This is a genomic window from Bacillus sp. FSL R7-0166, from assembly GCF_038008935.1.
Taxonomy (GTDB): Bacteria; Bacillota; Bacilli; order Bacillales; family Bacillaceae; genus Bacillus; species Bacillus altitudinis.
This window is the reverse complement of sequence record NZ_JBBPAC010000001.1, coordinates 3,625,351-3,683,021: the sequence shown is the minus strand read 5'-3', so window position 1 is coordinate 3,683,021 and position 57,671 is coordinate 3,625,351. Positions and strand designations below refer to the sequence as shown.

The window sequence follows — 57,671 nt, the reverse complement described above, 5'->3', positions numbered from 1 at the left end:
GGACGATGGTAGGCGCAGGGGCACGAAAACGGACAGCCTCCTCCACAGCTCGAGGAATGAGGTCAGGTGATTGAGCGAGCGCTTCATACGCCCCCGGATTTTCTAACAAACTAAAGATCATATTGGAGATCAGGTTGGTGGTCGTTTCGTTGCCTGCTAACAGGAGAAGATTGCAGAAAGGAATTAATTCGTCTGCGGACAGCTTGTCTCCATCTTCCTCCGCTTGAATTAAAAGAGAAATCAAATCATCACTAAGGTTCTGCCGCTTCTCTTCAATGATGTCAGCAAAAAACGCCATCATGTCCGCTTCGCTTTGATCCCGTGTTTTCTGCCATTCAACGACATCTCTTTCTTCTTCACTTTTAGGCATGCTGACGAGAATATCGGACCATTCTTTAAAGGATTGTTTATGTTCTGTTGGCACACCTAAAAGCTCTGCAATGACTATGACAGGAAGCGGATAGGAGATGTCTTGAACAAGATCAATCTCTTCCTTACCTTCTATTTGTGCAATGAGATCATCCATTAACTCTTGAATGCGTGGTTTCCACAATTTCATCACCCGGGGTGTAAAGGCTTTGCTCACAATGGAACGGATTCGTGTATGTTTTGGCGGGTCCATCATGACCATTGTTTTCATTAGTGAATGTTTCCGGTGGTCTTGAGGAGGTTGACTAGAAAAGGTATCTTTATCGATGGTGACGCGCTTTGCTTCTTCATAGGTGAAGACACTCCATGTTTGGCTGTGTTCATCAAAATGAACAGGGGATTCTTGACGCATTTTGGCGTACCAATCAAATGGGTGATACGGGTCCTGCTTATTTTTCCCTCTTAATAACGCTTTCTGAACGGCACTAGGTGTGGTTGTTTCCATGATCATCACTCCTTATGGGTTGTCAGATGATTCCTTTTTTTCACTGTGTTAGATTTAAAGGTAATTCATCAGTAGAAAGGATTCAACCAACAGAAAAGCGAAATCTGTTGAAGAAAATGGGAAGGGGAGAGCGGCTTGTGGCGGACTGCTACAGAGGGAATAAGCGCGCAACTGAATCAAAGCAACAATTAAGAAAAGCGTTATTTCAGTTATTAAAGGAGAAGGAATGGGGGAAGATTTCTGTACAAGATTTGACGAACAAGGCAGGAATCCATCGCACCACCTTTTATCAGCATTATGAGGATAAGTTTGACCTAGCTCAGCAGGTCATGGATGAGATGTTTAATGTCATGAAAACCGCTATTTTTGCTCCTGTACATGAAAGTGAGTGGAAGAGCGATCATGCAGCATATGTGTATATTTACCGCTTTTATCAGCATTTGCAGGAACATGAAGAGGAGTATCAGATTCTCTTGAAAAGGGGAAGAGAGCTTAATATTCATCAGACGGCCAGTGCTTTTTTTGAAGAAAGTTTTACTTTGGGGCTAGAAGAAGTCACAGGTTCAACACCTGATCCACAACACGTTCCTCTCGAGATGCAGAAGCAATTTGTCATTTCTGCTTATGTTGGAACAGCTGAGTGGTGGCTGAGAAAAGGTAGACCATACTCACCCGACTTTATGGCAAGTTCGATGATTCAATTGATTGAAAATCACTGAACAAACGGAAATGAGAAAAACAGTAATTTTGATCGAAATCTCCTTGTTTAAGCGTAGAATGAGCAATTAAAGCGCTTATCCTCACATGTAAAACGAACAAAATTTGATTTCAAGATATTAATGTTCGGATTTCACGTTGACTTTTTCATTGTCCATTGATAAAATAAATGTGTTTGAAAGAGATAACGTTTTGAAAGGTTAACGGAGGTGCACGATATGTCTTCAGTAGTCGTAGTAGGTACGCAGTGGGGTGACGAAGGGAAAGGGAAAATTACCGATTTCCTTTCAGAAAATGCAGAGGTGATTGCCCGTTATCAAGGGGGAAACAATGCAGGTCACACAATCAAATTTGATGGAGTGACTTACAAGCTACACCTCATTCCGTCCGGTATTTTTTACAAAGAGAAAACTTGTGTCATCGGTAATGGAATGGTGGTTGATCCTAAAGCGTTGGTCACTGAGCTTGCGTATCTTCACGAACGGAATGTGAGTACAGATAACCTCAGAATCAGCAATAGAGCCCATGTCATTCTGCCTTATCACTTAAAATTGGACGAGGTAGAAGAAGAGCGGAAAGGGGCTAACAAGATCGGTACGACGAAAAAAGGAATCGGACCAGCTTATATGGACAAAGCTGCCCGCGTCGGAATCCGTATCGCAGATTTATTAGATCGTGAAGTATTTGAAGAGAAGCTTGCCCGTAATCTAGAAGAGAAAAATCGTCTTTTAGAGAAAATGTACGACACAGAAGGCTTCAAAATTGAAGATATTTTAGATGAGTATTATGAATATGGTCAGCAAGTGAAAAAATATGTCGTGGACACATCTGTTGTATTGAACGATGCTCTAGATGAAGGCCGCCGTGTTCTTTTTGAAGGGGCACAAGGCGTTATGCTTGATATCGATCAAGGGACATATCCGTTCGTGACGTCATCTAACCCAGTGGCTGGAGGCGTGACGATTGGTTCTGGTGTAGGTCCTACGAAAATTCAACATGTGGTCGGCGTATCAAAAGCTTACACAACTCGTGTAGGTGATGGCCCATTCCCGACAGAACTCCATGATGAAATTGGCGATCAAATCCGTGAAGTTGGCCGTGAATACGGTACGACAACTGGCCGCCCGCGCCGTGTTGGCTGGTTTGATAGTGTTGTTGTCCGTCATGCGCGCCGTGTGAGCGGAATTACAGATTTATCTCTTAACTCCATTGATGTACTGACAGGGATTGAGAAATTGAAAATCTGTGTTGCTTATAAATTGAACGGAGAAATCACTGAAGAATTCCCAGCAAGTCTAAATGAATTAGCGAAATGTGAACCTGTCTACGAAGAAATGCCAGGTTGGACAGAGGATATTACAGGCGTGAAGAATTTAAGTGAACTGCCTGCAAATGCCCGTCATTACTTAGAGCGCATTTCACAATTAACAGGTATTCCACTTTCTATTTTCTCAGTCGGACCAGACCGTTCCCAAACGAACGTTGTCCGCAGCGTGTACCGTCCATCATTATAGACTGATCAGACACCAGTAAAATTACACATTTTACTGGTGTTTTTTTTGTTTAAATATTCCTTAATTTCTACGGAACTGACTTCTCGATATTACCAAAATATGATAACTGTATAAAAGGGAAGGAGCGTTCTAGTGAAAGAAAGAATACGATTATTAGATATTTTACGAGGTTTTGCGATATTAGGTACATTGGGTACAAACGTCTGGTTTTTTGCATACGCAGGGGATACCTTTGCGACAGATCAGATTGCGGATGAATATGAAAATGGCAGTTTTCTTGAAAGTCTTGTCTCTATGTTCGTTTATGGCAAAATGCTATCGCTGCTCACAATCATGTTTGGCGTAGGGCTAGAGCTGAAATACCAGCAGGCGAAAAGAAAAAATATGACTTGGCCGGGTACATATTTATGGATTCTTTTATTTTTATTGATTGAAGGCTTTGTCCATTTTGCGCTAGTGATGGAATATGATGTGCTCATGAGTTACGCCGTCACGGGTTTGCTTGTGGCGTTTATTGTCCGTGGAGGAAGTCGGCGCATCAAAAAAGGCATGATTGTCTCGGGTGTCATTCATTTGTTGGTGACGGCTTTTCTCGTTGTATTTTCTTTCTCTGAATTGGAAAATGAATCCTATGACGAGAGCAGTGAACCAGCGTACGAAGAACAACTGCCGGAGACATGGATATCTCAAGTTCAAGACCGATTACAGCACTTTTTGATGTACCGAGAAGAAGCGATCTTTATTATCCCAATGAATACCTTTTTGTTTTTATTAGGTGTGCGGATGATGAGAGCTGGTGTATTTTATGCAAATGAGCGTGGGCAAACTCTGCGGAAAACATTATTCAGAATGGGTTTGTGGATTGGACTGCCGCTGAATGCGCTCGTCTTTGTACCAAATGACATAGTGGAATTCGTGGTGCGCTATGTGTTTTCACCATTCCTCTCTATTTTCTATATCGCTGTCGTGGCGAAGCTTCTAGCACGCACGGAGTCATGGTTCATGTGGACTTGGTTTGAATATGTAGGGAAAATGGCGCTTAGCTGCTATATCCTGCAAAATGTCATCTGCTCGCTTCTTTTTTACAGCTGGGGATTGGGTCTTGGCGGTCAAATCAACGCCCCCCTTATCGTCTTGTCATGGTTGTTGATCTCTCTGCTGCAAATCGCCATTTCAGCCCTTTGTTTACACGTCTGGCGAATTGGGCCAATGGAGTATATCCGATCACGGGCACTTCGCCGTGTGACAATGAAGAAAGCATCTTAAAGGGGAATAGATACAATGTTTTTCAAAAAAACCACGAAAAGAGAACAAGCCAATGCACAAAAAGCAGCTGTAACAGCATTTGTCTTTTATCTTCTCGCATTAGGAGGACATGCGCTGTACATGTATTTCCAGGGTAATAAACCACCTGTCACTTTTATCATTCTCATGGCGGGTCTCTTTGTTTTTTTCACCACAGATTGGCTATATAATAAAAGGCATTCATAAAAAAAGCCCTCATCACGAGGGCTTTTTCCTTACTTCAGGCTTTTATATTGGCCTTTTAAATTTTTGCGAATGTATTGAATGATTTTGCGCAGTTCGTTGGCATGCGGTCTGCCAAATGGACTTGTTTGTCTTTGCTGATAGAGGACTTGGCCTTTTTCATTTAATAAGAAATAAGCAGGTTCTCCGTGCACCCCATGATCTTCGTATGGGGCATCTTCCCCGTGATAGAAGACTTCATAGGCTTTCAATGATGTGAGGTCTTGGTCAGACATGATGGGGAAAGAAAGTCCCTCTTTGTCTGCAAATTCTTTCAAGTCTTCAGGGTTATCCGTTGAAATCGTCATTAAGTGAATATCCTTTTCTTGAAAATAGGATTGCTGTTTTTCCAGCTCTTTTAATTCCTCGACACATACTGGGCACCATGATCCTCTAAAGAAAACGAGGAGGTGCCAGCTTTGATGCTCCTCTAAATGTTTGTAAAACTCAATGTGATCGCCCTGCACTGTTGGCAGTGAAAAATCGGGCATTTTATCTCCTAATTTAAATGAACTCATCCTATGCTTCCTCCTTTTTCAATCACCATGCTGTTTGTTTCTTGTATAACCAATATTGGTCGGAATCAAACGTTTCTGTGTGCTGGATTGGGCAGTAGCCATTGATTGAATGAAGGCGCTTTCGGATTTAGGCGATATAACAGAAGATATCAAATCCGACACTTTTTTTAAAAAAATGTCGAAAAACGTATTGCCATATGTAATTACTCTATGATATTATAAATCTCGTTGTTGCAAAGGTCTCTGAAACTTGTTAAGATGCGATTTTCCAGCTTTTAAAGCGATTGGTTTGACGCAATACAGCTTCTTCAGATTCACTTTTCACAAACCGAGAGCCATTAGCTCAGTTGGTAGAGCATCTGACTTTTAATCAGAGGGTCGAAGGTTCGAGTCCTTCATGGCTCACCATGTTTTGGCCCGTTGGTCAAGCGGTTAAGACACCGCCCTTTCACGGCGGTAACACGGGTTCGAATCCCGTACGGGTCATTGATTTACTTTAGCGTTAAGCTAATTTTTCCTCACTTGCTTGAAGGAGCACCACGATTGCTTTTTCGGGCAAGTTACTGAGGTCCGGTAGTTCAGTTGGTTAGAATGCCTGCCTGTCACGCAGGAGGTCGCGGGTTCGAGTCCCGTCCGGACCGCCATTTATACATATTCATCTTTTGATGATGGCTCGGTAGCTCAGTTGGTAGAGCAACGGACTGAAAATCCGTGTGTCGGCGGTTCGATTCCGTCCCGAGCCACTTCCAAACGCATCTGCAATCGCAGGTGCGTTTTTATTATGAAAAGAAGGCATAAAAAGGGAGAAGCCGGACCTAGGTAGGGCCCGGCTCCATAAGAAGAAGACGTTACATGTATATAGACGTTTGGTGATTGGAAAAGTTTCAATAAAAAAGGGAAAAGTCATCAAATTTTTTTGGGCGGAGTTCTTCTATCCAACGTTTACTAGCAAAGAAAGCCGTTATTATTTTTATCTTTGCCTCGTAAAACGTTATAATAGACAGTGAGCCTTTTTTTCATAAATGAAGAAGGCGTAATGTGACATGCAAAATGGAATGACATAGATGCTAAAAATGCAGGAGGAAATCACAATGGAAAAAAAGATTCTTGTCGTAGATGATGAAAAGCCGATTGCGGATATATTGGAATTTAACTTAAGAAAAGAGGGCTACGAGGTTCATTGTGCGTATGACGGAAATGAAGCCCTTGAAATGGTAGAAGAAATTAAGCCAGACATCATTTTGCTCGACATTATGCTGCCGAACAAAGATGGCGTTGAAGTATGCCGTGAAGTGAGAAAGAAATATGATATGCCGATTATCATGCTGACAGCAAAAGACTCTGAAATCGATAAAGTCATTGGTCTTGAGCTTGGCGCGGACGATTATGTCACAAAGCCATTCAGTACACGCGAGCTGCTTGCACGTGTAAAAGCAAATTTAAGAAGACAGACGGCTGCTCCGCAATCAGAGGAAGAATCTGAATCAAATGATATCGAGATTGGTTCACTTGTGATCTACCCAGATGCGTATGTCGTGTCTAAGCGTGACGAAACGATTGAGTTAACGCATCGTGAGTTCGAATTGCTTCATTACTTAGCGAAACATATTGGACAAGTCATGACACGTGAGCACTTATTGCAAACGGTTTGGGGCTACGATTACTTCGGAGATGTCCGTACAGTAGACGTCACAGTCCGCCGTCTTCGTGAAAAAATTGAAGACAACCCTAGCCACCCGAGCTGGATCGTAACAAGACGAGGCGTCGGCTACTATTTAAGAAACCCAGAGCAGGACTAAGATTCTTATGAGTAAAGTAGGTTTTTTTCGCTCGATTCACTTTAAATTGACCTTGATTTATGTGCTGCTGATCATTGTCGCCATGCAGATCATTGGCGTGTACTTTGTGAAGCAGCTAGAGCAGTCCTTAATTAATTCATATGATAATTCCTTGAATCAGCGAATCTACTCGTTATCGTATTACCTAGAACAAGATTCATCGAAAAGCAAGGCAGAATTAAAAGAGGATGCTCAAAAGATATTAAACGATTTTAACAACAAAGATGAGTCTAATGAAATTTCTGAAGTCAGCTATATTGACGAAAGCAGAGAGGTCATTGCCTCTGTGAATAACGGCAGTCAAGAGATTGCCGGGAAGAAAATCACAGATCAAATCATTAGCCGTATTTTCGCGGTTGGCAAAGACTACGAGAAAAAATTCTATGACCCAGAATCAAATAAACGAGTCCGCATATCGGCGACAGCCGTGAAAAATGAGAACCAAGAAACTGTTGGTGTCATTTATGTGGTCTCATCCATGGAAAGTGTTTTTAACCAAATGCGAACAATCAACACCATTTTGGCGACGGGTACACTCATCGCACTTGGGACGACCGCTCTACTTGGTATATTCATATTCAGAACCATTACACACCCAATTTCGGATATGAGAAAGCAAGCGATCGAGCTCGCCAAAGGGAACTTTTCCAGAAAGGTCCGAAAGTATGGACATGATGAGATTGGTCAGCTAGCGACGACATTTAACCATCTGACGAGAGAGCTGGAGGAAGCGCAGCTGATGACAGAGGGTGAGAGGAAAAAGCTTTCTTCTGTTATCGCCTATATGACAGATGGCGTCATTGCCACGAATCAAAACGGGGCCATTATTCTATTAAACAGCCCGGCACTAGAGCTTTTGAATGTTTCACGTGAAACAGCTCTAGAGATGCCGATCACGTCCTTGCTCGGCTTAGAGGAAACTCATACATTTGAAGATTTAGTCGAAAATCAAGACTCCATGCTGCTAGAAATTGAACGCGAAGATCAGTTGTCTGTTTTGCGTGTCAATTTCTCAGTCATCCAGAAAGAGCATGGGAAGATTGATGGCTTGATCGCGGTCATTTATGACGTGACAGAGCAAGAGAAAATTGATGCTGAACGCCGCGAATTCGTGGCGAACGTATCGCATGAACTGCGTACACCGCTAACGACGATGCGAAGCTATCTTGAGGCACTCGCTGAAGGTGCGATTGGTGATAAAGAGCTTGCACCAAGGTTCCTCAGTGTCACGCAAAATGAAACAGAGCGCATGATTAGACTTGTGAATGACCTGCTCCAGCTGTCTAAGTTCGACAGCAAGGATTATCAATTCAATCGTGAGTGGACGAATTTTATCAGGTTTATCTCGCTCGTCATTGATCGTTTTGAAATGACGAAGGAGCAGCATGTCGATTTCATCCGCAACCTGCCGCAGCGTGAAATATATGTGGAAATTGATCAAGACAAAATCACACAGGTGCTCGATAATATCATTTCCAATGCCATGAAATACTCACCAGAGGGTGGACACATTACGTTTACCGTCGATCTGGACGAGGAGAAGGGCCTTGTGTTATTCAGCGTCAAAGATGAAGGAATCGGTATTCCGAAGAAGGATATGGATAAAATCTTTGAACGTTTTTATCGAGTGGATAAGGCAAGAACAAGAAAGCTTGGCGGAACCGGCCTAGGCCTTGCGATTGCAAAAGAAATGGTTCAGGCTCATGGCGGAGATATTTGGGCTGACAGCATTGAAGGAAAAGGAACAACGGTAACCTTTACCCTTCCGTACAATGAAGAACAAGAGGATGATTGGGATGAAGCGTGAGACCTTTAAAACCATTATATTGACAATCCTAATTGCGATCAGTCTTGTGTTTACGTGGAATATTTGGATGTTCCAGCCCGTCATGCAGGATCAGGCGGATGCCGGCACAAAGGTCGTGGAAACGAAGAAGATTTCAAGCGACGAGCCTCGGAGTCTCATTGATGTCGTGAAGCCGCGTGAGATGTTCATCCATTCCAATGGAGAGCATTTCAAAGTGGATCAAAAGGAACTCTTCCAAAACTTTTGGAATGATGTGAGCCTGTGGGATGTCAAAGAGATTGCCGATGTGTCGGACCAATATTCCGAGCAGAAATTTAAGAATTTCTTCTATGGACGCGAGGGGCAAGGTAAAACATTGGATCTTGTGTTCAATGATCCGATTCCGATTGATATTTTCCAAGCGCTGTTTAAATGGCCGAATAAATCCATTGAATACAACTCGTTTGACCGGATGATTGTGCCGTTCGCTCAGCCGGATAAGGCCAATAAGAAAGTCTATTTGATCTCATACAGCAAGGAATCGGTGCTTGAGCTGACGATTGAATCAGCCAACTATCGTAATCTGATGGATAGCATTGCCGCCGCTCAAAACGAGATGCCGCGCTATGATCTATATACTTTCTCTACAAATTCAAAACGAGATTTCCTTCTGCCGCAGAAGCAAAAGCAGCTTGAAGCGAAAATGTTCTTTATCGAAACGATTAAGACAAGCAAATTCAAGGACGCTTTGTTTACAGACCCAAGTCTAGTTGGGGAAGAGTCTAATTTAAACCGGACGGTGTATACAGATGGAACGAGTCGTCTTGAAGCAAATCAAAAAGACCACCGCATCCAATATCAGCATCGTAATATCAATTCTAGTACCGTATTCCAAACGGGAGATTTGATCAAGCGAAGCGTGAAATATTTCAATGATAACGGAAGTTTTACCGATAATTATCAATACTTCGGCATCAACAGCAACCAGCAGCTGTCCTTTAATATGTTTATGGATGGACTGCCGATCGTCAACAGCACAAAGCATCCATTTGGTATGACATCGCTTGAAGTGCAATGGGCGAATGATGACATTTTGAGTTATAAGCGTCCAAACTACATTCTCGGCAACAAAGCGAGTCAGAGTGAACAGGTCAAACTGATGAATGGGACAGAGCTGAAAAACTTGATCATCAAGCAGACGAAGTATGATGATTTAGAGAAAATTGAACAGATTTTCCCTGCCTATCAAGCGACATCCACGGCATCAGATCAGGATCAAGCGATGTTTGTCTGGCTAGAGCCGGTATGGTGTATGAAATATAACGGAAAAACCGTCATTTTAACGAATGATTTGCTGACAGAGGGGAGCGAGAATCATGGAGTGGAATAAGACCAAAACGATCTTTATCCTAGCCTTTCTCGTTCTCGATATCTTTCTAGGTTTTCAATACTTTGAAAAGCGATCGACCGATCATTTTGCGATTATCGAAAAAACAGATACGCTGGAAGAAATGAAGGCAGACGGAATCAAATATGGCAATCTATCAGATGAAGCGAAGATTGGATACCGCATTACAGCTGAGAAAAAGCAATATACGAAAAAGGATGTCGACGGATTAGCTGATCAAAAGACGAAAAGCACATTCCCGAAAACCGAGAAAGATGATCCTGTCACCTTGCTTGAAATGACCTTCAATAAACCAGTTGCATTGCCGAAAAAAGATATGAAAACAGCAGCGACCAATCTTGTGAGCCAGCGTTTACTGGATGGTAAGAATTATAAGCTCTGGAGCATCGATGAAGAAACAGGTGAAATCGTCTTTTTCCAAACGTATAAAGGAAAATACATCTTCCAAGAAGGTCTTGATGACACCGAAACTATTGGGAAGATCACATTGGATGTGAACGATCAAAACGAGGTCGTCTCGTATCGGCAGTCGATGGTGACATCGATTAATGAAGTGAGAAAAGAAACCCTTGTCCCAGCGCTTGAAACGGTGAAGGACTTATATACACAAAATATGCTGAGCCAAAACACGACAGTGAAAAAAGTGGAGCTTGGCTACTACACGCAATACCCAGGTGCAAGCACTCAAGTCATGGTTCCTGTATGGCGAGTAGAGATTGAAGGCGTGGCAGCTGGTTCAAAGAAAAAGACAGAAGAAGAATATTTGATCAATGCCATTGATGGCTCAACACTTGATCATATAGAGAAAGAAGACAAATCTTCATTGGAGTGAGAGAACATGAGCTTGCAGTTCAGTGTACTAGCGAGCGGAAGTACGGGGAACGCTTTTTATTTAGAAACAGACGAGCATGCTTTTTTAGTAGATGCGGGCTTAAGCGGCAAACAGATGGTAGAGCTGCTTGGTCAAATCGACCGAAAGCCAGAAGACTTGGACGGAATTTTTGTCACACACGAGCACTCAGATCATATTAAAGGACTTGGTGTGATGGCAAGAAAGTACAAGCTTCCTGTCTATGCAAATGCGAAAACATGGAAGGCGATGGAGTCACATATTGGGAAAGTGGATACGGAGCAGAAATTCCACTTTGATATGGAGACGGTTCAATCATTCGGCGGTCTCGATGTTGAATCATTTGGCGTATCACATGATGCGGCAGAGCCCATGTTTTACGTATTCCATTATGGCGGGCGTAAACTTGCCCTTATGACGGATACAGGCTATGTGAGTGACCGGATGAAAGGGATTATTAAATCAGCCAATACGTTCGTATTTGAGAGCAACCATGATGTCGGCATGCTGCAAATGGGGCGCTACCCATGGAGCATTAAACGCAGAATTTTGAGCGATGTCGGACACGTATCCAATGAAGATGCAGCTCTTGCTATGACAGACGTGATTGGAGACGCCACCTCACGCATTTATTTGGCCCACTTGAGTCAAGACAACAACATGAAGGACTTAGCCCGTATGGCGGTCCAGCAGACGCTTGAAATGAAGGGCTTTGTTGTAGGGGACGGCTTTGATTTATATGATACGGACCCGAAAAAAGCAACCCCGCTTTGCGCCGTATGATTTTTACAATCGTATGATTAAGATAAGAGCTTCTTACCAACACTATATACATCATCTATTCACTGAAAGGAAGGAAACATAGTGGATTATCGCGATGTAGAGTGGAAGCCGAGACGAAGCAGAAAAGGATATTTCCTATCTGGTCTGATCGGTGTATTGGTAGGAGCTTTTTTAATGGGATTCTTTTTCCCCTATGTGTCTGGACAAAACGGCAGCCCCTTTGGATGGCAGTCAGCTGGAGATCAGCAGGCATCAGATGGCCCTTTAAAGACCGTCAATGTGAACGTGAATGATGCGGTCACAAAAGTGGTATCGAGTATGTCAGATACAGTTGTCGGCGTCATTAACATTCAAAAGTCGAGCTTTTGGGAAGAAGGCGGTGAAGCAGGCAGCGGGTCAGGTGTGATTTATAAAAAAAAGGGTGACACCTTTTATATCGTGACCAACCATCATGTCATCAAAGGCGCAAACCAGCTTGAAGTGAGCCTTCAGGACGGGACAAGGATCGGGGCAAATCTTGTCGGAAGTGATCAGCTGATGGATTTAGCGGTACTGACGGTCAAAAGTGATAAGATCAAGAAAACCGCTGCCTTCGGCAATTCAGACCATGTCAAACCAGGTGAGCCTGTCATCGCCATTGGAAATCCATTAGGCCTTGAATTTGCTGGCTCCGTCACACAAGGTGTGATTTCTGGAACAGAGCGTGCGATCCCTGTTGATTCTAATGGGGATGGACAGACGGATTGGAATGCGGAAGTTTTGCAAACGGATGCCGCCATTAATCCTGGGAACAGCGGCGGAGCCTTGATTAATATGGACGGCAAAGTGATCGGCATCAATTCAATGAAGATTGCTGAGTCAGAGGTGGAAGGGATTGGGCTGTCTATTCCTGCGAATCTGGTGATCCCTGTCATAGAGGATTTAGAGCGCTATGGAGAGGTGAAGCGTCCGTACCTTGGTGTTGGGATGAAATCACTAGCAGATATTGCGAGCTATCATTGGCAGGAAACGTTAAAACTGCCATCAAAGGTCACAACCGGAGTCGTCGTGATGAGTGTCGAGCCTTTGTCTCCAGCAGGAAAAGCGGGGTTAAAAGAGCTGGATGTCGTGACGTCGTTTGACGGCAAGGAAGTACAAAATATCGTCGATCTGCGTAAATATCTTTATCAAAAGAAAGTCGGCGACAAGGTAAAGGTGCAATTTTACCGAAGCGGAAAGAAAAAATCAGTCGAGATCAAACTCTCCCAAACCGATCGGTTCGGAGGCTAGCCAGTTCCTATAGGGGACTGGCTTTTTTTACATGCCCGGCATATGATAAAGGAAAGGGGGAGATACGTTTGGTCACATTACAGCCGATGTCACAAACGGATTATGACGTCTTGATAGAGGCATCCATTAAGAGGTACGCAGAAGAAAAGGTACTCGCAGGGACGTGGGGTCAGGAAGAAGCGCAAAAGAACGCAGAGGAACAATTTGAGCGGCTGCTACCTGAAGGTCTTCAGACAGAGGATCATGAGCTGTGGACATTCATGCATGGAGACGAATCCATTGGGTGGGTATGGCTTTGCTATGATCCAGATCATCCCCAACATGAAGGCTTTATTTATAATTTTATTTTGTTTGAAGCGTATCGAGGAAAAGGCTTGGCAAAACAGGCCATGACTGCATTAGAAGAGCAGGCAAAGTCATTAGGTGTGAAAAAACTATCGCTGCATGTCTTTGCCCATAATCAAATCGCCCGCTCACTTTATGAGAAAACGGGGTTTGCTGAGACTGGGATTTACATGAGCAAGCCTTTATAAAAAAAGAGAAGTACCGTGCGGCGAGCGTACGGTACTTTTTTATGTGGACATCATGGCATCTTGCGTCGTGACTCGGTATAGGTCGACTTTGCATTTCACAAACGCACGGATGATGGCTGGGACTTGAGCTTCTGAACGAATCAACAATGAGGTCTCGTCATCTCTGATCACAAGGTCTGTTCCCACACTTTGTAAGTACTGCGTGAGAACAGGCTTCACCTCATCATCAATCCATGCATGCTTGAAGGTGGCACGAATGGTTGAGGACGTGATGGTTTTCTCTTGAGGATGAGTACTTGAGGACACGATTTTTCCTTCAGATATGAAAGCTGTTTTGGTACAAATAGGCTGGGTGAACCTTGGCTCGTCTGCTGTTAAAAAGACAGTTTTTCCTTCAAATTTTAACGATTCAATCACCCGCTGGATATGTAAGATAGAATCTGCATCAATATCCGCAAAAGGCTCATCAAGTAAAATAAAGTCAGGCTGATGAGCGATGGCTTGAGCCATTCCGAGTCGCTTCTTCATCCCAGGTGTAAAGGCACCGACTTTCTCTTGATGATAACGATGTAAGCCAACAAATTCGAGTAATTCTTCATAATAGCTCGTTTTCTGGCGAGTACCCGTAATTTTCGATAAATAGGCAATATGCTCAATAGCAGTCAGCCCTTCATATAAATCTGTATATTCAGGCAGAACACCGATATGATGACGTACTTTTTTTAACGACGTCATGTTCATCATGATAAACGTGCCAGAGGTGGGGCGGGAGATCCCTGTAATAATATTAAAAAAGGTTGTCTTACCAGCACCCTTCGGTCCAATGAGGCCGAAGATATCCCCTTGATGGATATCAAGATCAATATGATTTATTGCGACTTTTGTCCGATATTTTTTTGTCAGCCCTTTTGTGTGAAGCACTTAGACATCCCTCCTCTGAAACAGTAGTGCCGTTCCAACGAGTAAGACAACAGTCAATGCGGCATTCATCAGCACATAGGTCAGCGGTTCACTCCAGCGCGCATAATAATAAGGCGTCACGTATTGGAACCAGTGAATCAACCGTTCTGAAGAAAGAACAGACATCATGCTCATGATTGGAAATAGAAAGGAAAACAACATGCCAACAAACATCGATTTCTGTGGTGTTGGAAAGAGCATGGACAAAAACAAAGCACAGGAGATGCCGACACTGATAAACGTTAATATTTTTAAGGCATCAGAGAACAGAAAACGATGTGAAATCACCATATTTAAAATATATGTGGTCATAATGCAACTGAGCCAAAACAGCATCAGCCCAAGATATTTCCCGATGACAATGTTTAAACGGGTCGTTTTGCTGACGAGAAAACGAATGGTTTTCAAATGAATTTCGCGGCTCAAAATATCATGAGATAATAAAAAAATAAGGAAGAAACCAAATAACGAAATCACTAGTTCATTCCCAATGGAATAAGGGTCCTTTGCCTGTTCCCACTTCCCTTGATAAGCAGCTATAAATGGAAGACTTGATACAAAAGTAGATAAAATGAAAATAATAACAATAGTTAAGATGGATTTTGTGCTTTTGAAGAGCTGCTTAAATTCATTCATACAGATGGTCCACACACACTGTACCTCCCTTCATCTTTATTATACCCCTAGAAAAGAAAGACACCATATCTCGCTCTTTAACATTTGCTTAAATTTTATAAAAAAGAAGACTCTTCCAGAACAGTTAACTCATTTTTAAAAATGTTCAGAAAAATATCTTGATTTATCAAAAAACATCATGTATGATAGCTTTAATTCAAGATAGTTAAACAGGCAATGACGAGAGAAAGTACAATCATCAATTTTTCCACAGAGAGCTTCGGTAGCTGAAAAGAAGCAAAAATAATGATTCGAAAAATGGTCTCTGAGCCTCGTGCTGAACATATCCATGATATTAGTAGGTGACGACGAGAGTTGGTACTCGTTATCAAAACCACAGTATATGAGCCAAATTGGAGCTTTGTACTTGTAGAGGCTGTTTAGCGCGAGCAAACAGTAAATAAAGGTGGTACCACGAGACAAATACCTCGTCCTTATGATTCATAGATAAGGATGGGGTATTTTTTATTGTCCACTTTTTTTCATACAAATGTTCAAATGTTCCACGTGAAACACCACTACCATTTTTTCAAATGAAAGGGAGATTAACATGAGTGAACATGCATTGGTTTTACAATCAGATTTCGGTATTGATGATGGAGCGGTCAGCGCAATGTACGGCGTAGCCAATACAGTGAGCAGCGGCATCCGCATTTTTGATTTAACTCACAACATTCCCCAATACGACATTTGGGAAGCGTCTTATCGCTTGCTTCAGACGGTCACATATTGGCCGGAAGAAACGGTATTTGTCTCCGTTGTTGATCCAGGCGTTGGATCAGAGCGAAAGAGCCTCGTCGTCAAAACAACAAGCTCACACTACATCATCACACCTGATAATGGGACACTTACGCATGTCGCACAGGATATTGGTATCGTGGAGGCTCGGTATTTAGATGAAACCATCAACCGTCTGCCGAAGTCAGGAAAATCACATACTTTCCATGGTAGAGACATTTACGCCTATACAGGCGCGAGAATTGCTTCAGGTGTGATTTCTTTTGAAGAGGTCGGGCCAAAGGCGAATATAGAGGACATTATTCACCTTCCAGTCGTACAAGCTTATGCGGAAGAAGAAGTGATCACAGGGACGATTGATATTTTAGATGTGCGGTTCGGAAATCTATGGACAAACATTCATCATACGTTATTTGAACAGCTTTCAATCAATTATGGGGATGCAATAGAAGTTACCATTGCCAACGGGCCAAAAAATGTGTATAAAAATATCATGACCTATGGACGATCTTTTGCCGATTTAAAGGTAGGCGAACCACTCGTATATGTCAATTCACTCGATCATTTAGGCGTGGCGATCAATCAAGGGTCATTTGCAAAGGCTTATAACATCGGTACAGGCACAGGCTGGCGCCTTTCGATTCGCAAAGCTCCGCGCATTATATACGAATAAGAGGAGGAAACATCATGGCAGGTAAACAACTTTCAACGAAAACTGTCGTTGCCATCGGGATTGGCGCAGCCGTCTTTGTCATTTTAGGACGCTTCGTCTCCATTCCAACTGGGATTCCGAATACACAAATTGAAACATCGTACGCGTTCCTTGCATTAATGGCCGTGCTATTTGGTCCTATTGCAGGCGCATTGATTGGATTTATTGGTCATCTCATTAAAGATGCCACCACATTTGGACCTTGGTGGAGCTGGATTATCGTTTCGGGTGTTGTTGGTTTATTGATCGGCCTCATTTCGAACCGTTTAAAAGTAGAAGAGGGCGACTTTGGCTGGAAAAAAATCACGCTCTTCAACGCCGTCCAAGCCGGCGCACAAGCATTAGGCTGGTTTGTCATTGCTCCTGTGCTCGACATTGTGATCTATGCAGAACCTGCGAACAAAGTATTTGTTCAAGGCATCGTGGCAGGGATTTCAAACATCATCACAGTTGGTGTATTAGGAACCATCATCATTGCAGCCTATGCAAAAACGAGAAGCAAAAGCGGCAGTCTATCGAAAGAAACATCATGAAGCAAGGTGGAACACATAAATGAAGAAACCGATGATTCAATTCGAACATTTCGGATTCAAGTATCGCAGTCAGGCAGAACCAACATTGAAAGATATCAACCTGACCATCTATGAAGGAGAAAAAGTCCTCATCGCAGGCCCGTCTGGATCGGGAAAAAGCACACTAGCCCATTGTATTAATGGGCTAGTTCCTGCGTCTTATAAAGGTTCTATGGAAGGAAGTCTTCACATCGGCGGGAAAAATGCAGAGAAAGAGAACATTTTCTCTCTTTCACAGCTCGTCGGAACGGTGCTGCAAGATCCTGATGGACAATTTATCGGGCTGACCGTTGGAGAAGATATTGCGTTCACACTAGAAAATGATCAAGTCACACGCGAAGAAATGAAAATACGTGTCGAGAAAGCGGCAAAATTAACAGAGGTAGACGGCAAACTGGCATCATCCGTGCATGAGCTGTCAGGCGGTCAAAAACAACGTGTCGCCATCGCAGGCGTACTTGTCAACGATGTCGACATTTTGCTGTTTGATGAGCCACTGGCAAGCCTTGATCCCGCAACAGGCAAAGAAGTGATCGACCTTATTGACCGTCTGCAAAAAGAAACAAAAAAAACGGTCGTGATGGTGGAACATCGATTGGAAGACGTCCTCTTCCGTCATGTCGACCGCATCATCGTTGTCAATGACGGCACGATTGCAGCGGATATGACACCAGATGAATTGCTCGCCTCAAATGTATTAGAAGCGGCGTATTTACGTGAGCCTTTATATGTGAGAGCGATGAAATATGCAGGTATTCCGATTGCAGCAGGAGATCAGATCGCTAATTTACAGCATCTCACCTTAAACGACGAGGCAAAAGAGAAAATCGAGCAATGGATGGAAGCATCTGAGTCATCAGTCGAGCAGAATGAAGCGCCGGATTTACTAGAAGTGCGTGAGCTGAGCTTTGATTATCCGACAAGACCTAACACACTGAGCAACATCTCTTTTACCGTCAAAAAAGGAGAAATGATCAGCATTGCCGGTGCCAATGGCGCAGGCAAGACGACACTATCCAAGGTGCTTTGTGCATTTGAAAAGCCAACAAAAGGGACAATCCTTTTAAATGGCGATGACATCACAGGAGACACCATCAAACAGCGCTCCGAACGAATCGGTGTCGTCATGCAAAACCCAAATCAAATGATTTCGAAACAAATGATTTTTGATGAAGTCGCCCTCGGTCTCGTTTTAAGAGGCGTAAAGGAAGACGACATCAAGGATCGTGTAGAGCGGGTTTTAAAAGTATGCGGGCTGTATCCATTTCGAAATTGGCCGATCTCAGCACTCAGTTTTGGACAGAAAAAGCGCGTTACCATTGCATCCATTCTTGTGTTAGAGCCAGAAATCATCATCCTAGACGAGCCAACCGCCGGACAGGATTTTAGACATTACACAGAGATGATGACATTTTTAGAGCAATTAAATCAGCAGGGCGTCACGATTTTGATGATCACCCATGATATGCATCTCATGCTCGAATACACAACAAGAACCATTGTCATTTCAGATGGAGAAAAAATCGCAGACGATACACCAGCTAAAGTACTGACAGATCAGTTGCTAGTCCAAAAGGCGAGCTTAAAGGAAACGTCGCTGTATGAACTGGCGCTAAAAGCAGACTGGCCAAATCCAAATGAACTCGTGGATCGCTTCATTGAGGTTGACAGAAAGGAACGAATGACATGGCTGTAGACATGCTGTCTTATATCGATCGCCCATCGCCAATTCACCGGCTGACAGGGGCAACCAAACTCATTTGCTTTATCCTCTGGTCATCCGCAGCGATGCTCACGTATGATACAGGCGTATTAGTGTTTATGCTAGTTGCCAGTATCGTGTTCTTTCAACTGTCGAATGTGCGATTTCGTGATATCTCCTTCGTGGTGATCGTCTTGGCGATTTTTCTTGTCATCAATAACATCGCCATTTACGTCTTTGCGCCTCAGCAAGGTGTCGCCATCTATGGAGCGAAGCACGAGCTGTTTCATATTGCAGGCTGGTACAATGTCACACTTGAACAGCTTTTCTATCAATTGAACATTACACTGAAATACGTGACCGTGATGCCAGCGGCGCTTTTATTTATCGTGACAACAAATCCAAGCGAATTCGCCTCATCGCTCAGCCGAATTGGGGTCAGCTACCGGATTTCCTATGCGGTAGCGATTGCTTTGCGCTATATTCCAGATATTCAGCGTGATTTTCGCACGATTGCCATTTCTCAGCAAGCAAGAGGCATTGATTTATCAAAGAATGAAAAACTGGGAAAACGGATTAAAAATGCGCTGTCGATTGTAATGCCGCTGATTTTCTCCAGCCTAGAGCGGATTGAAACGATCAGCAATGCGATGGAATTGCGCGGGTTTGGAAAGCATAAAAAGCGCACATGGTTTACGGCGAAAGACTTTCAAAAAGCAGATTATGCGGCGTTAATCTTTGTTGGAGCGGTACTGATTGTGTCGCTAGTGATTACATTTGTTAGAGGAACGAGATTTTACAATCCGTTTTGATAGAAGGAAGCCTTCACAGGAGTGGAGGCTTTTTTATTTGGTTTGTGGATAAAAGGTGTGGAAAATGGTAAAAGACTATTAACATGTGAATAAATCGGTTATATTGAACAATGAGCGAAACACTTGTGAATAACCAAACAACATATTGGAGGAATTAGAAACTTATGAACAAATCACTTTATGCTTGTGCAGAACATATAGAAACCGTACTAGACATGTACATAGATGATCACGAAACACCGCCAGAATTCAGAAAAATCGAACATACACACAGCTTATCCACAACCTGTGAATTGTGCGATGAACCTGCAATATATATAGTGGGGAACGAATGATCGGACACAAAATACACAAATTTTATCCACAATTGTTGATAACTTATATGAATAACTTGTTCTTAAGGTGGGGATGACCTGTGAATATATCAATTATCACAGTAGGAAAATTAAAAGAGAAATATTTAAAGCAAGGCATAGCCGAATACACAAAACGATTACAAGCATACGCAAAAATCGAGATCATTGAGCTCGCAGACGAAAAAGCACCCGAGAATCTCAGCGAGCAAGACATGAAAATCATCAAAGACAAAGAAGGCGAACGCATCCTAAGCAAAATCAACCCAGACGCCCACGTCATCGCCCTCGCCATCGAAGGAAAAATGAAAAGTTCCGAAGAATTAGCCGATACAATAGATAAGCTGGCAACATACGGAAAAAGTAAGGTGTGTTTCGTCATAGGCGGGTCACTTGGGTTAAGTGATGCTGTGATGCAGCGGGCGAATGAGAAACTGTCATTTTCGAAAATGACGTTCCCGCATCAGTTGATGAGGTTGGTGTTGGTGGAGCAGGTTTATCGGGCGTTTCGGATTGTGCGGGGGGAGCCTTATCATAAGTAAATGAGGTTTTATTGCATGTGTTTATAATAGTAAATATGCAAATCCTAAATTATATATTAGTTAATATTTTAAAGCTTACAGAAATTATTAAGTATAGAACGCTTAGTTAGAGTAACGTGACTATTTAATATAGTCATAGTAAGAGGGACTAAAGTAATGATTTTACAGGAGATAAATGAGATGAGCAGAAATATAAGTACTAAGGTTGAACGAAGAATATGTGCTGAATCTATGGGGAGATGTATGAATCCAGAATGTAAAGTAGAATTATTTAAAGATAGTGGCGACATCATGGAAAAGGCTCATATAATTCCGTATTGTGATACTAAGGACAACTCATATGAAAATTTAATTATTCTATGTCCAAATTGTCATACAAATTTTGATAAAAACAGTGCATTTAGTATAGGTGAAGTTGAAAAATGGAAACAAATACGTAAGGCTGAGTTTGAGCGTTTTTTTAGTAAAGAGTATGATACATTTGAGGATTTAAAAAGTGAAGTTGCTCCATTGTTATCACATAATCAAGAAATTTTTGAAAACTATTATTCGGAGAACCAAAGGGATTTATGGGGTATTTTTGAAGGTATGATTTTATTAAATAATAGAATTATAAGAAATATTTTAAAAAATAATACTAAATTGATTCAAAATCATTCTCAGGAAAGCTACTCCAATTTAGCAATAGTACAAAAATTTATGCTCCATATTGATGAGTTCGAAGCTACCCGATTAAGTAAAGAAAAAATAAGGCATGTATTATTTCCATCTGAGATTAATTCCTTATTTGGAATAGAACCTGTAGTGAAAGACTTTATGCCATCTGTAGAGTCTATTGAGAGTTTAATAGAAGTATTGCAAAATAAGGGGGAGTTTGAACTTATTGTTTTAGGAGTCGATAATCCATATATACAGGTTATAAAAGACAGTACTTCTGAAAAAATATATCTTAACGATACCCCAAGGTTAAGACAAATGTATTATGATTACAATTGTTTTAGGAAAGTGAATGTTCGATTTGAAAGCCTAAATTATGCTCTAAAATATATAAAGTCGAGGGGATTAAATTTTGATTTCTTGAATATAAACAACCTAAAAGAGGTTAAAGTAAATGGGATAAAAATAGCTTTTGTTTATGAATATTGCTTAAGTAAGATTAAATTATTACAACTATCTCCAGAGGAAAAATGTGCAGTTTTAAACTTGCATAATTGGAATGGTGAGAGTTGTATTTCTTCAGATGCTTACGAAATAGCAAGAGAAATGAAAGTAACGTTACTAACAATGGATAAATTTTATGGATATATTAATAGCATTAAACAAAAAAGATAGTGTCATTCAGAAAATCATATATCATATAAAATTGTTTGAGTCATTTGAAAATGTGTATTTGTTTGGATCAATAATCAATGAGAAAAGAATTCCAAATGATATAGATTTATTGCTAATATACAAAGATTTTTCTAGTAGACTTTTAATTGATTTGGATAAGATAAGCACTATTTTTGATCAATTATATGGATTATATTTTGATTTAACTGTACTGAGTGAATATGAGGAAGATGAGTCAAGTTTTTTAATTAGATTAAACTCAAATTACTTAAGACTAAAATGACAAATCTTTATATAAATAAAATTATGTGAATTTAATGTTATGTTTAGTGGAAAACATAAGATTCTTATTTGTATAGATGGTCTTAAAAGAATAATATATTCCGTAAACAATATTGTGAAAATGGAGGTAGTTTATGCAGTTTATTACAAGAAATTTGATTGGTGATGATTTCAACTACAAGATTATATATGATTTCTTTTCAAAAGAACAATTAGGGAATTTTGAAGATTGGATCTGCAGTAGACACCATAAAAATATAAATAAGATAATGAATATAAAGCTTAATTCAGAATGGATTACTCGAAATTATTTAAGTTCTAAAATGATTTTATCAGCAACAGTCATGTTGACATCTTTAGAGTATGCAATTGAAAAAAACCTTAAAATGACAGTACCATACCTGTATTATTATTCAGTAATTACATGTTGCCGTGCTTTTTTGTATGCGAATCCATATAATGAATGGAAAAACAATGGTGCTTTTTTGAATATGAGCCACTCTAAAATAATAAATCTTACAAAAGATTATTTATATCACTTGGATAAAGATTATGCATTAAGAATAGAAAATATTTTAAATAAATTAAAGAAGACGAGAGAATTATTTTCTTATAAGTTCCCTTCAACTGGATTAGATATTGTATATGAATACGATCTAGATGAAATTATTGAAATATGTACTACAGTCTGTGAATTAGCTCAGTTAACCAGCGAGCAAATACAAAATTATACTATTAATAAGTGTATGGATAATTATGATGATTGGAGCAGAGTAGATTTAAATTATTTAAAATACACTTATAGCTATGACGGTATAATAGATTCAGAAGATTGGCGTAGAATTGATTATATTAAAAGAAAACAACCATTTCCAGCGAGCATATATTACACAATGACCGAGGGAATGGTAGAGGACTATTTTGGAGCTTGGTGTCCTAATGATGGAAACGATGATCTATACAATCCGGATTTAAACTGGAGGGTAATATTCCCGGTCCCATAATGATAAAACCTTATTTAGATATAATTCTTGTAATTCTTATCGTAATTGATAACAAAAAATGGAACTTACTATGTGTATGAATAAACTTAAATAATTAATGTATAAAAAGGGAACTGTATAAATAAATCTTTTTACTAGAATAACAATTTATTTCTAGCAAGGCAAGAACATATTTTATCAAAAAGGCATAGTTAATCTTAATTTATAAAATATTATGAAGTCTATTCCGTGCGGAGTAGGGTAATTTGGGAAAAAATAGAAGTATAAAAAATAACATATAATTAAAAAAGGAAAATAATTTAAATAATAATATGCTGAATTATTAACAATTATTTAAATTAATTGAAATAATTTGATTTTAGAATGAATCCATCTAGAATAAGTATTGATGTAAGTTTAAATTAACTTATAAAAGAAATGTAGAGTTGTCTGCATAGAAAAGGCGAAATGTTTGCACTATTAGTTAGAAAATAAATTTAACTTATTAAAGTAATACATTATAAACTTCTATACATAACTTGAAAAATCAAAAAAGTGTCCTTTCTTTATTGAAGGGACACTCCTGACTTTAAAATAAACTGAACTGATTATTGATTATACCTTTTTTACAAGATGCAAAGTGGCTATCGAATTCTTGATCATGATAATGTAGAATACCTTTATCAATAATATCGCAGAAACTTATCTTTGGATTGTTTATGTGATTTAGGTTTGCTTCATTATTTAATCTATATTCCCATTTTGTAAAATAATCTTCTAGTTCTTCTGAAGGTACTTCATAAATACGTGCGGGTTTGTTTATATAGAATATTCCTACAAGGAAGCTTGTTACGGCACGATACCGACGTATTATTTCATGGTTTACATGATGACAAGTTGTTATACCAGGCTTTTTGCGAACTTCACCTTTGGTATCAATTAAATTGACAGTTTTAAGTTCGTATTGGTTGCCTGTTAATGGATCAATACCATCGTCACCATGACGACCTGGTATTCTTGTTAGACCAAACATTTTTACGAGAAGTAATTCTCTGTACCCACCGTCATCAAAAACATGGATGATATTATGTTTATTTGCTTCTAATTGAATTCCATCAGCTAATTCTATTAAGTTATTTATCTTTTCTTTTACTTCTAATGGCATAATTACTCTCCTTTGGTATTAAATCTGCGACATCAACGGAGAGGGCCTTTGCTAACTTTAACAGTGTGGTGTATGTAGGGTTCTTTTGGGCAAGTTCAAGACTACTTATATAGTTTCTATGAAGCTCAGCTTTGAACCCCAACGCCTCTTGAGAATAGCCTTTTTCTTCACGCAGGTTACGTATCCGTTGTCCTAATTCATATAACTCTTGTTTAAATTGGTTTTCGTTTTCCATTATATGTCCCCATTCAACTAATTAAGGGTTTATCTTCATTGAAAATTATATTATAATTACAAGAGACATTCTTCACACTATAGTGTGAAATGGTATTATTTGATATATTAATAGGAGTGTTAATGAAAAATGAGACTGGCATATACAACTAATCGTGGATCTGCATATATTGGAGACTCAATGGAATTACTAGATAGTTTAGAAGATAATTCAATTAATCTTGTAATGACCTCACCGCCATTCGCTTTATTAAGACAAAAAGCATATGGCAATAAAAATGGAGAGGAATATATTCAGTGGCTATCAGAATTCGCGTTAAAAGTTAAAGAAAAGTTAACTGAAGATGGGAGCTTTGTTTTAGACCTCGGTGGGGCTTATCAAAAGGGGGTTCCTACACGTTCACTTTATAATTACAAGGTGCTTATTAAATTTGTTGAAGAATTAGGATTTCATCTAGCAGAAGAGTTCTTTTGGTTTAATCCGTCTAAATTACCTTCACCAATTGAATGGGTTAACAAACGAAAAATAAGAGCAAAAGATGCGGTAAATACCGTATGGTGGTTTTCAAAGTCAGAATTTCCGAAAGCTGATGTAAGGAAGGTTTTAACACCTTATTCAGAACGAATGCAGAAGTTGTTAAAGGATGGTAAGAAGTATTACGATCCTAAAGAGAGGCCATCTGGGCACAATATTTCAGAAGGTTTTAATAAAGATAATGGAGGAGCGATTCCACCCAATTTGTTACAGTTTCCTAACTCTGAAAGTAATTCTAAGTATTTAGCTTTATGTAAGTACGTAAAAGTCAAAGGACATCCTGCAAGGTTTCCAGGCAAGCTGCCTGAGTTCTTTATTAAGTTTTTAACAGATGAAAATGACATTGTATTAGATATATTTGGTGGTTCGAATACGACAGGGGAAATGGCTCAACTACTCAACAGGAAATGGCTTAGTTGTGATATTGAAAAAGAGTATGTAGCAGCATCTTCACTTAGGTTTATTAATGACAAAGAAACTGCTAAACAAGTTTTTGATAGAATTATGAATGATGAAATGGTTGATATTGGTCAATTAACGTTGATTTAATTTCTAAGAGGCTGTCTTAATAGAGTAGAACCATTGTATAAAAGTAAAGGCGATCATGCCGCAGATTCAGTGATCGTGTATGTGAAAGAAGAGAAAATTCTATTCCTAGGAGATTGCATTTATCCGAAAATGTATGCTGAAAAAGTACATTATACGGTGAAAGAAATTTTGCGTCTTTTAGATGAGTTAGATGCTTTTGATGTGGAGACGTATATTCCATCGCACCAAAGACCGTGGACAAAAGAAGAGTTTCGTCAGGAAAGAGACAAGCTTCGAACGATTGCGAAATACACTGGTCTTTATGGTGGAGATCAGGAGAGAATCAAGAGTGAATATCAAACACATGTGAACAGAGAACTAAAAGAAGATGAACTAGAAACCATTGCTTATTTTGTAAATGGTTATTAAATAATTATGGTGACTAAAACAAAAAAAGTCTCATTTGAGTGATTTTCCTCAAACGAGACTTTTTTATTTCTATGGTAAACCTACAAAGTCTTCTGCATCACGAACTGTGACAGACATCTGTTTTGCATTAATAATAATGACACAATCCCAAGTGGGCTTTATTTGCAGTTCATCATTCTCATCAATACGAATAATTCCTTTAAATTCAACAGTCTGTTCTAGAAAGACCATTTTCTTTTCTGTATCATCTTTGACGGCTGTTAAATGTTCAGGATAGTGAACGGTCCAATCATAAAAAGTGGTTTTCTTCATAGTTCCTCCTATTTTCATTCGTACACATCTCCGAATACTTCTTTTGTTTGCCGGATTGTCAGTGATTTATTGGTTGGATCAATTGAAATGACACAATCCCAAGTAGGTTTGATTTGTAGCTCGTTGTTGTCATCCATCCAGATGATGCTATTTAGCTCAATGGATGGCTCTAAAATGACCATTTTCTTTTCATGATGATCGGTAATCGCTGTTAAGTCTGCTTGTAAATGGATGGTCCAGTCAAAAAAAGTGATTTTTTTCATTGTTTCTCCCCTCATCTTCGCTTATATTTCCATTATAACCTGAGTGTTTTCTGACACTATTTTATATCAAGTCTTCCATTAATAGAGAGGTTACTTACAGATGGACAAAATAACTAACCCATACGACACCTTCAAAACCAAAATATCGAAATATCCAATTGAACAAAATCATTGGCAAGCTTTCAAAGATGGAACAACGATTAAACAGTTAAAAGCAGGTACATGCATGATCAAGGCTGGCGATCCAGTGAAGCATGCCTATTTCTGCATAACAGGTCTCTTCCGCCTCTTCTATTTGTTACCGGATGGCAGAGAGTACAACGTGGCTTTTACGTTGGAAGATGATTTTGCTACTTCTTATGCAAGTATGATCAACGGGCAGCCTTCTCCTTATTCGATTGAAGCGATGGAGGATTCTATCGTGATTGAAATTCCGTATGATCTGCTTCAAATGTTGATGGACAGAAGTCATATGTGGGAGCGGTTTGTTCGGGTGAGTGTTGAAAGGCTGTATACGAGAAAGGAAGAGCGTGAGAGGGAACTGCTATATTTGCCAGCCATTGAGCGATATCAGGCGTTTTTATTGAAATATCCCGGGTTACATCAACGTATCGCTCAATATCATATTGCCTCATATATCGGTATTTCTCCGGTTTCGCTGAGCAGGCTGCTGCATCCTGCTGAACATTAACCTATGTTAATGCACATTCTCTAGATCTGGCGTACAATCATCACATCATAGAAGAATCGAGGGGCATGATGATGAAATATATGATGGTTGTTTTATTAGAGTTCTATCCATCTTGGCTTGCTTTACCACGAGAGGAGCGCAGAACCCATGCGGCTTCGCTGCAAGAGTTGATGCAGAAATATGAGGAACATGTGACGGTGCGCTTTTTTGATGCTGAAGCTCTTCCAGGTAAGGATTACACAGATTTTGTGATGTGTGAAACAGATGACCTGAAGTTCTATCATTTTATGTGGGAAGAGATTAGAGATTCTATTCCTTACACAAGTGGTTATGTCAAAATTAAAGAGGTCATCATGGGAATGCAAGATGCTTTTCAAACATATGAAAAAGAATCTCTGAAAATGGATCAGTAATCGAAAACCACCTACTATCAGGTGGTTTTTTGCACATTCTATTTTTTGGTATAATCAGGGGTAAGGTAAGATTCGGATAAATTTTTGAACTTAATCGGAGGTACATATGAAACAACTTTATATGAAACAGAAAGTATTTAGTCTGAGCGGTAGGTTTACCGTAAAAGATCAACAGGAGAATGATGTATATGTGGTCGAAGGCAGCTTTATGAAGGTGCCAAAGACGTTCACCATTTTGAATACAGAACGAGACGTCATCGCTGTAATTACGAAGAAAATGTTTAGCTTTTTACCAAAGTTTTTAGTAGAAGTCGGTGGACAAGAGGTATTGACGATCAAAAAAGAGTTTACATTCTTCAAAGCCAAATATTCAATTGATGCTGCTGGGATCGAAGTGCAAGGGAACTGGTGGGATATGAATTTCCAAGTGCTGCAAAGCGGCGAAGTGGTCGGCCAGGTGAAGAAGGAATGGTTTACTTGGGGAGATAGCTACAAGGTGGATATTTTGAAAGAAGAGATGGAGCCTGTGATGATTGCATTGGTTGTTGCGATTGATTGTGTGAAAGCGGATGAAGCAGCGTCTAGGTCTTCGTCGACGACAATGAATAATTAATTGGAGGGTTTAAAGTTGGACAATCTCACCCGCATTTTAAGATTAAGAGATGCAGAGATATGGGAGTATGAATTTCTCGATAATAAAGACATCATCGTCTATTTCTCGATTACAGATTTAAATAGAAAAGCAACGATTCATGATAACCCTCTGGCCACTCAAGAAGAACTGGATGAAAGAGATAATTACATATCAATGGATGTGCACAGCCATCTAGATCTCAAGAAAACGCTAGAAGAAGATATATTTGATGACTTTATCACCAATATCTCAGCTTTAGTAGAGCATATGCATGATTTTCACAATGCGCATGTTTTTATTCATATGCATGTTCATGACAAAATCGAATTAACAGATTTTCAGTTAGAAAAAGATGAAGAGATGCATGGGGATGAAAAAGAACAACTCTATACATTTAAACGTTTATGGATTCAGCAGGCATGTTTTCAATTGGTCGAACAACAATTAAATCGAAAAATCACAGACATGTCTAACAGTAGGTTTTGCCAAGATCTAAAGTGAGGTGAGCAAACAAATGACATTCCCATACAAAGTATTTCAAACAGTCGTCGAATGCGGCAGTTTTACAAAAGCTGGTGAGAAGCTTGGGCTGACGCAGTCTGGGGTGAGTCATAATATGGCGAAGCTTGAGTCAGAGCTTGGGATTGTGCTGCTTCATCGGAATCGAAACGGGCTGTCGCTGACAGATGCAGGTGAACGAGTGATGCCCCATATTCGCCAAATCATTCATCATGCGTCATTGCTTGAGCAGGAGGCGGCGTTGATTCAAGGGATGGAAGTGGGGAGTATCAAGATCGGCACGTTCTCTAGTTTTTCTTCAAAAATGCTTCCGCAGCTCATTCATCGTTTTACGAAAAGTTATCCCAATATCCAATTGGAGTTATACGAAGGCGGCTATGAAGAGATTGAAGAGTGGATCGCGTCTGGCACAGTTGATCTTGGGTTTTTAACACAGCCATCTAGAGATTTGGAAACTGTTCCACTGTTTCAAGATGAATTGGTAGTGCTCATGCAAGAGAGTCATCGTTTCCATTCAAAGAAGGTGATGGAAGTGGCTTCGTTCCAAGATGAACCATTTATTATGCCAAAAGCGGGCTGTGATCAACTCATTAAGAAATTATTAAAAGAAAGCGGCGTAAAACCCCATGTTTTATTTGAGATTGGGGACAACAATACGCTCATCTCTATGGTTCAGGAAGGCCTTGGGCTCACGATCATTCCGAAATTGATGTTGCCGCCTCAGGTGCCTCATGCGAACGTAATTCCACTTGAGACCCGTGTTTATCGCGAAATCAATATGGCGTTTAAATCTTTTAACGCAGCCTCTCCCTCTACTAAAAGATGGATTGAAGCAGTCAAAGATCATTTTAAATAGATTCAGCTTGAACGAGAGTCTCTATTCAAGCTGATCAATTTATAGCGTGACCACCCCGCGAATGGTAATAACCGCTGCACCTGCTACTTTAATGACCGGCTTTGTTTCATTCGGAATGACCGTGATACGAAGCAATCCTGGTCTGCTGATTGCATCACCTTGAGCAATGCGTAGATGAGTGGTTTCTTGCTGAGGAATGATCCCTTCCAAATACAGATATCCGGCTAATGCTCCGTTTGCTGCTCCCGTTACAGGATCTTCGGGTATGCCAATGCCAGGTGCAAAATCCCTTGTATAAAGATCACAGTCTTTTGTGGATTGAAACGTATAAAGATGAGTCGTTGTGATATTCTGCTCTTTATTCATTTTTCCTAAAGCTGCTAAGTTTGGTGCTGCTTGATCAATGTCATTCTGGTGTTTCAGCGGAACCAGAAGATGCCAGTTTCCGGTGTTTGCTAATTTTATAGGATAGGATGGATCAATCCTGTCACTGTTTATACCGAGCATGTCACTAAGCTCTTCTACATCGATGATAAAATCTTGCGTCTTTGGCGTGACCTGTGTCATCTCCACATCCACAACTTTGCCATTTTCCTCGTGCCATATAACGGGAACATGGCCGATCTTTGTTTCTAAAACAACCCCTGATTTTTCTTTAGCCATCCCTAGCTCCGTCGCTAAAAGCCAAGTCAACCCAACCGTCGCATGCCCGCAGAAATTGACCTCTTCCGTTGGAGTGAAATATTTCACTCGATAATCAGCTTTCTCATCATGTGCCGGCAGCAAGAAAACGGATTCGGGTAAGTTCAACTCCTTGGCGATATTCTGCATCTCATCCTCCGTTAACCATTCCCCATCCAACACCACCCCAGCGGCATTACCTCCAAATTTCTCAGTTGTAAACGCATCGACATGATACACTCTAATATCTTTCATCTGACGAATCCTCCTAAACATGTTGTTATGTTCATCATAAGTTTGTATGATGCATTCGTAAAATGAATCTTTTGAATGTGATGAATTGGAATTGTTCATGTAATATCAAACAACTAGGCGGTAAGGCTGAAAAAATAATGATAGTTCAAAAGGCAGGTTCAAAGAGAATCTGCTTTTTTGTAGTATGCTTGAACAAAACAAAAAGAAAGCGAGGGGGTCAGCATAGCTTTAGGAGGATATATCAATATTGGATTGGTATTCTATGATGACATTCATTTAACAATCACTTTTCGCAAACTGACTGACTTTTTAACAAAAAAAGGAATATTGATAACGAAGGTAAAGTTTAGTCAGGATGCTAATGGCGAAGCATGGATCGAACATGATGTAAAAGAGAATAAAATCAAAAACAATTACTTGGAAGGTTTTTATACAGAATTTGAATTGACGGGAACATGTCTAAAACATACGACTATGAACATACAAAAAGAAGCTGGTTTTGTGGGATTCGTTCTATATTTAAAGTGGACAGAGGTTGTTTCACATGATGTCGTTCGTATTCAACAGGAGATCGTACAGTGTCTTGTAGAACTTTATCATACTCTTCCGTTTGAGTATGCATTCATTGGTCATGAAATGGAAGTCGAGATTCATCCAGATGATGTTGAAAAGAGTCTGCAAGAACATCATGCTTTTCCAGTTGTTCTTATAGGTAAAGGGGATTATTTAGTCACTTTTTATGGTGATACTGCCATTGACGGGCTAACTACTCAAGAGAGAGGGAAGAAATATTTAAAGGTTAAAAGAGAACAGTAGAAAAGCCTCCTGAATGTCTCAGGAGGCTTTTTCCATCCATCACCCATAATAATTATTCGCCTGAATAAAAAATTGGGATTGCATGTAGTTATAAGTGATTTTCGAGAAGTCGAAAGGCTGGCCGTTTGTGAGATGAAAGACGGTTTCGACGCGAAGAGCAGGATCATTTTGCTTAAGTCCGAGGTGCTTCGCTTCAGTTTCGTTTAGTTTGCCAACTTGCAGGTACATGTCAGAAAAGCCCACTTTAAGACCAAGGCCTTCACTAATGAATTTAAAAACAGAATCGGCTGCAATTTCTGTGTTGAGGTAAGGAATAATGGTTTTCCGGTAATAGGACTCTTCTAAACATAAAGTTTGTCCATTGATGTAACGAATGCGTTTAAGGTAGAAAACATCCTCATCTGGTTCAATGTTTAAATTCAGCGTAGCTTCTTCTGGCGGTTTGACGGTATCTAACGTGAGAACTTCTGATGTCAGTTGAAATTCCTCTAAATCTTTTTTAAATCCTTGGTTGGATAAAAGGCTGATATAGCCTTTGCGCCTGTGCCTTCTCACAAAGATGCCGCTGCCCCTCACCTGATAGACAATCCCTTTTCTTTCGAGTAAATCTAATGATTTGATAATTGTACTTTTGCTCACAGCAAATTGATTCATGAGCGTCTCAAGCACAGGGAGTTTGTCTCCTTGCTGCAGCTCATGTGTGACAATATATTTTTCAATATCGCTCGCAATTTGTTGATACTTTAACATAGCCATTCCTCTTTGTTTTCACGATTTATTGTCTTTGTATTATAGCACATCCCGATTTCTCTTTGATATGCAAACTCAAATTATATATGTATTGATAAATTGTACCGGTATAATTATAATGTACATATACTAGTAGTGATAAAGGGGGGGTTTTATATGTCAAAAGTGAGGGATTATCAAAAGCTTGCAGAAGACATCTTAGAAGCAGTTGGCGGAGAAGAAAATGTGGTGAGTGCTGCAAGATGCGCCACGAGGCTGCGTTTGGTGCTGAAGCGTTCTAATCCAAAGGCAAAAGAAGCAGTCAACGCCATGCCTGGTGTCATTACAGTGGTGGAAAACGGTGGTCAGTTTCAGGTTGTGATCGGTCAGCATGTAGGTGAGGTATATGAGCATTTTTCCAACCTTGTTCAGCTCCAAACGTCGGATGATGATCAGCCGAATGAAAACAAAGGAACGATTCTGAATCGGGTCATTGCGACCATGTCCGCTGTGTTTGCGCCATTTGTGTATATTTTAGCCGCAGCTGGTATTTTACAAGGTGCACTTATCTTAATAAATTTGATATTTCCAAGCTTCTCGAAAACAGGAACTTATGAAGTGTTTAGCTTTATTTCTTGGGCACCGTTTACGTTCTTGCCCATTTTTATTGCGATAACTGCAGCCAAGCATTTCAAAACAAATATGTATATCGCGGTTGCTTGTACAGCAGCGCTTGTCAGTCCTTCTTGGACAGAGATTGCTGGACGTGTAGCATCAGGGGAAGGTGTGACCTTTTTAGGGATTGCGTTATCTGAAACGGTTTATACATCATCCGTCTTGCCACCGCTTTTCTTAGTATGGATTCTTTCCTATGTAGAAAAATTCTTAAACAAACGAATTCATGAGGTTGTCAAACCGCTATTTGTCCCATTTCTATGTATGGTCGTCATGGTTCCGTTAACCATTCTATTAATCGGTCCTCTTTCGACAGCAGGTGCAAATGGGATTGCAAACGGATACAATATCTTAGCTGAAAATGTACCAGCTCTGGCAGGGGCCATTATCGGCGGTTTCTGGCAAGTACTCGTGATTTTCGGTGTTCACTGGGGCATCACGCCAATGGTACTTGCGAACTTTGAACAATATGGACGTGACTCCTTTCAGGCATATCAAACCATCGCTGTTATCGCTCAAGTCGGTGCGGTGCTGGGAGTTATTTTAAAAGCAAGAAATCGGGAAACACGGAAAGTTGGGGTTTCAGCTGGAATCACAGGACTCTTCGGTATTACGGAGCCTGCGATTTACGGTGTCACCTTACGTTTTAAAAAGCCGTTTATTTTCGGGTGTATTTCTGGAGCAGTCGGTGCCATTGTGGCCAGCTTCTTTACGCCTTATTACTTTGCATATGCAGGGCTGCCTGGCCCTCTGACCATTGTGAACGGAATCAGTGCAGATTATCCAACGTCTATCATTGGTATTTTGATTGGTGTGGCCATTGCGCTGATATTACCAGTTGTGCTTATTCAATTGTTCGGTTATGGGGAAGATACGGTAGACCAGCCAGCTGGTGAAACACCTGTTAAAGATCAAGGCGGAGAAACGACACAAGCTTCTATGAACAATGAAGAAATGATCACGGCTCCACTTACAGGAAAGGTGCTTCCGTTATCTGAAGTGCCAGATGCCGTATTTAGCTCTGGGGCGATGGGGGAAGGCTTTGCCATTCATCCGACCGATAACAAACTGTTTGCACCGTTTGACGGCAGTATCGTCATGCTTGCACCAACAAAACATGCGATTGGTCTGCGTTCTGAATTTGGTGTAGAGTTACTTGTTCATGTAGGAATTGATACGGTTTCTCTAGATGGATCGGCATTTACACTCAATATCAAAGAAGGCGACAAGGTGAAAAAGGGTGACGTGTTGATGACATTTGATCAGGAAGCAATTGAAAGCAAAGGATTACAAACAATCACACCTGTTATCATTACCAATACCCAAGCATACGAAGATGTGATTGTAGAGAAACGTTCGACATGTCAGCCAACTGACGTCATGATGACAATTGTGAAATAGGAGGAATAGATAATGACTTTACCAAAAGATTTCTTATGGGGCGGGGCATTAGCCGCTCATCAATTCGAAGGTGGATGGAATGCAGCTGGCAAAGGGCCGAGTGTTGTAGATGTGATGACAGCAGGTGCTCATGGTGTACCAAGACAGATCACGGAAACGATAGAAGAAGGAACTTTTTATCCAAACCATGAAGCCATTGATTTCTACCATCGTTACAAAGAAGATATCGCCATGTTTGCTGAAATGGGATTAAAATGCTTGCGAACATCGATCGGCTGGAGCCGAATTTTCCCTAAAGGGGATGAAGAAGAGCCGAATGAAGCAGGCTTACAGTTTTATGATGATGTGTTTGATGAGCTGATTAAACATGGAATCGAGCCTGTCATTACGTTGTCTCACTTTGAAATGCCCCTTCATTTGGCAAGAGAATACGGCGGATTCCGAAGCAGAAAAGTCGCTGAATATTTCGCGAAATTTGCGGAAGTATGCTTCAATCGTTACAAGGACAAGGTCACGTACTGGATGACATTTAATGAGATCAATAACAAAATGGACGTCAACAACCCGTTGTTCCTTTGGACAAATTCAGGGGTATCTGTCAAAGAAGGCGAAAATGCCAAAGAAGTCATGTATCAAGCGGGCCACCATGAATTGCTTGCAAGTGCATGGGCAGTGGCAAAAGGAAAAGAGATCAATCCGTCCTTTCAAATTGGAGCGATGGTGTCCCACGTGCCAATTTATCCATATTCCTCAAACCCAGAGGATGTCATGCTGGCAGAAGAATATATGAGACAGCGCTATTTCTTCCCAGATGTCCAAGTGCGTGGCTACTATCCAAGCTACGCGTTAAAAGAATTTGAGCGCGAAGGCTATCACATTCCATTTGAAGAAGGCGATGAAGAAAGTTTAAGAAAAGGAAAAGTAGATTATCTTGGCTTTAGCTATTATATGTCAACAACGGTCAAAAGCGATGCAGTATCTGATCACAAAGGAGACATTGTCAATGGAGCACTGCCGCATGGTGTAGAAAATCCGTATATCAAATCAAGTGACTGGGGCTGGTCCATTGATCCGACAGGTTTAAGGTATACATTGAATCGTTTTTACGATCGCTATCAAATCCCGCTATTCATTGTGGAAAATGGCTTTGGTGCCATTGATCAAGTGGAAGAAGACGGCTCTATTCATGACCCAGAGCGAATTCAATATCTCGCTTCTCATATTCAAGCACTGAAAAAAGCGATTGAATATGACGGTGTGGACCTCATCGGCTACACACCTTGGGGCATCATTGATATCGTGTCATTCACAACCGGTGAAATGAAAAAACGCTACGGCATGATCTATGTTGACCGCGATAACGAAGGTAATGGTTCAATGAAGAGACTCAAAAAAGATTCATTTACTTGGTACCAAAACGTCATTGCAACGAATGGTGAAGAAGTGTAACAAAGGAAAATGCAGACCCGGATGAGTGTGGTATACGCTTGTTCGGGTTTTTGTGTTTCTTTCGACAAAAATGGTGCGCATATCCTTTTGTTAACAAGAAATAAGTCTTATAATTTAGATAGAATATTTGATGATGAAAATAAGAGAAGATAGATGGAATGGGAGAGGTAGTAAATGACGAAATGGTGGATGGTTCGTGCGGGTGACCAAAACGAATTAATTACAATTTGGGAAGAGAAAGGCATTGCATCGATAGGGTGGCCTAAATTAGGTAATCCAAAACAATATCAAACAAAGCAAGAGATGAATGCTCGAGCTGATGTCATATTCGCTGAGAACAAACCTTTTACGAGAAGAAGCTGGGTCAGTCAGGTATGGAGGTTTAGTAGAGAAATCAAAAAGGGAGATCGAATCATTACGTACATAAAAGAAAGCCGTGAATATCGAGTAGGTACGGTGATTGCTCCGCATTTTTTTGATGAAGCAGTTGGAGATAAAATGTATCCAAATCATATTCAGGTAAATTGGGAACCAATAGCAGTTAAACGAGATTCTCTCAGTCAATCAGCTAAGAACAGCCTCGGTTCTATATCAACTGTTTTTCGTGTAGATGATTGGGGGAAAGAGATTGAACATTTACTCAAAAACCCTACATCTATATCAGCGCCTGAAGATGAAACCGAAGAAGATGAAATTATCGAAGATTTAGTCAGCAAAGCTACTGTCATGATTGAAGATAAAGTAGATAAATTGGACCCGTGGCAAATGCAAGACTTAGTCGGAGGCTTACTGCAAGCAATGTCATACAATGTTCGCGTGAGTCCAAAAGGGCCAGATGGCGGTGTGGATGTATTAGCTTATAAAGATGCATTTGGATTTGAAAAGCCTATTATTAAAGTACAAGTAAAGCATCGGAAAAATTCAGCCAGTTCGCCAGAGGTGCAGCAATTATTAGGTGCTAATCCAATGAATGCTAACAGTTTATTTGTTTCTACTGGTGGGTTTACTTCTCATGCAAAAGCTGTTGCGAAGCATAATGAGGTTCATCTAGTGGACTTAGAAGAACTCGTAAATCTTATTGTACATTGGTATGAACATATGCCAGCTGAGACAAGATCCTTATTACCTCTGAAAAAAGTGTATGTACCTGAGTGATCTTTTTATTGTCTATGTTTCAATAACTCCTGAATACAAAGAAAAAAGAGGGTAATGACGGTAAAATAGTTCATTGGATTCTGAAAGATATTGATGTTCATTGATAATTGAAGAAGAATCCACAGACTGAATACCACCATAACAGCAGGAATAATTAATTTATACACAATGGTTCTCCCTTCTAGAGTAGTGCGGTTTTAGTTGGCATTGTCTCATATCATTGTAGAGGTTGAAAAGAGGTAAAGGTTTTAATAGGTTCTATCACATAATTCGGTATAATTGGTCTATAAAAACGATAAATGGTAGATAAAGAATAGGAGTTGTTGAAATGAATCAAACTCTGCAAATGGGTGCCAATACCGTACTAAACTCTCCAAAGGGGCAATTATTCATCAGTTATGAAGTGTCATCTGCAATTGATATTTCTTTAACGGCGTTTCTCTTAACAGATTCAGATCTAGTTCAAGGAGATAATGGCATTATTTTTTACAATCAGCCGGAGAGTACTACGGGTGTCGCGACACTTTTACCAGCAGAGATATCAGATCAGTTGAAAAGACATCAATTGAATTTTGATATGAGCAAAGTGCCTGTCGGAATCACAAAGATGGCTATTACACTAACAGAGGATCGAGGAATCGGCTTTTCTCATGTGAAGAATCTGCAAGCAGAAATTCGAACAGGTGATGAGGTGCTATACCTAACACCAGTTAGCTTTACAAATGAAAAGGGTATTGTCGTAGTAGAGCTATACATAAGAAATAGTGAAACGAAAGCACGATCCATCTGGCGTGGCTTCGATTCTGGATTGGAAGGGCTATGCAAGCTTTATGGGGTAGAGGTTGAACCTGATGAACAGGATGTTTCTACACCTCCTGAAATGGTTTCTGAAAAACAAATTAATGAGCCTGCTCCAATGAAAACAGCCGCTAAAGAGAAAGTCGCTGCACCTATTAGCTTAGAGAAAGTTCAAGGTAAAATTAGTCTAGACAAAGGTCATAAACCGATCATCATTGAAAAAACACCAGAGATTACGGCTACAGTATCTTGGGAGTCTGGAACCGATTATGATATTTACGCATTGGTCTATACGAAGTCAGGAAAACAAATAGATGTGGCCATGTTTGGCGCAAAAGGTGTTCCCGCTCTCAAAAGTTACGGTAACGGGGCTGTTGAGCATATGGGAGATGTCGGTAGAGATCGTGAATCAATGAAAACAGAAGTCATTAAACTAAGGTTAAATGATGATATCCTTGCGGTGGTACCCGTTGTTTACTCTGCTCAATCAAATGGAACAGGTTCTTTCTATAGATATAGAGTGTCTATGAGTATCGATAATCATCAAGGAACGTCTGTCACGATTCACGCGAAACATGCAAATGACAATGATCGAATTTATTCTTGTGTTCCAGGTATTCTTCAAAACACAAATGATGGCGTGATCATCCGTCCACTAGAGCTTTACAGTAAACCAAACTCTGAGCGTAGACCGAAGTTAAAAATGAAATATTCAAATGAGATCGATGTTTTGATGGATAAAGGACCAATCAATGACTATAAGTAACGTGAACATGTGGCTAGACAGAGTATAATGAACTGTCTGGCCTTTTCTATATCCCTACAATTGATAAACTCGTTTATCCAAATGAGAGGGTAAATTGAATAGAGAGTTCATTCCATTTTTTATGTCATTTAGCCTATTTTTCCGTTTTGGAGGTCACGGTAAAATAGACTTTATGATCAATAATGGAGGGAGTGGCTTAATCTGGGCAAGATACTTGATGCAAAAGCACTAACCAGTGCCATGGATACAAGGGCAAAACACTATCAGGAACTCCGCGAACAAATGATAGATTTAAAAAAGGCATTACAAGGTGTTGCCAACCTCGGTGACGACTTCACTGGAAAAGGTGCCGATAACATTAAAAGCTTCTACAAAGAACTCGCCGGAAACGTGGACATGTTTATTAGCTTCATTGATAAACAAAAAGCCTTTCATGAAGGTGTTTCTGGGACACTTGATGATACAAATTTTGGCGGCGACACCTTTGTAGAAGAACACTTTTTAGACAACGCTGTACATATGGGAATCAAGAATGCCAAAAGCATCGTGAAGGATCAAAAAAAGGCACTCAAAACGATTTTTCAAGATATTGATGACCTCATTTCTCTGGAGGTATTTGATAGTAAAACCTTTGACGAAAAGATTGCAGATGCGGAAGATGAACGGAAGAAAACGGTTAAAGATTTAATAGAACTTGATCAAAATCTAAAAGATGAATATGCTTTGTCAGAGACGGAGCAGCAGGCTACAATGGCATTGTACGCAGAAATGATGAATGCGACAAATGACGGAAAATCCATTTCGCCTATGAATTTTGACAAGAAAGCGTATCAAAATAGCGAAATCTACAAGGCAAAAAGCGATATTGAGAAGCAAACGTCTGAATATCTGAAAATCAAAAATGATCAAGAAGAAGCTCGCAAGATCGCAAAGGAACAAGAAGCGCTAGCCAACCGTCCGTGGTATGAAAAAGCTCTTGATTACGGAGGAAATATCGTCAATGAACTGACAGGCGTGAACGATGCAAAACGTGCCGCAACAGGTGTCGATCCAATAACAGGAGAAGAACTCACCGCAGGCCAGCGAGTCGCCGCAGGCGGCATGGCAGCAGCAGGCTACATCCCGATCGTCGGATGGGCGGGCCGTATTTTCAAAGGCGGTAAAGCCGTTTATAAAACGACTCAAGCCACGTCCGCCGCAGTCAGAGCAGTCGACATTTACAAGACATCACAGAAGTCTTTCGATGCGTTGAAAACATCACAAAAAGGCTTATATGGCCTCACCGCAACAAACGGCTTCAGTGAAGCGATTACGGGTCGAGATATGTTTGGAAATAAAGTCTCGAAAGAACAGCAGGAAGCGAGTATGAATGCGGCTCTGGGGATGCTTTTGCCGTTTGGGGCGAAAGGGTTTCATGGGAAGATGGGGATGAAGGATAGTACTGGTAAAGGTGGATTTAAACATAAGTATTCTGACAATAGCAAAAATCATCTAATACGACCAGAAGGTGTTAGTAAAACAGGTGTAAGTGGTGGTCATAATGAAAAGGAATTTTTCAATTATTTAAATGAAAAAGAAATTCCCTATAAATTGGAGAGAAAGGAACGCCATCCTTCGATACATGGAATAAATGATGTGTACTATAAAATAGCAAAACAAGAGCGTGGTATGTATACAAAAGAATTTAAAGCCTCTACTCATAAGAAGACTGTTTATGATGATAATGTATTTACTGATGAACAAATTTACCAATTTGGACAAGAGGCAATGGAAAATGGTACTGAGTATGTAACTAGAGGCGGTCAACATGTAATACAAGGTACATCAAATGGTTTAAAATTTGAAGGATGGAAAAATCCAAAAACAGGGGAAATTGAAAGTTTGTATCCAGTATTAGAATGGAAAAAATATAGTAATTAGGAGGATCTTGATGTTAAATAATATGCAGCCAATAGTTCAAGACTTTTTTTCTTTTTTGAAGAATGATTTATTTGAGGTGTTAGAGTGTTTGTCCCATAGAGAACCTTGGCAAGATCATATGATGGGATACGAACTTCCAGAGCATTCAGAGGACGTTGAATTTAATAATGGAGTAATGATATTTATGGACACAGCATCTTATCATGAAATTGTGATGGATAATCTAGATTTCTATAGTTGCTTGGAAGAAATTTGTATGGAGTATGTTGCTGAAACTCCAGAACAGAAGGCACAAGTTTATTTACTTTTGGACAAGGTAAAGACTACTTTAAATTTGTGAAAATTAAACCTAACTGAGTAAACCTTTAATACGAAGGTTGATTAACTTATATGAGGTATTCATATGAATTTAAGGAGCAATAATACTACCAGAATAAATAATTATTCTTTATACAAGATATTTCAACAGTAGAAGAAGTAGATCAGTATATAAGATAAAGTATATGAAACCTTTGACATTTACCAGAAACACAGGAAGTTAGGGGGTTTAACATTCACTAGCAGAAAGGGTATTTGATGTTTACTATTTCGAAGTGTAGGGCAGAAATAAAAATCTTTAAAAATATCTAATTTATTAGTTTGTCTAATCACAAAAGGAATGTATTAAATTATGTATTTTTCATTAGAGCATTTAAAACATCACAAAATAAAAGTTGATTGGAAAACTATATATGTAGGAATTAGGCTAGATTTGATCTCATACAAAGAAATAAGCAAGTATGCAGTGGAATACTTATCTAATCATACTGAATGTGAAAATTCTTTAATCCTAGAATTAGCTTGGGGTGCTGGCGACCCAGATGAGGATTATAGAAAACTCCAAATGATATTAGTAGAATTATACAATGATTTGGTAGAAGAAGAATCTAGCCAATGGGACATTGAAAAAAGGAAATGGAGATATGGTATAACGTCTCACTTAAAAGAAAAAAATAAGAAGTCACCTGAAGAGTTATTGGATGAATTGTGTGAAGTATACGCTGATTTTGGTTACCCTGAGGATATGGAACCATTTATTCATTATATGCCTCCTTCAGATGGTTATAATCCGTTACTATATTCAAAAGAAGAGAATATAAATAGATTAGTATCTTTTTTTGATGAGTTTTTACAAAAAGAAAAAGCAGTTGTCCAATTCGAGCAATTTTAATTACTGATTAAAGGTGACTAATGAAAATAAAACTTGAATTCGAACAAAAAGTTACAAACTACTATAAGTGGTTAGATCAACAAATAAATGAACTTAAACAGTTAAGTGTATATAGTATTAATGGATATCACTTTTTAGATGATGGTGGAATTAAGACTTTTCAAAGTTATTGTCAAAATGAACTAATCGAAATTTTTAACGGTCAATTAACTAATTACCATTTTTATATCTTTCTGAGTAAGAAAGTAACTGATGTACATTCGCGAATAGAGAGATTCCGAAAAGTATGGAAATCGATTGATTCGGAAATAAATACTTCAGGTTTTGAAAAGGGGCCAGAATTACTTTTAGATGAACAAGAAAATCAATTTTATGTCAGTATGGCCAAAGTACCTCAACCTGATTTAGATAAGGCATTGCGAATAATGGATCAGTATCAATCTAGTTTCATGATTGCCAGTAGAAGGGATTCTATGCTCTCAGAGGAATCTATAAAAGATTTGTTTTACTCAGGATTGGATCAGAATAGTCATGAAGTAGATTATCAAGCGCTTTTTTTGAAGTATGGTTTGAATAGTGAAATTATCTTTAGATGGGGATCTGTTCTAAATGAGGCCGAATTGGCAATGATTTTAAATCAAGATCATACCCAGAAAATACAGGAGCGAATACAAAGCCATTCATAGTATCTCAAAAAGAGAATAATCCGTAATATTTTAAACAATCCCCACATTTGGGACTTGCCCTCCCATTTTTGTGAGACTGGGAGCAAAACACCGTATGAAACAGCCAGTTGTCGAAACTCTTTCGGTGACTGGTTGTTTCATTTCCATTGAACTCGAATATTGGTATATGTATTTTATAAAATCGTTGTGTAGTGATTGTCAGATGGTGAAGATGATAGAACCCTTCTGATTTTAAATTGGAGTGGAAGGATTCGATGTGGGCAACTTGTTTATGAAAGCGATGATGCTCCCCATAATGTGTAATATTCTTAATTCCTAGCTTATAATGGAAGGTTAGCTGCAAGTCTGTTGTGAGTTGTTCGCATCTATGAATGAAGATGCATTTTAACAAATTAATTAATTATCTAATAAGGTATTTATCGTAAGGATAAATACAAAATGGAAAGGAGATGTTGAACTGGCTAATATGAATAAAAACCAAAAAATAAAAATCGAAACCTTAAAAAGAAAAAGCAGAAGAAAGCACTTAATAAACGAATTAAGTTATATGACACTTCCAGAACCCCCTTTTTTGGAGGTCGAAGAGAATCAATTTTTTTGTCAGAAGGTATTTACTTTCCTGCAATCGAGAGAACATAAAAGTCAAATACATGGAGACAACTATCTAGAGCATATTGAAAAGTCTACACAAATGTTAAATGAAATGGTCGGGAGGATAAAAGAGACTCCTAAACAAGGGAGATTGCTTTTTTTCCGAGATCATGAAATTGAAGCGCTTTTAGTGAATGTGGATGAAGTGTTTCATCATTTAAATCAACTTCTTGAGCAAACCAAATTTTTAAGTGGATACGGAGATTTCATTTTAATAGCAGAGGATTTTCATTTTGGATTATGCATAGAGCGTACAGAATATTTTTATGAGTTTAGTTTTTGGGGAATGTGAGTTTAGATCAAGCTTCATTTCAAAAAATGACAAGGATTTTTCTCTATCACCATTTCCCTCAAATTTAAGCAATTCACTATCATTACCTTTCACATTCATATAAAATAAGAGCTAGTGAAAATTTGAAGAGATGCTTGATAAATGAAGGGCATGTTAGCTGTATGAAATGATGAGATGTTTCAAGTACGTGAAGGTTGCAAAGCTGTTTCTCCTCACGCATGAATCTTGTAAGCGTAACCATTATTTGTCACTTCATTGCAATGTGTTGAGGGGTGTGTCAGCATGAGGAATCCGTATTTGAGAACGGCTTCTAGTCTTTATATCAATTATTTTTTATTAGGTATGGTCAATATTATTTTGGCTTCTAATATGCCATTTTTGATCAAACAATTAGATACAAATAGTGCGGGGATAAGTTATATGATATCTGCACTCGGTATTGGCAGGGTGCTCACGTATGGTCTATCGGGCGTACTGTCAGATCGTTTTGGACGAAAGCCGGTCATTTTGGTTTCCGGGGTGCTGATGGCGGTGTTCCTCATTGGAATCCCATTGTCTCCGAATTATCAAATCGCGTTTGCGTTTGCGATTTTGGCAGGGGTGGCGAATTCGGCGATGGATGCAGGGACGTATCCGGCTTTAATGGAAGCTTTTCCTCAAAACTCGGGATCTGCAAATGTGATGGTGAAGGCGTTTATTTCGATTGGGGCGACCATTCTGCCGCTCGCTATTTTCTTTTTAGCAGAGCATGATCTGTTTTATGGATTTGCGTTTTTTGTACCTGCTTTTATCTATTTAGTGAATGTGATGATGCTGTGGACATTGCCATTTCCGAATCATCGCAAGGTGGAGCAAGTTCAGGTGACGGAGCATGATGAACTTCCACGCTTCTCATCAGAGCCTACGTTTTGGAGAGAAGGGGTCGCACTGATTGTGATCAGTTTTACATCAAATGGTCTGTACGCCTTGCCGCAAATTTGGCTGCCTACGTACGGTGAGGAAATTTTGGGGATGGCTTCTGGCAGTGCTGTGAAGCTGCTTAGTTACTATAGCATGGGCGGTTTGCTGTCTGTCTTATTGCTCGCATTTCTTTTGCGCCGTATTGTTCGTCCGGTCACCGTGCTGCTACTCTATCCGATTATTACATTAGCCTCTATCTGTGTGCTATTGGTCGTGAAGTCTCCAGTCATCGGGACCGTCAATGCATTTGTATTGGGCTTTTCAACAGCGGGTGTCTTTCAGCTGACGTTAACCGTAATGGCTGAGTTCTTCTGGAAAAACAAAGGGACGATGACAGGAATTATCTCAACAGCAGGCGGAGTGTCCGCCATTGTGATTCCGGTCGTCACTGGTTTGATCGAAACCCACGCGACGATTTTGCAAATCTTTATATTTGATGCGGGTGTCGCTGTTGTGGCGATCATCGGGGCGTTGTATATCCTCAATCGATATCGCCGGATTATGATACACGAATAAAAAAAGACGACTTCCAAAGCGGAGGTCGTCTTTTTTCTGTGTTTCGTTTAGAAACGGTCATTTTCAAATAGAATTTGTTTCACTTGTTCAACAGGCATATCCTCGCCAGTAAACAGTTTGTACGCAAGGGCACCTTGCCATAGCATCATGCCAAGACCGTTAATCGTTTTGGCACCAGCTTCTTGTGCTTGAGCAAGAAGTTTTGTTTTTTGCGGGTTGTAGACGACATCTGTCACGATTAAGTCTTTGCGTAATACATCAAGGGTATCGTCAATAATGCTAAGCTCATCTAATGGTTTCATGCCAAGGCTTGTCCCGTTTGCTAAGATCGCACTTTCAGCTACTTCACGACGGAAAGCGTCTTTGTCTTCAAGTGGGAAGATATTCGCTTTGACACCGAATGATTTCATTTCGTTGTTGATGTAATTTACATTTTCCTCTGCTTGAACAAAGTATTGATCATTACGAGCAAAAATACTAATTTCACGAATACCTGATTGTGCAAGCTGAATGGCAATCGGAGTTGCAGCGCCGCCAGATCCAACGAGTGTAACCTTTTGTCCAGCTAATTCAACGCCATGTTCAATTAAGTTTCTTACGTAACCAAGACCATCTGTGTTGTAGCCAACCAGCTTGCCATCTTTGTTTACAACTGTGTTGCTTGCTCGAGTATGTCTTGCAGAATCATCTAGTTCATCTAAGTAATCAAGTACTTTCATTTTGTTCGGCATGGATACGTTAAATCCAGCTGCACCCATTGCTTTCATCCCGTTTACTGCTGCTTCTAGTTCATCATTTCCTACCTCAAAAGCAAGGTAAGCATAGTTGATTCCTGTTAGTGTATAGCCAAGGTTGTGCATCCGTGGTGACAGGCTGTGCCCGATTGGTGTTGCAAGAAGACCGACTAATTTTGTTTTTCCATCAATATTACGTTCGTGTATGTTTGTCATGATTGACATCTCCTTTAATTATCTAAACAATTTTTTCATGCGTCGTAAAACAAAGACTGCTAACAATACGCTGATGACCGCAATGATCATATCGAAGAATAAAGTCATTTTAATATCGTACGTGCTAACGAGTCCGCTTGTAATCAGCGGAACAAGGATAAACGCTGAACTTGCCGCAATGTTGACATATGATGAAGCCGTTGCTTTGTTTGTAGGGAATAATTTCATCATAATACTCATCGCCAACTGGAAAATGCCGGCTGTAAATAATCCTAAGAAAAAGGTACTAACAATGACAATGCCGTACGTTTCAATTTGAAATAGTGAAAGCATGGCAAGGAATGCCCCGATTGGGTAAATAATAGCGACCATAATTGGTGAAATGAATTTATCTAATACGATTGAAAGCAATAGAACAGATACGAGTGCACCAATACTAAAATAAGAAAGAAGCTGCGTCGCTTGTCCTGAGCCAAGCCCAATCAATTTCAACCCGAGCTGTGGAAGCCAAGTTTGCCATACAACAAATAATGCAGTAGACGTGAATCCCATAAGTACAACAGCTAGACCTTCACCAAACATTTTCGGTTCTTCCTTCATTTGCTCTTGAACGGGAAGATCGTTTTGAGAAGCCGTTTGTTTATGATCTGGGAACGGCATAAAGATCAAGTAAATGCCTACAAGTAAATAAAGAAGTCCTAGACCAAAGAATGCCCAGCCCCAGAAGATGTCATGTGCAATAAGGAATGCCAAGATAAATGGAAGAACAGTCGCACCAATTGATACAGACGCCTTCACTAATACAGAAGCTGAACTTGCTTTTTTAGGAAATGACTCTGTCAAAGCAGGATATGTTCCTGAATCAAGCAATGAGTTTGCAATCCCTGCGGAAATGGCAAAAATGAAAGCCAATGTATAATTGGTCGTTGTTGGAATCCCAATTAAGAATAATAAGTAAAGAAAGTTACCTGTAATAATGACAGGTTTTCGCCCCCAGCTGTCTGCAAGCCGGCCAGAGAAAAAGAGAGCAATTAATTTACCGATCCCGATTGCTGATACAAGCAAGCTGATTTTTGGAATATCTACATGGTAGCGTTCAGATAAGCTTTCCATGTTTGATGCCACAATAATATTGATCATGCCTAGCATGAAGTAGTTTAAATACATGCCAAGTGATGATTTAATGTATGGATTTTTCATGTTCCCACTCCTATATTTGAAACCCTGTTCGGGCCAAATTCTTGTTACCCTTTGTTATTTCCTTAAACGTAAATAATATTAAGTCCATCACAACACCCCTTGTGTGATTGATGAAAAAATAATGAATATTCATCTGTTCTTCAAATAAGTACATCGTTCTACTAAATAATTAAAAATAATAACAGTTATCATAAGTTGATGGACTTCCTCGATTTGATCAGAATCAAAAGATCCATCTTTAACTGTAGTTGATATCATAAATAACGATATGTTCACAAAAGGTATAACGATATACTAAAAGAAGCAACGAGATAAATATACTCCTGTGTATAAAATGTGTCAAGTTTATGACTTTGCGATTTAAAAAAAGAAAAATGTAATAAAGAAATAGTTGACTTGCTCAATAAAAAAAGGAGAATCGCTTTGCAATTCTCCTTTCAGCGTGTAGACAAACCCTCGCATTCTTTGTCAGTCCTGCGCTCCGGTGCTCACGAATGTCAAATTCGCTCTGCTCCGGTGCTCGTCCTTCCTAGACTGCAAAGGTTTTCTATCACGCTGAAAAGAAGACAAAGGGCTAAAATAAAGTTCATTTTAGCCCTTTGTCAACAATCTGAAAGGAGAATCGCTTTGCAATTCTCCTTTTCATGATCATGTCGAGGTTTCTCGAATATGAAGTTGAGGCTTTAATATCAATCGCTGCAGTTCTTCATCCTGCTCGTTCATTTTATGATACAAAAGGTTGGCTGCTTTGACTCCAATGGATCGTGGAAATGATGAGACTGTGGTGAGCGGCGGGTGATACATCTCCGCTTCAGGGATGTTATCGAACCCAACTACATCAATGTCTTCACCAGGCTTGATGTCACGCGCTGCCAATTCTTGAATCACCCCAAACGCCACTAAATCACTGAAGCAAAAAATAGCAGTAGGTGGTTCGGGAAGGTCAATCACTTGGGCAAGGGCTTCTTTCCCGCCTTCACGGGTAGGCACCATATCGATAATAAGAGATTCATCTATCGTTAAGTCTTCATCATCATGGGCTCTTTTGAACCCTTTCATCCGTTCAATCCAAGTTGAGGAGGATTTGATTCCACCTAAGAAGGCGATGCGGCGATGTCCTTTTTGAAGAAGATGACGGACCGCCATCCAAGTGCCTTGTTCATAATCAACACCGACATAATCACAATGGACATCTGCTAATTCACGATTTGCCAATACTTTTGGTGTGCGAATGTTGTTTAATTGTTTGACCGTTCGTGTCGAACTTTTCGATGCTGGATTTAAGATAATTCCACCCACTCGGTGCTCTACCATTGTGGAGATGAGCCGCTCCTGCTTATCTACACTATCAAAGGTTGTCCCAAGTAAAACGGTATAGCCAAGTGATTCAAGTGTGGTTTGCACACCGATTAAAAATTCAGAAATAAAGGTGTTTGAAATATCCGTGACGATCACACCTACAATATTTGAACTTTTCGACCGCATGTTAGCAGCGACGCGATCGTACACGTATCCCAAATCCTCCATGGATTGCAGCACTTTTTTCCGGGTGGCTTCAGAGATCCTAGGGTTGTTGCGAACAACGAGTGAGGCCGTTGAAGTCGATACACCGGCATGCCGAGCGACTTCTTGTAATGTCACACGCTGTTTGTTCATTTTTTTCATTTGTCTTCACCAACTTCATTGGATTGCCTAACTATGGTTCATCATCAAGATGGATGTCTCCACTAAACGAGCCGAACATTCTTTGTTTCATTATACCTTAATCAAGGGGTGTTGATGAAGTGATGTCATATCAGCTTCAGATAAGGAGGAGACAACATCTTAAAAGATTACCATTGACAGCTTTCTTTTAGAGGCGTAAAATATAAAATTATTCAGAAATAGCAACATTTAAAGTAAATATCGAAGGCTATGATTGCTGTGGGTCACACTATGGCAGGAGCAGCTTCTGGAGAGACCGCATGTATGTGCGGCGCCGAAGGGTTCACAATCTCAGGCAAAAGGACAGAAGAGTACGAAATATTGTATTTGTGATGCATGGATCATACTGTGTATTGCTTTTCTCTATTTTGCTATTCTTTTATGACCGTGAGATTGGAGCGCATCCAATCTCTTTTTTTATGGACTTTTTGAGAGTTCATTATTTCAGTATAGGATCGTGTCGTAGGAGGGTGTTGAAATTGGCACAACAAGAGTTAAAGCGAGATTTATCAAACCGTCATGTTCAATTAATTGCCATTGGCGGAACGATTGGAACTGGGCTGTTTTTAGGGTCTGGAAAGGCCATTCAATTGGCTGGACCATCGATCATTTTTGCGTACTTAATTGTCGGAATGGCCATCTTTTTTGTCATGAGGGCACTTGGAGAATTGCTCTTATCTAAGGCGGGCTATCAGTCTTTAACGGATATAGCAGAGGATTATCTTGGACCATGGGCTTCCTTTGTGACAGGATGGACGTATTGGTTTTGCTGGATTATGACAGCGATGGCGGATGTTATTGCGGTCGGGGTGTATGTGCAGTACTGGTTTGATATTCCGCAGTGGATTCCTGCTATTATTTGTTTATTGATTTTGCTAGGATTTAATTTATTAACGGTGAAGCTTTTTGGAGAAATGGAATTTTGGTTTGCACTTATTAAAGTGATTACGATATTACTGTTGATTGGCGTTGGAATTGTCCTGTTAATCATTGGTTTTCAAACAGATGCAGGGCCCGTGACGGTAACGAATCTGTGGTCACACGGAGGATTATTTCCAAATGGTGTGACAGGCTTCTTATTGTCATTCCAGATGGTGATTTTTGCGTATGTGGGCGTGGAACTTGTCGGTGTGTCAGCAGCAGAAACAGCGAATCCGCAAAAAAATATCCCGTCTGCAATTAATAAAATTCCATTAAGAATTCTATTTTTCTATGTAGGTGCGATTTTTGTATTACTATGCATCAACCCATGGACAGAACTGAGTGCATCAGAAAGTCCTTTTGTGAAAACCTTTGGGCTCATTGGAATACCAGTAGCAGCGGGACTCATCAACTTTGTCGTCCTGACATCTGCGGCGTCTGCTTGTAATAGCGGTATGTTTTCAACGAGCCGAATTTTGTATAATCTCAGTCATCAAAAACAAGGACCGGCATCTTTTGGCCGTCTGAATAAACATGCTGTTCCAAGTAATGCCCTGTTTGTGTCGACGATTGTGGTGTCAGTAGGGGCTCTTTTAAGCAAGCTGATTCCTGAACAAGCCTTTGGTATTGTGACTACGATTAGTGCCATTTGTTTCATTTGGGTATGGAGTATTATTTTAATATGCCATCTGAAATATAAGAAGACACGTCCTGAACTGCATAAGGCGTCTACCTTTAAAGCGCCATTTACACCTTTTGTGAATATAGCGGTTCTTGTGCTCTTTGCTGCTATTCTTGTCATCATGCTTTTCGCTGATGCTACACGTCCAGCTCTGTTATTGACACCCGTATGGTTTGGGTTTCTATTTTTGATTTATGCACGAAAGAAACGCCGTGTTGTTTAATGAAAAAGCCGTAATAGGCTTTTTTTTTTGAATCCTTTTTTCTTATGAATCGTAATAATCTTAGAAATATTTAGGGGGAGGAGGATAAGATTGGGTATAATATTATTTGGTGTTATTTTTATACTTCTATTAATACCTGTAATAATAACAAGTTTATTTTATATGGAAAGGTATTATAAAATCATTTTGAAGTTTTTCCGTGGTGTAAATTGGAGAGGAATTAACTTTAAAGGTAACTTAAAATGGGTTGATTTAAAAATATTAATAAAGAGAGCTGTGATAAAATCTCTCTTTATTAATAGTTTGCGGAAACTTACTGTTTGGGGGATCCTTTTTTCGTTTTTCCTTCTTCTATTTGTTCAGCATTTTAAATTTGAAAAGTTATATTTTTATGTTGGATTATTATTTCTGATTCTTGTCGCTTTCCTTTTAGCATATAAAAATGATAAGCAAGAGGTCAATGTTGCACAATACGGTACTAAGCTAAGTATAATGATATTGTATCCTCTTGTTCTTTTATTAAAGTTTTTAGAGAATGTGTCTAACGTTAACATGATAGCAATAATAGTTTTTTTTACGGCTTTATATTCTTATTTATTTCTAAAAAGTGTAATGGACATTTTTAAATCTACTTTTATGCATTTAGCAAATTTCATTTTTATTTATGTCTTTTTTAATTTTATCATTGGTGCTGTTTTCGGGTCTTTTTACATTTATAATTATCACTTCGAATATCATTATAGTGGTGAGTATAAGGGTGATGGCACTCTTTTAATCTTATATAAAGGATTAGAACCCTTTTATAATTACCCGATCATCCAAGTTGACGAGGGGAATATTGCATATATTCCAATGTTTGAATTTATTATAGGCAACATCTTTAATATTATTCTTGTTGGTATATTTATTTCATATTTTGTAAATAAGTTATCAACTAAAAATGAAAGAAGTTGATCAACTCATTCATTTCAAATTGAATACTCCGCCATTTACTCAAAGCACAGCCTTTTTAAAGGTCTGTGCTTTTGCTTATTTAACGATTTCGAATCTTCAACATATAGTATGCATTAAGAATGATCAGAACAAGTCCAACGACGATGATGGAGAAGAGCTGAGAGTGATTGGCGCCAAGAGAATAGACAATCAAAATAAACATGGCACCGGTCAATAAAATATTCATCATTTGGAAAGTGTGAAAAAGCCCATCGAGCATCACATGCTTTTCGCCTTCATCAGAAATGGCGAGCAGTTTTTTGCCATAATCTTTATCGGTTGGACTAGGTAGGTGACGATTAGGATAGACGAGCTTTAGGACAGAGATCGATGCATAAGAAAGAATGACGGTGATCAAAAATAAGGCAGCATTTGCGAGAATCAGCCAGAGTGGCTGCTCGGTTACGATGGAAATTCCAATTGCAATAATCGATAAAATGGTACTCACCGTATTAGCTAACGTTACATCAGTAAAGGTTCGGTACTGTTTTACCTCTAGTTCATCTTCCTCATCACCAGATACTGAAAGAGAGACTCTTTTCTTCATGCGTGAAATGCCTGAAAAACAATAAATGATGAATAGAACTGTCAAGCCAGTGATGACAAGAGTCGCTTCAAATGCAGCTTGCAGAAGTGTCAGCTCAAATTCGGCAGCCAGCAAACAGTAAGCACCGAGAAAACCAAGGAGAGCACCTAAGAGCATTTTGTATACAGTTTTCATGTGAGTTCATCCTCCTCGAATAGAAAAATTTGTTCAATGGGTTCTTGAAAAATACGTGAAAGCCTCATAGCAAGTAAGAGAGACGGCATTAATTCATCTCGTTCCATTAAGCTGATCGTCTGGCGGGAAACCTTTGCCCGTTTCGCAAGCTCCGTTTGGTTTAAACCATCACGCGCCCGCAGCTCTTTTAGCCGATTTTTCATTCTGTCACCTCAACTCTGATCAAAATGTTATCTTGATTGTAAAGTATTATATTCATTTTGACAAGTATAGTTGTCAAAATGATAAAAATAATTGTCAAAAGATCGCCTTTATTCAAAAGAGAATCAATGATACGCTAAAGAAAAGAGAAACAGAAAATAGGTGATGCCCATGTTCATTGATCAATTAAAAAGTGACTTACATCAATCACAGCCGCTATTTATCGGAGAAGAGACAGCGTTCAAAGCGGCAGTCCTTGTCCCTTTGGTGCAAGTAGACGGGGAATGGCATGTTTTATTTGAAGTGCGATCACTGACGATGAGAAAACAGCCTGGCGATATTAGCTTCCCAGGAGGCAAACTCGACGGCGGCGAAACCGCACAAGAAGCTGCACTGCGGGAAACATATGAAGAACTAGGGATTCCGCCCGAATCCGTCAAGGTGTTAGGACAGCTCAGTCCTTATATTGCCTCTCCATCCTTTGTGGTATATCCATTTGTCGGAATCATTGATGAACAGCAGGTCAAACATTCCTTTAATCAAGAAGAAGTAGAGGAGACCTTTACTGTGCCTCTATCATGGCTCAGCCAATACGAACCGTACTTACACCATGTATCAGTGCAGCCAACACCAGGAGAGGACTTTCCTTATGAAAAAATCATGAATGGTGAAAAATACAGCTGGGGGAGTCGTTCGATTGAGGAGTGGTTTTATGATTACGATCGTTACACCATTTGGGGATTAACTGCCCGTATATTAAAACATTTTGTGATGGTTGCAAAAAGAAATTCCTAGAGAATCAGCTCTAGGAATTTGTTGTAGAAAGGCGTTCTTTTGCGGTTTCTTTTCCTTTCCCTTTTCCAATTAGGATGGGTGCTTTAGCTTGGCTCAATCCATATGAAGGCATGTTCACGTAGATAGATTCATATGAGCCGGCTTGAATTTGATACGTTTCATGATAAATTCCGACCGCGTCATTATTTCGTGCTTTTTGGTTAAATCCTTTCCAAGCAGCCAAATGCTTCTCCATCTTGGCGTAGGCAAGGAGGTCCTCTGTTGATTTCCAATATTGGATCATGGTGGTGGTGCGTAAACCGAAGTAATTTTCTGTCCCGAGAAAACCAAGTTCTTCTTGATGTGTATAAAGTTCTTTGATCATCCCCGGCATCGCCTTAAATACTGGCAACCATTGATGGACAGCCCAGCGTTTATTGATTCTCATTCCGATAATGAACACAACAATCGGCTCAGAATTGTCTGTTGTATACCTGCCAGCACGTATATTTTTTTTCATTTGTTCATCCTTCTTTCTTCATCGATTCACAGGTCTCCACGCACCAATCAATTCCAGCCTGCGCCACTTTCTTTCCGTAATCTAACGTATACAGCCAATACTTCGCATCAGCTTCATCTGGATACAGCTCTTGAATGTTTTGTTCAATCGCAACATATGTCTCATAACGGATACGGAGCTGCCTCTCATAATCCTGTAAAAGCACCAATTTTTTCTCAAACGAAAGATATTGACCAAAGAATAACTTTAATAACACTTCATTTCGTTCTGATGGTACTTGATCGAGCGGCTGCGCCAGCCATTGCCTCAACGTGTCCAGCCCTTTTTCAGTCAGATGATACTCCCGCTTGTCTGAGCGCCCAGTTGTAGAAGCGGGTGAAACCTTCGCAAGCCCTTCCTCGACTATTAACTTTAAAGCTGGATAAATTTGTCCATAACTAATTTTCCAAAAGTGATGCAAGCTCCTATCAATTAATTGCTTCACTTCATACCCAGACTTACAATCTGTCGTTAAAATCCCCAAAATCGCATACGTCGTATCATTGTATTTTTTCATTGATCAACACACCTATCTAAAAGATATATCATTTAGATATATAATAAACGATGTATAACTGCAGATACAAGAGGTATGAGAAAAAAATAAATGCTAGAAAGGAGGTGAAGAGATCACTGATTGGTTAATCAATAAGATGAATCCTTCATATAGAGTGAACGATCATAGTTTGGAGGGGACATATGAGTAAATCAAAAATCTGGATCATGACTATTCTGGCGGTACTACTGATTGGTGGAGGCGGCTGGATAGCCTATCAAGCAATCGCAAAAAAGAGTGGTTTGAATCATCCCTACGCCTTTGCATATAAGACTCATGATCGTGTGAACTGGTTCAAGGTAACGGAAAGAAACGGAAAAGTAACAGGTCATCTGAATGAAACCATTTTAGAGGAAAATCCGAAAAGGCATTATGATCCCAATCTATTTATCAACAAATATCAATTAACTGGGAAATCAATTGAAAACGGTTACGAATTTTATGTGAAGCAAGGGAAAGAAACGGTCACATATGAAATTCACCTTGCCGAAAAGAATCTTTTTGTGAAAAAACAAGATGAAAAGCACAGCATCACATACAAAGCAGTTGATCAAAAAAAACTACGTGCTGTTCAACAGGACATTCATACTCGATATGAGAAACTGATGGATGACACGGAAAATAGATTTCATGATTATGTACGAAACTTCATTAAGAAAGTAACAGGCGCTTATGGTTATCTGTATACAGCAGAGGATGGTTCATACCAACTATTTTTAAAAGTAAAACGAATGTATATGCAGTCTGAATGGGCAGGTTCTTTTCTAATGAGAAAGGTTCCAGGAGATGGTGGTGAACCATATAAAGAAACGAAACATACAGCAGGTGGAGTTTCAGATGGGATAATGTTTGATTTGAGTACTTATCCTGCAATTGAAAAGGGTTTTATTTTAGGGGAAACTGACCGAGACGCAACATACATTAAATTTCCTTTTAAAATGGCAGGCGGGACAATAGAATTTAAAGCGGTCACGAAAGAGGAATATCAAGAACAAACGGAAGCATTCAAAAAGAAGGCGAAAGAATGGCAAAAGTAGATCGTGTTGGAACAGATGATTGTTGTGAATGGGATTTCAGGGCGATCAGAATAAATAGGGATCATGAAGGTTTTTCAAAACATATATGAGTGGAGGTACGTATGAGTAAACTGAAAATGTGGGTCGTGTCTATCCTGGCAGTACTCATCTTAGGTGGAGGCGGCTGGACAGCATATCAAGCAATCGCACAAAAGAATTCATTGAATCATGCCTATGCATTTGCGTATAAAACGAAGGATAAAATGAGCTGGTTTGAGATATCTGAGAATAAAGGCAAAGTAACGGGGCATTTGAATGAAAAGTATATAGAAGAAATATGGTGGGATCCCAAAATATATAAAAAACAATATGTAGTGTCCGGGAGTTCAAAGGAAAACGGTTATGAATTTCGAGTCAAACAAGGCAAAGAAACAATCATATACGAAGTTCAAATGTCCGGTAAAGACCTATCTGTGAAAAAACAAGGTGATAAGAAAAGCAGAATATATAAAGCAATCAATCGAAAAAAGCTAGATTCGTATCACAAAAAACTTCAAGTTCGACATCAACATCTAGTTGATACTTCAGAAACTAGATTTTATGACAATATGAGACACTTCAGGGATAAAGTGGCGAAGGTATATGGTTTTCTATATACGGCAGAGGACAAACAACTATTTTTACAAGTTGAAAGCATGCATATTGAGAATGGATGGCTCGGCTCTTTTCTAATAACAACTGTTTCTGAAGATGGTTGTAAGCCATATAAAGAAATGAAATTAGAGGTCGGGGGCGAAACTGATGGTGGAGACTATTTAGACATGAGCTACGATCCTATAATTGAACGAGGTGTCATTATAGGTTCGACTGATCGAGATGCAAAATCAATCAAACTGCCAATTAAAAAGACTAACGGTACTATAGAGATAAAAGCTTTCACGTATCAGGAATTTAAAAAACTCCCTAGACCATATATCATGACAGGCGATTCAGTAGAGTTAAAAGCTGTCACGAAAAAGGAATATGAAAAACAAGCGAAAGCATTTAAAAAGAAAGCAGAAGAAAAGAGAAAATAGGCATCTTAAACCAGATGAGTGAATCAACTTATCTGGTTTTTTATGGAGAAACATTTTGTTGATTGATGATAGAAGGAACAAAAGAGTTGCTTTAAGTAAATAAAGAAAAGTATTTTGGGTATATAGACCTTAATAAATTTCAGAAAAATAAATGTTGACGCTTTCATATAATCAATATATACTAAAAACAAATCCAATATAAATAAATTAGACATGTGACTGGTCATGCAGGCAGGATCTAAAAACGATGAATTTCTTTAATTTGTCGTTTTAGATCCTTTTTTTATTGCCAAAATATAGGTCTCATGTATGAGAAAAGGAGGAGAAAAAATGGATTACACACAAGTCGCCAAAGATGTTTTACAGCATGTAGGTGGTAAAGAAAACATTGCGCACCTTGAACACTGCTCAACAAGACTTCGCTTCACACTAATTGATCAGAAAAAAGCAGATGTACCAGCATTAGAAAAAACACCAGGTGTCATAGCTGTCAGAATGTCAGGACAATGCCAAGTGGTCATTGGGAATGACGTGATTGAAGTGTATCAACAGGTAACAAATTTAATGGGCGGCAGCTCGTCTGGGCAAAGCATGCCATCCAATCAGCCAAAAGAAAAAAGAAAAGCAGGCACAGTTCTATTAGATTTCATTGTGGGTGTCTTCCAGCCGCTTGTTCCGGCTATCGCAGGCGGAGGGATTTTAAAATCATTTCTTCTCCTCTTCTCTTTATTAGGATGGGTGGATGCAAAAGGCCAAACCTATCAAATACTGAACATGGTGGGTGACGCACCACTATACTTCCTGCCATTACTAGTCGCTGTCACAACGGCAAATAAACTAAAGGTAAACCCACTGGTCGCATTATCAGCAGTCGGTGCACTCCTTCTTCCGAACATGACAGCCATGCTTACTGAAGGTGCGCAATTAATGTCATTCGACGTAAAAAATATAGCTTATGCGTATCAAGTGTTTCCAGCAATCCTTTCTGTATTGCTTTACGCTCAAATGGAAAAATTCTTCACACGATTTTCACCAAAACCAATTCGGATTTTCTTTGTCCCAATGATGTCATTAGTCATTACTGTACCCGTTACGTTACTGTTATTAGGACCACTTGGTTTTACAGCAGGACAAGGGTTTTCATCCGTTATTCTTGCGATGTTTAATACAGTAGGCTGGGTAGCTGTTGCAATTTTAGCAGCGGTACTCCCGTTTATGGTTGCATCAGGCATGCACAAAGCAATGGTCCCTTATGCAGTGACAACGATGGGGAACC

At 39.6% G+C, this 57,671-nt stretch carries 61 protein-coding genes, 4 tRNA genes, 1 riboswitch and 1 other annotated feature (2 of these 67 only partly in view); of the genes, 47 read left to right on the top strand and 18 right to left on the bottom strand.

The genetic code is table 11. The annotated features are described in order from the left end of the window. Nucleotides 1-874 carry the 5' portion of a cytochrome P450 gene (locus NST01_RS19110; RefSeq protein WP_008347506.1) on the bottom strand. It extends 332 nt beyond the left edge of the window, so 874 of the gene's 1,206 nt are visible here — the first part of the coding sequence; the start codon lies at nucleotides 872-874; its stop codon lies beyond the left edge, outside the window. 137 nt (nucleotides 875-1,011) lie between these two features. Here NST01_RS19110 and NST01_RS19105 point away from each other — a divergent pair, with 137 nt between their 5' ends. From NST01_RS19105 to NST01_RS19090, 4 genes are all read left to right on the top strand, one after another. Continuing rightward, nucleotides 1,012-1,593 carry a TetR/AcrR family transcriptional regulator gene (locus NST01_RS19105; protein ID WP_237712014.1) on the top strand — a complete coding sequence of 194 codons (582 nt, stop codon included), beginning with the start codon at nucleotides 1,012-1,014 and terminating at the stop codon, nucleotides 1,591-1,593. Nucleotides 1,594-1,809: 216 nt separating this feature from the next. Next, the gene (locus NST01_RS19100; protein ID WP_007497400.1) at nucleotides 1,810-3,105 is read left to right on the top strand and encodes an adenylosuccinate synthase; all 1,296 of its coding nucleotides are present in this window, start codon (nucleotides 1,810-1,812) and stop codon (nucleotides 3,103-3,105) included. A 132-nt stretch (nucleotides 3,106-3,237) separates the two neighbouring features. After that, the gene (locus NST01_RS19095; protein WP_008347502.1) at nucleotides 3,238-4,371 is read left to right on the top strand and encodes a DUF418 domain-containing protein; all 1,134 of its coding nucleotides are present in this window, start codon (nucleotides 3,238-3,240) and stop codon (nucleotides 4,369-4,371) included. A 15-nt stretch (nucleotides 4,372-4,386) separates the two neighbouring features. After that, nucleotides 4,387-4,596, top strand: a complete 210-nt coding sequence (locus NST01_RS19090) for a hypothetical protein (RefSeq protein ID WP_008347499.1) — start codon at nucleotides 4,387-4,389, stop codon at nucleotides 4,594-4,596. A 29-nt stretch (nucleotides 4,597-4,625) separates the two neighbouring features. Here the strand turns inward: NST01_RS19090 and NST01_RS19085 are convergent, their stop codons facing one another. Continuing rightward, the gene (locus NST01_RS19085) at nucleotides 4,626-5,150 is read right to left on the bottom strand and encodes a peroxiredoxin family protein (RefSeq protein WP_341042481.1); all 525 of its coding nucleotides are present in this window, start codon (nucleotides 5,148-5,150) and stop codon (nucleotides 4,626-4,628) included. A gap of 332 nt (nucleotides 5,151-5,482) precedes the next feature. On the opposite strand from NST01_RS19085, the gene NST01_RS19080 reads away from it, so the two are divergent. The 11 genes from NST01_RS19080 (at nucleotide 5,483) to NST01_RS19030 (ending at nucleotide 13,617) form a co-directional block, all read left to right on the top strand. After that, nucleotides 5,483-5,558 (top strand) — tRNA-Lys (locus NST01_RS19080). A 6-nt stretch (nucleotides 5,559-5,564) separates the two neighbouring features. After that, nucleotides 5,565-5,636: transfer RNA gene (locus NST01_RS19075), tRNA-Glu, on the top strand. Between the two features lie 81 nt (nucleotides 5,637-5,717). Further along, nucleotides 5,718-5,794, top strand: a tRNA-Asp gene (locus NST01_RS19070). Between the two features lie 26 nt (nucleotides 5,795-5,820). Beyond that, nucleotides 5,821-5,893: transfer RNA gene (locus NST01_RS19065), tRNA-Phe, on the top strand. Between the two features lie 348 nt (nucleotides 5,894-6,241). Further along, a complete protein-coding gene (gene yycF / locus NST01_RS19060; protein ID WP_017359978.1) occupies nucleotides 6,242-6,949 on the top strand; it encodes a response regulator YycF in 708 nt (235 codons plus the stop codon). A gap of 7 nt (nucleotides 6,950-6,956) precedes the next feature. Beyond that, nucleotides 6,957-8,795, top strand: coding sequence for a cell wall metabolism sensor histidine kinase WalK (gene walK, locus NST01_RS19055; protein WP_019743492.1), 1,839 nt, complete (start codon nucleotides 6,957-6,959; stop codon nucleotides 8,793-8,795). After that, a complete protein-coding gene (gene yycH / locus NST01_RS19050) occupies nucleotides 8,785-10,164 on the top strand; it encodes a two-component system activity regulator YycH (protein WP_050826804.1) in 1,380 nt (459 codons plus the stop codon). The genes walK and yycH overlap by 11 nt, the downstream gene beginning before the upstream one ends. Then, entirely contained in the window at nucleotides 10,151-11,014 is an 864-nt protein-coding gene (locus NST01_RS19045) for a two-component system regulatory protein YycI (RefSeq protein WP_017368442.1), read from the top strand. The genes yycH and NST01_RS19045 overlap by 14 nt, the downstream gene beginning before the upstream one ends. Nucleotides 11,015-11,020: 6 nt before the next feature. Next, the gene (locus tag NST01_RS19040) at nucleotides 11,021-11,815 is read left to right on the top strand and encodes an MBL fold metallo-hydrolase (protein WP_007497388.1); all 795 of its coding nucleotides are present in this window, start codon (nucleotides 11,021-11,023) and stop codon (nucleotides 11,813-11,815) included. Nucleotides 11,816-11,896: 81 nt separating this feature from the next. Further along, nucleotides 11,897-13,084 (top strand): S1C family serine protease, encoded by a 1,188-nt coding sequence (locus NST01_RS19035; protein WP_056703865.1) that lies wholly within the window; start codon nucleotides 11,897-11,899, stop codon nucleotides 13,082-13,084. A gap of 68 nt (nucleotides 13,085-13,152) precedes the next feature. Beyond that, nucleotides 13,153-13,617 carry a GNAT family N-acetyltransferase gene (locus NST01_RS19030; protein ID WP_341042477.1) on the top strand — a complete coding sequence of 155 codons (465 nt, stop codon included), beginning with the start codon at nucleotides 13,153-13,155 and terminating at the stop codon, nucleotides 13,615-13,617. Nucleotides 13,618-13,656: 39 nt separating this feature from the next. Here NST01_RS19030 and NST01_RS19025 read toward each other — a convergent pair whose 3' ends face one another. Both NST01_RS19025 and NST01_RS19020 read right to left on the bottom strand, forming a co-directional pair. Then, nucleotides 13,657-14,538 carry an ABC transporter ATP-binding protein gene (locus NST01_RS19025; RefSeq protein ID WP_212339556.1) on the bottom strand — a complete coding sequence of 294 codons (882 nt, stop codon included), beginning with the start codon at nucleotides 14,536-14,538 and terminating at the stop codon, nucleotides 13,657-13,659. Then, a complete protein-coding gene (locus NST01_RS19020; protein WP_008347476.1) occupies nucleotides 14,539-15,228 on the bottom strand; it encodes an ABC transporter permease in 690 nt (229 codons plus the stop codon). Between the two features lie 192 nt (nucleotides 15,229-15,420). Then, nucleotides 15,421-15,691: a binding site (T-box leader), on the top strand. 111 nt (nucleotides 15,692-15,802) lie between these two features. On the opposite strand from NST01_RS19020, the gene NST01_RS19015 reads away from it, so the two are divergent. The 8 genes from NST01_RS19015 (at nucleotide 15,803) to NST01_RS18980 (ending at nucleotide 23,301) form a co-directional block, all read left to right on the top strand. After that, complete coding sequence (locus NST01_RS19015; protein ID WP_007497378.1) at nucleotides 15,803-16,663, top strand: SAM hydrolase/SAM-dependent halogenase family protein; 861 nt, start codon at nucleotides 15,803-15,805, stop codon at nucleotides 16,661-16,663. Between the two features lie 14 nt (nucleotides 16,664-16,677). Beyond that, complete coding sequence (locus NST01_RS19010; RefSeq protein WP_024718471.1) at nucleotides 16,678-17,235, top strand: ECF-type riboflavin transporter substrate-binding protein; 558 nt, start codon at nucleotides 16,678-16,680, stop codon at nucleotides 17,233-17,235. Nucleotides 17,236-17,254: 19 nt separating this feature from the next. Beyond that, nucleotides 17,255-18,970 (top strand): ABC transporter ATP-binding protein, encoded by a 1,716-nt coding sequence (locus NST01_RS19005; protein ID WP_076821480.1) that lies wholly within the window; start codon nucleotides 17,255-17,257, stop codon nucleotides 18,968-18,970. Next, a complete protein-coding gene (locus NST01_RS19000; RefSeq protein ID WP_024718473.1) occupies nucleotides 18,961-19,788 on the top strand; it encodes an energy-coupling factor transporter transmembrane component T family protein in 828 nt (275 codons plus the stop codon). Before NST01_RS19005 ends, NST01_RS19000 begins: the two co-directional genes overlap by 10 nt. Before the next feature lie 164 nt (nucleotides 19,789-19,952). Beyond that, nucleotides 19,953-20,123, top strand: a complete 171-nt coding sequence (locus tag NST01_RS18995; protein WP_008360116.1) for a CxxH/CxxC protein — start codon at nucleotides 19,953-19,955, stop codon at nucleotides 20,121-20,123. 80 nt (nucleotides 20,124-20,203) lie between these two features. After that, entirely contained in the window at nucleotides 20,204-20,683 is a 480-nt protein-coding gene (gene rlmH, locus NST01_RS18990) for a 23S rRNA (pseudouridine(1915)-N(3))-methyltransferase RlmH (RefSeq protein ID WP_058013232.1), read from the top strand. Between the two features lie 180 nt (nucleotides 20,684-20,863). Further along, nucleotides 20,864-22,015, top strand: a complete 1,152-nt coding sequence (locus tag NST01_RS18985) for an HNH endonuclease signature motif containing protein (RefSeq protein WP_341042470.1) — start codon at nucleotides 20,864-20,866, stop codon at nucleotides 22,013-22,015. A gap of 416 nt (nucleotides 22,016-22,431) precedes the next feature. Beyond that, nucleotides 22,432-23,301, top strand: coding sequence for a hypothetical protein (locus NST01_RS18980; protein WP_341042468.1), 870 nt, complete (start codon nucleotides 22,432-22,434; stop codon nucleotides 23,299-23,301). Nucleotides 23,302-23,869: 568 nt separating this feature from the next. Here the strand turns inward: NST01_RS18980 and NST01_RS18975 are convergent. Beyond that, a complete protein-coding gene (locus NST01_RS18975; RefSeq protein WP_341042466.1) occupies nucleotides 23,870-24,445 on the bottom strand; it encodes a hypothetical protein in 576 nt (191 codons plus the stop codon). After that, nucleotides 24,414-24,680: a helix-turn-helix domain-containing protein gene (locus NST01_RS18970; protein ID WP_341042464.1), complete on the bottom strand. Its 267-nt coding sequence runs from the start codon at nucleotides 24,678-24,680 to the stop codon at nucleotides 24,414-24,416. Before NST01_RS18970 ends, NST01_RS18975 begins: the two co-directional genes overlap by 32 nt. Before the next feature lie 180 nt (nucleotides 24,681-24,860). On the opposite strand from NST01_RS18970, the gene NST01_RS18965 reads away from it, so the two are divergent. Beyond that, a complete protein-coding gene (locus tag NST01_RS18965; RefSeq protein ID WP_341042461.1) occupies nucleotides 24,861-25,763 on the top strand; it encodes a DNA-methyltransferase in 903 nt (300 codons plus the stop codon). A 33-nt stretch (nucleotides 25,764-25,796) separates the two neighbouring features. Beyond that, the gene (locus tag NST01_RS18960) at nucleotides 25,797-26,171 is read left to right on the top strand and encodes a hypothetical protein (RefSeq protein ID WP_341042458.1); all 375 of its coding nucleotides are present in this window, start codon (nucleotides 25,797-25,799) and stop codon (nucleotides 26,169-26,171) included. A gap of 69 nt (nucleotides 26,172-26,240) precedes the next feature. Here NST01_RS18960 and NST01_RS18955 read toward each other — a convergent pair whose 3' ends face one another. Beyond that, nucleotides 26,241-26,483: a hypothetical protein gene (locus tag NST01_RS18955; RefSeq protein WP_046527577.1), complete on the bottom strand. Its 243-nt coding sequence runs from the start codon at nucleotides 26,481-26,483 to the stop codon at nucleotides 26,241-26,243. Between the two features lie 14 nt (nucleotides 26,484-26,497). Further along, nucleotides 26,498-26,746 carry a hypothetical protein gene (locus tag NST01_RS18950; RefSeq protein ID WP_035704162.1) on the bottom strand — a complete coding sequence of 83 codons (249 nt, stop codon included), beginning with the start codon at nucleotides 26,744-26,746 and terminating at the stop codon, nucleotides 26,498-26,500. Nucleotides 26,747-26,846: 100 nt separating this feature from the next. On the opposite strand from NST01_RS18950, the gene NST01_RS18945 reads away from it, so the two are divergent. From NST01_RS18945 to NST01_RS18925, 5 genes are all read left to right on the top strand, one after another. Continuing rightward, on the top strand, nucleotides 26,847-27,437 hold the full coding sequence (locus tag NST01_RS18945) for a Crp/Fnr family transcriptional regulator (RefSeq protein ID WP_099496987.1): 591 nt from the start codon (nucleotides 26,847-26,849) through the stop codon (nucleotides 27,435-27,437). A 71-nt stretch (nucleotides 27,438-27,508) separates the two neighbouring features. Continuing rightward, on the top strand, nucleotides 27,509-27,850 hold the full coding sequence (locus NST01_RS18940) for a darcynin family protein (protein ID WP_019743501.1): 342 nt from the start codon (nucleotides 27,509-27,511) through the stop codon (nucleotides 27,848-27,850). 106 nt (nucleotides 27,851-27,956) lie between these two features. Then, nucleotides 27,957-28,463, top strand: coding sequence for an LURP-one-related/scramblase family protein (locus NST01_RS18935; RefSeq protein WP_099496986.1), 507 nt, complete (start codon nucleotides 27,957-27,959; stop codon nucleotides 28,461-28,463). A 15-nt stretch (nucleotides 28,464-28,478) separates the two neighbouring features. Then, the gene (locus tag NST01_RS18930; RefSeq protein WP_017368423.1) at nucleotides 28,479-28,985 is read left to right on the top strand and encodes a hypothetical protein; all 507 of its coding nucleotides are present in this window, start codon (nucleotides 28,479-28,481) and stop codon (nucleotides 28,983-28,985) included. A gap of 13 nt (nucleotides 28,986-28,998) precedes the next feature. Next, entirely contained in the window at nucleotides 28,999-29,859 is an 861-nt protein-coding gene (locus NST01_RS18925; RefSeq protein ID WP_341042448.1) for a LysR family transcriptional regulator, read from the top strand. 39 nt (nucleotides 29,860-29,898) lie between these two features. On the opposite strand, the gene NST01_RS18920 is transcribed toward NST01_RS18925, so the two are convergent. Further along, a complete protein-coding gene (locus NST01_RS18920) occupies nucleotides 29,899-30,795 on the bottom strand; it encodes a PhzF family phenazine biosynthesis protein (RefSeq protein WP_341042445.1) in 897 nt (298 codons plus the stop codon). Between the two features lie 252 nt (nucleotides 30,796-31,047). Here NST01_RS18920 and NST01_RS18915 point away from each other — a divergent pair, with 252 nt between their 5' ends. Further along, nucleotides 31,048-31,611 carry an Imm64 family immunity protein gene (locus NST01_RS18915; protein ID WP_341042443.1) on the top strand — a complete coding sequence of 188 codons (564 nt, stop codon included), beginning with the start codon at nucleotides 31,048-31,050 and terminating at the stop codon, nucleotides 31,609-31,611. Nucleotides 31,612-31,650: 39 nt separating this feature from the next. Here NST01_RS18915 and NST01_RS18910 read toward each other — a convergent pair whose 3' ends face one another. Beyond that, the gene (locus tag NST01_RS18910; protein WP_341042440.1) at nucleotides 31,651-32,361 is read right to left on the bottom strand and encodes a GntR family transcriptional regulator; all 711 of its coding nucleotides are present in this window, start codon (nucleotides 32,359-32,361) and stop codon (nucleotides 31,651-31,653) included. 156 nt (nucleotides 32,362-32,517) lie between these two features. Between NST01_RS18910 and NST01_RS18905 the strand changes: the two genes are divergently transcribed. The 3 genes from NST01_RS18905 (at nucleotide 32,518) to NST01_RS18895 (ending at nucleotide 37,020) form a co-directional block, all read left to right on the top strand. Continuing rightward, nucleotides 32,518-34,416: a beta-glucoside-specific PTS transporter subunit IIABC gene (locus NST01_RS18905; protein WP_341042438.1), complete on the top strand. Its 1,899-nt coding sequence runs from the start codon at nucleotides 32,518-32,520 to the stop codon at nucleotides 34,414-34,416. Between the two features lie 9 nt (nucleotides 34,417-34,425). Next, the gene (gene bglA, locus NST01_RS18900) at nucleotides 34,426-35,865 is read left to right on the top strand and encodes a 6-phospho-beta-glucosidase BglA (RefSeq protein ID WP_341042588.1); all 1,440 of its coding nucleotides are present in this window, start codon (nucleotides 34,426-34,428) and stop codon (nucleotides 35,863-35,865) included. Between the two features lie 174 nt (nucleotides 35,866-36,039). Beyond that, entirely contained in the window at nucleotides 36,040-37,020 is a 981-nt protein-coding gene (locus NST01_RS18895) for a restriction endonuclease (protein ID WP_046527586.1), read from the top strand. Nucleotides 37,021-37,025: 5 nt separating this feature from the next. Here the strand turns inward: NST01_RS18895 and NST01_RS18890 are convergent, their stop codons facing one another. Then, complete coding sequence (locus tag NST01_RS18890; protein ID WP_100218327.1) at nucleotides 37,026-37,187, bottom strand: hypothetical protein; 162 nt, start codon at nucleotides 37,185-37,187, stop codon at nucleotides 37,026-37,028. 161 nt (nucleotides 37,188-37,348) lie between these two features. On the opposite strand from NST01_RS18890, the gene NST01_RS18885 reads away from it, so the two are divergent. From NST01_RS18885 to NST01_RS18855, 7 genes are all read left to right on the top strand, one after another. Further along, nucleotides 37,349-38,584: a TerD family protein gene (locus NST01_RS18885; protein ID WP_341042434.1), complete on the top strand. Its 1,236-nt coding sequence runs from the start codon at nucleotides 37,349-37,351 to the stop codon at nucleotides 38,582-38,584. Nucleotides 38,585-38,824: 240 nt separating this feature from the next. Further along, complete coding sequence (locus NST01_RS18880) at nucleotides 38,825-40,504, top strand: T7SS effector LXG polymorphic toxin (RefSeq protein ID WP_445662198.1); 1,680 nt, start codon at nucleotides 38,825-38,827, stop codon at nucleotides 40,502-40,504. A 10-nt stretch (nucleotides 40,505-40,514) separates the two neighbouring features. Next, on the top strand, nucleotides 40,515-40,844 hold the full coding sequence (locus NST01_RS18875) for a hypothetical protein (RefSeq protein ID WP_072368311.1): 330 nt from the start codon (nucleotides 40,515-40,517) through the stop codon (nucleotides 40,842-40,844). A gap of 330 nt (nucleotides 40,845-41,174) precedes the next feature. Continuing rightward, the gene (locus NST01_RS18870) at nucleotides 41,175-41,714 is read left to right on the top strand and encodes a DUF2247 family protein (RefSeq protein WP_079920048.1); all 540 of its coding nucleotides are present in this window, start codon (nucleotides 41,175-41,177) and stop codon (nucleotides 41,712-41,714) included. A gap of 20 nt (nucleotides 41,715-41,734) precedes the next feature. Next, nucleotides 41,735-42,400 (top strand): hypothetical protein, encoded by a 666-nt coding sequence (locus NST01_RS18865; protein ID WP_236810158.1) that lies wholly within the window; start codon nucleotides 41,735-41,737, stop codon nucleotides 42,398-42,400. Between the two features lie 466 nt (nucleotides 42,401-42,866). After that, entirely contained in the window at nucleotides 42,867-43,343 is a 477-nt protein-coding gene (locus NST01_RS18860) for a YxiF family protein (RefSeq protein ID WP_008344402.1), read from the top strand. A gap of 282 nt (nucleotides 43,344-43,625) precedes the next feature. Then, nucleotides 43,626-44,819: an MFS transporter gene (locus NST01_RS18855; RefSeq protein ID WP_341042430.1), complete on the top strand. Its 1,194-nt coding sequence runs from the start codon at nucleotides 43,626-43,628 to the stop codon at nucleotides 44,817-44,819. Between the two features lie 47 nt (nucleotides 44,820-44,866). Here the strand turns inward: NST01_RS18855 and NST01_RS18850 are convergent, their stop codons facing one another. From NST01_RS18850 to NST01_RS18840, 3 genes are all read right to left on the bottom strand, one after another. Then, nucleotides 44,867-45,769, bottom strand: a complete 903-nt coding sequence (locus tag NST01_RS18850; RefSeq protein WP_017368407.1) for a shikimate 5-dehydrogenase — start codon at nucleotides 45,767-45,769, stop codon at nucleotides 44,867-44,869. A gap of 18 nt (nucleotides 45,770-45,787) precedes the next feature. Then, a complete protein-coding gene (locus NST01_RS18845) occupies nucleotides 45,788-46,969 on the bottom strand; it encodes an MFS transporter (protein ID WP_017359938.1) in 1,182 nt (393 codons plus the stop codon). Between the two features lie 648 nt (nucleotides 46,970-47,617). Continuing rightward, nucleotides 47,618-48,634, bottom strand: coding sequence for a LacI family DNA-binding transcriptional regulator (locus NST01_RS18840; RefSeq protein WP_125589233.1), 1,017 nt, complete (start codon nucleotides 48,632-48,634; stop codon nucleotides 47,618-47,620). Between the two features lie 276 nt (nucleotides 48,635-48,910). Beyond that, nucleotides 48,911-48,990, top strand: a riboswitch (glycine riboswitch). 162 nt (nucleotides 48,991-49,152) lie between these two features. On the opposite strand from NST01_RS18840, the gene NST01_RS18835 reads away from it, so the two are divergent. Then, nucleotides 49,153-50,499 (top strand): amino acid permease, encoded by a 1,347-nt coding sequence (locus NST01_RS18835; RefSeq protein ID WP_191219039.1) that lies wholly within the window; start codon nucleotides 49,153-49,155, stop codon nucleotides 50,497-50,499. Nucleotides 50,500-50,589: 90 nt separating this feature from the next. Further along, nucleotides 50,590-51,453, top strand: a complete 864-nt coding sequence (locus tag NST01_RS18830; protein WP_341042428.1) for a hypothetical protein — start codon at nucleotides 50,590-50,592, stop codon at nucleotides 51,451-51,453. A gap of 79 nt (nucleotides 51,454-51,532) precedes the next feature. Here the strand turns inward: NST01_RS18830 and NST01_RS18825 are convergent, their stop codons facing one another. After that, complete coding sequence (locus NST01_RS18825; protein WP_076821448.1) at nucleotides 51,533-52,213, bottom strand: DUF3169 family protein; 681 nt, start codon at nucleotides 52,211-52,213, stop codon at nucleotides 51,533-51,535. Further along, nucleotides 52,210-52,416, bottom strand: coding sequence for a helix-turn-helix transcriptional regulator (locus NST01_RS18820; protein WP_025208285.1), 207 nt, complete (start codon nucleotides 52,414-52,416; stop codon nucleotides 52,210-52,212). The genes NST01_RS18825 and NST01_RS18820 overlap by 4 nt, the downstream gene beginning before the upstream one ends. 169 nt (nucleotides 52,417-52,585) lie before the next feature. Between NST01_RS18820 and NST01_RS18815 the strand changes: the two genes are divergently transcribed. Beyond that, on the top strand, nucleotides 52,586-53,209 hold the full coding sequence (locus NST01_RS18815) for an NUDIX hydrolase (protein ID WP_008347394.1): 624 nt from the start codon (nucleotides 52,586-52,588) through the stop codon (nucleotides 53,207-53,209). A gap of 10 nt (nucleotides 53,210-53,219) precedes the next feature. Here NST01_RS18815 and NST01_RS18810 read toward each other — a convergent pair whose 3' ends face one another. Together NST01_RS18810 and NST01_RS18805 are read right to left on the bottom strand one after the other, a co-directional pair. Continuing rightward, nucleotides 53,220-53,708, bottom strand: a complete 489-nt coding sequence (locus NST01_RS18810; protein ID WP_017359934.1) for a DUF4188 domain-containing protein — start codon at nucleotides 53,706-53,708, stop codon at nucleotides 53,220-53,222. 4 nt (nucleotides 53,709-53,712) lie between these two features. After that, on the bottom strand, nucleotides 53,713-54,264 hold the full coding sequence (locus NST01_RS18805; protein WP_008347390.1) for a PadR family transcriptional regulator: 552 nt from the start codon (nucleotides 54,262-54,264) through the stop codon (nucleotides 53,713-53,715). Nucleotides 54,265-54,446: 182 nt separating this feature from the next. Between NST01_RS18805 and NST01_RS18800 the strand changes: the two genes are divergently transcribed. The 3 genes from NST01_RS18800 to NST01_RS18790 all read left to right on the top strand — a co-directional run. Continuing rightward, nucleotides 54,447-55,340 carry a hypothetical protein gene (locus NST01_RS18800; RefSeq protein ID WP_341042424.1) on the top strand — a complete coding sequence of 298 codons (894 nt, stop codon included), beginning with the start codon at nucleotides 54,447-54,449 and terminating at the stop codon, nucleotides 55,338-55,340. A gap of 101 nt (nucleotides 55,341-55,441) precedes the next feature. Then, nucleotides 55,442-56,395 carry a hypothetical protein gene (locus NST01_RS18795; protein ID WP_017368398.1) on the top strand — a complete coding sequence of 318 codons (954 nt, stop codon included), beginning with the start codon at nucleotides 55,442-55,444 and terminating at the stop codon, nucleotides 56,393-56,395. A 330-nt stretch (nucleotides 56,396-56,725) separates the two neighbouring features. Beyond that, nucleotides 56,726-57,671: the 5' portion of a beta-glucoside-specific PTS transporter subunit IIABC gene (locus tag NST01_RS18790; protein ID WP_017368397.1), read on the top strand. The gene runs 914 nt beyond the window's last position; the window shows 946 of its 1,860 coding nt (coding positions 1-946); its start codon is at nucleotides 56,726-56,728; the stop codon falls past the right edge of the window.

Bases quoted from the DNA above. Each gene is read 5' to 3' on its own strand.
- NST01_RS19100 (WP_007497400.1), top strand. From the start codon at position 1,810: ATGTCTTCAGTAGTCGTAGTAGGTACGCAGTGGGGTGACGAAGGGAAA.
- NST01_RS19090 (WP_008347499.1), top strand. From the start codon at position 4,387: ATGTTTTTCAAAAAAACCACGAAAAGAGAACAAGCCAATGCACAAAAA.
- NST01_RS19085 (WP_341042481.1), bottom strand. From the start codon at position 5,150: ATGAGTTCATTTAAATTAGGAGATAAAATGCCCGATTTTTCACTGCCA.
- yycF (WP_017359978.1), top strand. From the start codon at position 6,242: ATGGAAAAAAAGATTCTTGTCGTAGATGATGAAAAGCCGATTGCGGAT.
- walK (WP_019743492.1), top strand. From the start codon at position 6,957: ATGAGTAAAGTAGGTTTTTTTCGCTCGATTCACTTTAAATTGACCTTG.
- yycH (WP_050826804.1), top strand. From the start codon at position 8,785: ATGAAGCGTGAGACCTTTAAAACCATTATATTGACAATCCTAATTGCG.
- NST01_RS19045 (WP_017368442.1), top strand. From the start codon at position 10,151: ATGGAGTGGAATAAGACCAAAACGATCTTTATCCTAGCCTTTCTCGTT.
- NST01_RS19040 (WP_007497388.1), top strand. From the start codon at position 11,021: ATGAGCTTGCAGTTCAGTGTACTAGCGAGCGGAAGTACGGGGAACGCT.
- NST01_RS19015 (WP_007497378.1), top strand. From the start codon at position 15,803: ATGAGTGAACATGCATTGGTTTTACAATCAGATTTCGGTATTGATGAT.
- NST01_RS19010 (WP_024718471.1), top strand. From the start codon at position 16,678: ATGGCAGGTAAACAACTTTCAACGAAAACTGTCGTTGCCATCGGGATT.
- NST01_RS19005 (WP_076821480.1), top strand. From the start codon at position 17,255: ATGAAGAAACCGATGATTCAATTCGAACATTTCGGATTCAAGTATCGC.
- NST01_RS19000 (WP_024718473.1), top strand. From the start codon at position 18,961: ATGGCTGTAGACATGCTGTCTTATATCGATCGCCCATCGCCAATTCAC.
- NST01_RS18995 (WP_008360116.1), top strand. From the start codon at position 19,953: ATGAACAAATCACTTTATGCTTGTGCAGAACATATAGAAACCGTACTA.
- NST01_RS18985 (WP_341042470.1), top strand. From the start codon at position 20,864: ATGAGCAGAAATATAAGTACTAAGGTTGAACGAAGAATATGTGCTGAA.
- NST01_RS18980 (WP_341042468.1), top strand. From the start codon at position 22,432: ATGCAGTTTATTACAAGAAATTTGATTGGTGATGATTTCAACTACAAG.
- NST01_RS18975 (WP_341042466.1), bottom strand. From the start codon at position 24,445: ATGCCATTAGAAGTAAAAGAAAAGATAAATAACTTAATAGAATTAGCT.
- NST01_RS18970 (WP_341042464.1), bottom strand. From the start codon at position 24,680: ATGGAAAACGAAAACCAATTTAAACAAGAGTTATATGAATTAGGACAA.
- NST01_RS18965 (WP_341042461.1), top strand. From the start codon at position 24,861: ATGGAATTACTAGATAGTTTAGAAGATAATTCAATTAATCTTGTAATG.
- NST01_RS18955 (WP_046527577.1), bottom strand. From the start codon at position 26,483: ATGAAGAAAACCACTTTTTATGATTGGACCGTTCACTATCCTGAACAT.
- NST01_RS18950 (WP_035704162.1), bottom strand. From the start codon at position 26,746: ATGAAAAAAATCACTTTTTTTGACTGGACCATCCATTTACAAGCAGAC.
- NST01_RS18945 (WP_099496987.1), top strand. From the start codon at position 26,847: ATGGACAAAATAACTAACCCATACGACACCTTCAAAACCAAAATATCG.
- NST01_RS18940 (WP_019743501.1), top strand. From the start codon at position 27,509: ATGAAATATATGATGGTTGTTTTATTAGAGTTCTATCCATCTTGGCTT.
- NST01_RS18935 (WP_099496986.1), top strand. From the start codon at position 27,957: ATGAAACAACTTTATATGAAACAGAAAGTATTTAGTCTGAGCGGTAGG.
- NST01_RS18925 (WP_341042448.1), top strand. From the start codon at position 28,999: ATGACATTCCCATACAAAGTATTTCAAACAGTCGTCGAATGCGGCAGT.
- NST01_RS18920 (WP_341042445.1), bottom strand. From the start codon at position 30,795: ATGAAAGATATTAGAGTGTATCATGTCGATGCGTTTACAACTGAGAAA.
- NST01_RS18910 (WP_341042440.1), bottom strand. From the start codon at position 32,361: ATGTTAAAGTATCAACAAATTGCGAGCGATATTGAAAAATATATTGTC.
- NST01_RS18905 (WP_341042438.1), top strand. From the start codon at position 32,518: ATGTCAAAAGTGAGGGATTATCAAAAGCTTGCAGAAGACATCTTAGAA.
- NST01_RS18895 (WP_046527586.1), top strand. From the start codon at position 36,040: ATGACGAAATGGTGGATGGTTCGTGCGGGTGACCAAAACGAATTAATT.
- NST01_RS18885 (WP_341042434.1), top strand. From the start codon at position 37,349: ATGAATCAAACTCTGCAAATGGGTGCCAATACCGTACTAAACTCTCCA.
- NST01_RS18880 (WP_445662198.1), top strand. From the start codon at position 38,825: ATGGATACAAGGGCAAAACACTATCAGGAACTCCGCGAACAAATGATA.
- NST01_RS18875 (WP_072368311.1), top strand. From the start codon at position 40,515: ATGTTAAATAATATGCAGCCAATAGTTCAAGACTTTTTTTCTTTTTTG.
- NST01_RS18870 (WP_079920048.1), top strand. From the start codon at position 41,175: ATGTATTTTTCATTAGAGCATTTAAAACATCACAAAATAAAAGTTGAT.
- NST01_RS18865 (WP_236810158.1), top strand. From the start codon at position 41,735: ATGAAAATAAAACTTGAATTCGAACAAAAAGTTACAAACTACTATAAG.
- NST01_RS18860 (WP_008344402.1), top strand. From the start codon at position 42,867: ATGAATAAAAACCAAAAAATAAAAATCGAAACCTTAAAAAGAAAAAGC.
- NST01_RS18855 (WP_341042430.1), top strand. From the start codon at position 43,626: ATGAGGAATCCGTATTTGAGAACGGCTTCTAGTCTTTATATCAATTAT.
- NST01_RS18850 (WP_017368407.1), bottom strand. From the start codon at position 45,769: ATGACAAACATACACGAACGTAATATTGATGGAAAAACAAAATTAGTC.
- NST01_RS18845 (WP_017359938.1), bottom strand. From the start codon at position 46,969: ATGAAAAATCCATACATTAAATCATCACTTGGCATGTATTTAAACTAC.
- NST01_RS18840 (WP_125589233.1), bottom strand. From the start codon at position 48,634: ATGAAAAAAATGAACAAACAGCGTGTGACATTACAAGAAGTCGCTCGG.
- NST01_RS18825 (WP_076821448.1), bottom strand. From the start codon at position 52,213: ATGAAAACTGTATACAAAATGCTCTTAGGTGCTCTCCTTGGTTTTCTC.
- NST01_RS18820 (WP_025208285.1), bottom strand. From the start codon at position 52,416: ATGAAAAATCGGCTAAAAGAGCTGCGGGCGCGTGATGGTTTAAACCAA.
- NST01_RS18815 (WP_008347394.1), top strand. From the start codon at position 52,586: ATGTTCATTGATCAATTAAAAAGTGACTTACATCAATCACAGCCGCTA.
- NST01_RS18810 (WP_017359934.1), bottom strand. From the start codon at position 53,708: ATGAAAAAAAATATACGTGCTGGCAGGTATACAACAGACAATTCTGAG.
- NST01_RS18805 (WP_008347390.1), bottom strand. From the start codon at position 54,264: ATGAAAAAATACAATGATACGACGTATGCGATTTTGGGGATTTTAACG.
- NST01_RS18800 (WP_341042424.1), top strand. From the start codon at position 54,447: ATGAGTAAATCAAAAATCTGGATCATGACTATTCTGGCGGTACTACTG.
- NST01_RS18795 (WP_017368398.1), top strand. From the start codon at position 55,442: ATGAGTAAACTGAAAATGTGGGTCGTGTCTATCCTGGCAGTACTCATC.